The organism is Paenibacillus sp. GCM10023250 (assembly GCF_042653205.1).
Lineage (GTDB): Bacteria > Bacillota > Bacilli > Paenibacillales > Paenibacillaceae > Paenibacillus_Z.
Window position 1 is genome coordinate 57,672 of sequence record NZ_JBHSHY010000010.1, and the last position, 57,671, is coordinate 115,342.

Consider the following 57,671-nt stretch of genomic DNA (forward strand, 5'->3'; position numbering starts at 1 on the left):
TGCTCGACCGGGCGGCGGGCGCAATCGCGCTCGAGGATGTCGAGGGCGCCGTCCGGGCGGCGGCGTTCTTCGCGGCGGATTCGTTTGCCGGCGAGGACATGAGCCCCGTCATCAAGCAGGCGTTGCGCTACATCCACGAGCATTACGCGGAGGCGCTGACGCTGAAGTCGCTGGGCGGGCAGTTCCACATTCACCCGAATTATTTGGGGCAGCTCTTTCACAAACAAACGGGCGAGACGTTCACGGATTACCTGAACAAATACCGCATCGAGCGCGCGAAGGAGCTGCTGGCCGACAGCCGCCTCAAAGTGAATGAGATCGCGCGTCAGGTCGGCTATTGGGAAACGGGCTATTTTTACAAACAGTTCAAGAAGCATGTCGGCATGGTGCCGGGGGACTATAAGGAGCTGCTGTGACGCCGCCGGCGCCGCATGCGGTTCCTTTCTTTACTTTGTACACTTATTCTTTGTTTTCTATTATTTTTGAAAATGGTTTCATCTTCTAAGATGAAGAAGCACCAAGTCGCGACTAGGCTTCGACTCACAGACAAAAGGGAGGCAACACCAAATGGCATTGAAAAAGAAAACAGCGGCCGTCGGCCTCACGTCCGCCATGGCGGCGATGCTGCTGTTAAGCGCTTGCGGAAGCGGCGGCAACAACGGCAACGCGGGCTCTGGCAACGCGCCGGCGAACAATACGTCCGGATCCGGCAATGCAGGCGCCGCGCCGGTTGAACTGAACTGGTACACCATCGGCACGCCGCAGAAGGACGTCGACAAAGTCATGGAAGCGGTTAGCGCGTACACGAAGGACAAGATCGGCGCAACTGTAAAAATGACGATGATCGACTGGGGCGACTACAACCAGAAGATGCAGGTCCTGACGGCTTCCGGCGCGGACATGGACATCATGTTCACGGCCGCATGGGCGTTCGACTACGTGCAAAACGCGCGCAAAGGCGCGTTCGCTCCGATCGACGATCTGCTGAAGCAGTACGGCCAAGGCATCGTGGACACGCTGGACCCGGCGTTCCTGACGGGCTCCAAGGTTGACGGCAAGAACTACGGCGTACCGGCGAACAAGGAATTGCCGACGGCCGAAGTATGGCGCTTCAACAAGAACATCCTCGACGAGAACAAGCTGAGCATCACGGACGTGCGTTCCCTGGAAAGCCTCGAGCCGCTGCTCAAGACGGTCAAGCAAAACAACCCGGACGTGACGCCGCTGCAAGTGGACAAGAACTTCACGCCGTACATCCCGTACGACTACCTGATCGAGAAGTTCCCGCTGGCCGTGAAGCTGGGCGACTCGGGCTACAAGATCGTCAACGTCTTCGAAACGCCTGAAATGAAGCAAGCGCTCGAAACGATGCACAAATACTACCAAGCGGGCTACATCCCGACGGAAGCCGCGACGCTGGAATCGTCTTCGGACGTGCAAGCGACGGGCAAATGGTTCGCCGACAAGGCGACGACGCAGCCGTTCGCGGACAACGTATGGTCGACGAGCTACGGCTACCCGATCGTCTCGACGCCGATGAGCGACGCGCTGATCTACAACTCGTCCGTCATGGGCTCCATGCAGGCGATCTCCGCGAACTCGAAGCATAAAGAGAAAGCGATGCAATTCCTGAACCTGCTGAACACCGATCCGGTCCTCCGCAACATGGTCGACTCCGGCATCGAAGGCACGCACTACAAGAAGACCGAAGGCAACTATATGGAGAACCTGCCGGAGTCCAAGAACTACGACATGCCGACGTTCTCCCTGGGCAACATCATGATTACGTACCTGAACCCGGGCGACCCGGCGGACAAATGGGAACAGTTCAAGAAATACAACGACGCCGGCAAACCGGCCGCTCTGCTCGGCTTCAACTTCGATCCGACGAAGGTCTCGAGCGAAATCGCGGCCGTGCAGAACGCGAAAGAGTCGTTCTGGGCGCCGCTGATGACGGGTACGGTCGATCCGGACAAATACCTGCCGCAAGCGATCAAGAAGCTGAACGACGCGGGCCTCGGCAAAGTCATGGCCGAAGCGCAGGCGCAGCTCGACGCTTGGAAGGCGACGCAAGCCAAGTAAGCCGCTTATAGCACCGAAGGGCGAATGTTCGGCATTCGCCCTTTTTTTAGGATTGCGGACGCACGGGAGCGACAGTGCCCGGCGTTCCTGGATTCTAAGGCGGCGACGGCCGGCGCGGACGCTGCCATGCACAGCGGACCCGCCCGAATCGCCGGGGACGATACGAACAGCCGCAGGCCTTTCATGGCGCTGCGAACCGACTTCGCTAGAAAGGGTGGATGAACCCCATGAAAGCCTTAGGGCGCTTCTTCAGAGACATGAACCGCAATAAAGCCCTGCTCCTGATGGTGCTTCCGGCGACCATCTGGTTTCTTTTATTCTCGTATCTGCCGATGCTCGGCGCCATTATTTCGTTCAAGGAATACCGGATACACGGAGGGTTCCTGTCGAGCTTCATGCATAGCCGCTGGGTCGGCTTCGACAATTTCAAGTTCCTCTTCAGCACCGACGACGCGTACATCATTACCCGCAATACGCTGCTTTACAACATCGTGTTCATCTTCATCGGGCTTGTCCTGGCGGTCGCCATGGCGGTCATTCTCTCCGAAATCGCAAACAAAAAGCTGGCGAAATGGTACCAGACCGGCATGTTCATGCCGTACTTCCTGTCCTGGGTCATTGTCAGTTATTTCGTATATAGCTTCCTCAGCTTCGACCGCGGCGTGATCAACAAAATCGCGCTCGGACTCGGCATGGATCCGCAGCAGTGGTACTCCGAGCCGAAATACTGGCCGTTCATCCTCATCCTCGTGTTCCTGTGGAAGTCGCTCGGCTACAACAGCGTCGTCTACCTGGCGGCCATCCTGGGCATTGACAAGTCCCTGTACGAAGCAGCCATGATCGACGGCGCGAACAAGTGGCAGCAGATCCGCAATGTCACGCTGCCGATGCTGGCGCCGCTCATGACGATCCTGACGCTGCTCGCGATCGGCCGCATTTTCTACGCGGACTTCGGCTTGTTCTACCAAGTACCCCGCGACTCGGGAACGCTCTACAGCGTCACGAACGTTATCGATACGTACGTCTACCGCGGCCTGAAAACGACCGGCGAAATCGGCATGAGCACCGCGGCCGGCCTGTACCAGTCGTTCGTCGGCTTCGTGCTCGTCATCACGTCCAACTACATCGTCCGCCGGTTCAACAAGGATAACGCGTTGTTTTAAGACGATTGGTTTGCGTTCACTGTCGGAGACAGGGAATGCAGCATTCGTCCGCTTCGTAAGCAATTAGGCAGAAAGGAGCATCATCATGGCATCCCTTACGAAATCCAAGGACTTCCACCGGCTTACGCCCGCGTGGAACGTCGTGTTCAATCTCCTCGCCGGCCTGTTCTCGCTGGCTTGCGTGTTTCCGTTCCTGCTCGTCATGATCGTCTCGTTCACGGACGAGAAGACGCTGGCGCGCGACGGGTATTCGCTGTTTCCTAAGAAATGGAGCGTCGAGGCCTACAATTACCTGTTCAAGGCGGGCGACCAATTGCTGCGCTCGTACGGCGTCACGATCCTCATTACGGTCGTCGGCACGGCGATCAGCCTCGCGATGATCTCGTTCTTCGCGTACGCGATCTCGCGCAAAAGCTTCAAATACCGCAAGTTCTTCTCGTTCATGGCGTTCTTCACGATGCTGTTCAACGGCGGCCTCGTGCCGTCCTACATCGTGACGACGCAGTTTCTCCACCTGGGGGATACGCTCTGGGCGCTAATTCTGCCCATGGCCGTCAACGCGTTCTACATCATGATCATGCGGACGTTCTTCGCAACGATGATCCCGGACGCGATCATCGAGTCGGGCAAGATCGACGGCGCCGGCGAGTTCGGCATTTTCTTCCGGCTGATCATTCCGCTCGCGCTGCCGGGCCTCGCGACGATCGCGCTGTTCAGCGTGCTCGGCTATTGGAACGACTGGTTCAACGCCCAGCTGTACATCGAGAATCCGGACCTCGTGCCGCTGCAGTCGATGCTGATGCGGATCGAGAACAGCATGCAGTTCATTCTGGCCAACTCGAACAACACATCGCTCGGCGTGGGCGTGCTGCAGTCGATGCCGCAGGATACGTCGCGGATGGCGATGGTCGTCCTCGCAACCGGCCCGATCGTCCTCGCGTATCCGTTCTTCCAGCGTTATTTCGTCCAAGGCTTGACGGTCGGCGCAGTGAAGGAATAAGGCGTTCCGCGCCGAATGATTAATAGGGATAAATGATTATAAGGATATACAGATTACCGAAGGTCCACAGACCGCGAACCGGAACGATTCGCGAAGCCAATGGTTGACGGCATGAAGGACTGGCAGGCGGGAGCCTTGCGCGGGAACGCGCAAGGCTCGCCGTTTGCCGCCGGAGCCGCACATCCGCGCGATCGCGGGCTGCGCCGCGCCTAGCGCCGGCCGAGCCACGACCCGAGTACTGACAAAAAGGGGAAAACCGACCATGGAACAATTCAGACTGCCCAAAATCGACATGCCGCATCTTCCGCTGCCTCAGGCGGTGCGGGACGTGCTGGCGGAAGCGGAGACGCGGCTGGCGCACCGGCCGAAGCTGCTGCAGCTGTTCAAGAACTGCTTCCCGAACACGCTCGAGACGACGACGAAGCTGCAGGACGACGGCACGACCTTCGTCATCACCGGCGACATCCCGGCCATGTGGCTGCGCGATTCCGTCGAGCAGGTCATCCACTACGTGCCGCTGGCCAAGGACGACGCGGACTTGCGGCGCATCATCGCCGGCTTGATCAAGCTGCATATGCGCTACATCGTCATCGACCCGTACGCCAACGCGTTCAACGAAATGGCGAATGACTGGCACTGGAACACCGACGACAAGACGGACATGTCGCCATGGGTCTGGGAGCGCAAGTTCGAGCTCGACTCCATCTGCTTCTCCATGCGCCTCGCGTTCGCGTATTGGAAGGAAACGGGCCGCGCGGACATCTTCGACGCCGACTTCAAAGTCGCGATGCGCGCCGCGGTCGACCTGTGGAAGCGGGAGCAGCGCCATTTCGAGCGCTCGCCGTACCGCTTCGAGCGGGATAACGGCATCATGACGGATTCCCTGCAGAACGAGGGCCTCGGCATGCCGGTCAACTATACGGGCATGGTCTGGTCCGGCTTCCGGCCGAGCGACGACGCGTGCGACTTCCACTACAACATTCCGGACAACATGTTCGCCGTCGTGACGCTCCGCCAGATGCGCGAGATCGCCGAGTTCGTGTTCCGCGACCTGTCGTTCGAGCGGGAGATGGCTAAGCTCGAGCGGGAGATCGACCACGGCATCCAGCTGTACGGCATCTACCGCCATCCGGAGTTCGGCCCGATCTACGCGTACGAGACCGACGGCTTCGGCAACTACTGCCTGGCGGACGACGCCGGCACGCCCGGCTTGGTCTCGATTCCGTACCTCGGCTATACAGACTTGAACGATCCGGTGTACCAAAACACGCGCCGGTTCGCGCTCAGCTTCGAAAATCCGTTCTACTACGAAGGCACGGCGGCGAAGGGCATCGGCAGCCCGCACACGCCGCCGGGCTACATCTGGCACATGGCGCTGTCGATGCAGGGCTTGACCGCGTCGACGGACGACGAGAAGCTCGCGATGATCGCGGCGCTCGAAGCGACGGACGCCGATACGGGCTTCATGCACGAAGGGTTCCACGCAGACGATCCGGCCGTATTCACGCGCAAATGGTTCGCCTGGTCCAACAGCTTGTTCTCCCAGCTTGTCTATAAATCGATGAAAGCAGGGCTGCTCGATGCCTAATTCGACGATTATTTTCCATGATGGCGCCTTCCCAGGCGCCTCTGCCGTAGGCGGGGCCGAGCTTGAGCGGCTGCGCGCGGCCGGCGAGGTCTGCGGCGCGGACGAGCTCGCGGCCCGTCTCGAAGGCGCGGAAGGCGGCGTGTTCGTCACGCTGCACGCGCCTTATTTTCCCGTCGCGGCCTGGGAAGCGCTGGTCGGCTTCCTGAAGCGCGGCGGCGGCCTGGTCAGCGCGGGCGGCGCGCCGTTCCGCGTGCCGGTGCGCAAGGAAGCCGGCTCATGGCTCGCCGGTCCGGAGCAGACGGCGTATCACCGGCAGCTGCGCATCCACGAGATGCTGCCGGTCGCCGCGGCGCCGGTCAAGGAATACGCCGCGTCGGCGGATATTCCGCTGTTCCGCGGCCGGGAAGCGCTGCTCCCCGTCGCGGACACGTGGAACCTCGTGCCGCATGTGACGAAGGCGAGCGACCTGCCGCATCAGATGGGCTCGGCCGGTCCGATGGACGCGCATATCCACGCGCTGCTGAAGGGCGTCTCGGCCGAAGGCCGCGAGGTGGCGGCGCCGGCGGTGCTGTGGGAGAACACGAAGGGCGATTTCGCCGGCGGCCGCTGGCTGTTCGTGAACCAGCCGCTCGGCGACGACTTCTTCGCGCGCGGCGGCGCGGACGCGCTGCTCGACTGGGCGGCGTTCTGCGCCGCGGGCGTGACGGAGCTGTGGCTGAAGCCGGGCTACGCGTCGTATGAGCCGCATGAGCGGCCGATGCTGACGCTGCAGGCGCAGAAGCTGGGCCGCTCCGGCGCGGACGCCGGTTCGGGCGCGTCCGGCGCGAAGACGAGATGGACGTTCGATATTAAGGTCCGCCGCCGCGGGGACAGCGCGATTACGTTCGCGTACCGCCACGAGGCGGAGGTCGGCGCGGCGCTCGAGCTGAAGCGCATCCCGCTGCTCGGCGACGTTCGCCCGGGCTTCTACGAGGTGGACTGCGTCGCGGCGTCGGCGGACGGCGAGACGCGCCTGCTGCGCCAAGGCTTCTGGGGCGCGGACGAGGCGCTGCTGCGCGAAGGCGCGCCGCTGAAGCGCGGCCGCGATTACTTCGAGAAGGACGGCCGGCCGATGCCGGTCGTCGGTATGACCTATATGACGAGCGACGTCGCGCGCAAATTCCTGTTCCTGCCGAACGCGGCGGTCTGGGACCGCGACATGGCGCAGATGCGCAAGGCCGGCATCAACTGGATCCGCACGGGCGTCTGGACGGCGTACCGCAACATCATGCAGGTGGACGGCCATGCGTCGGAGGAAGTGCTGCGCTCGATCGACGCGTTCTTCCTGACCGCGAAGAAGCACGGGCTGCACGTGACGTTCACGTTCTTCTCCTTCACGCCGGAGACGTGGGAAGGGGTCAATCCGTACCTCGACCCGCGCAGCGTGGAAGCGCAGAAGCGGTTCATCCGCTCCATCGTCAGCCGCCACCGCGAGACGACGAACGTCGATTGGGACTTGATCAACGAGCCGTCGATGTTCGATCCGGCGCGCATTTTCTCCGCCGGGCCGCGCTCGAGCCGCGACCGCTTCGAGCGGGAGGCGTACGCCGCCTGGCTGGCGGAGCGCCACGGCACGGTCGAGGCGCTGCGCGAGCGCTGGGGCATGACCCCGGGCGAGCTGCCGGACTTCGCCGCAGCCGCGGTTCCGGAGCCGGAGGAGATCAACTTCGACGTGCAGGACATGCATCAGGGCAAGCGGGGCACGCGCTGGCTGGACTACGCGCTGTTCTCGATGGACATGCACAACCGCTGGGCGAACCAGCTGGTCTGCGCGATCAAGGAAGGCAATCCGTCGCAGCTCGTGACGGTCGGCCAGGACGAGGCGCTCGGCGCGCAGCGTCCGTCGCCGTTCTTTTACGGGGAAGCGGTGGACTACACGACCGTCCATTCCTGGTGGCTGAACGACAACCTGCTCTGGGACGGCATCTTCGCCAAGACGGCGGACAAGCCGAACGTGGTGCAGGAGACGGGCATCATGTACGTCGAGACGCCGGCCGGCTTCGCGAAGCGGTCGGAGGAAGAGCTGCGCGCGATGCTGGAGCGCAAGTACGCCTACGCGTTCGCGGCAGGCGGCGCCGGGGCCGTGCAGTGGATCTGGAATACGAACTTCTACATGGACAACGCGAACGAATCCCACATCGGCGCGCTGCGCGCGGACGGGACGGAGAAGCCGGAGGCGGACGTGTCGTACCGGTTCGGCAGCTTCATGGACGAGATCCGCGACCTGTTCCGGGAGCGGGCGCTGGAGGACGTCGCCGTCGTGTACCCGTACTCCAACGACTTCTCGAACCGCAAGCTGGCGTTCGACGCGACGACGCGCCTGACGCGCGTGCTGGCGTACGAGCTGAAGGTGCCGTTCCGCGGCGTGTCCGAGTACGATCTGGCGCCGCTGGAGGCGGACCCGGCCAAGCTGATCTTCGTGCCGTCGGCGCATAACTTCGACGACGAGGCGTTCGCGCGGCTGCTCGGCATCGTGGACGCGACGGGCGCAACGCTGGTGTTCACGGGGCCGCTCGGCCTCGATGCGTACTGGCGCGAGACCGATCGGCTGACGGACGCGTTCGGCGAGCGGAAGCTCGGCAACGTCGTGCGCGAAGAGCGTCTCGCGATCGGCGGGAAGTCCTATCCGGTCTCGTACGGCCGCCGGCGCATCGCCGAGCTGTTCAAGGAGACCGCCTGCGGCCGCGGCGACGGCCCGGCGGGCGCGGACCGCGTGCTGGAAGCGGCGTACGGCAAGGGCCGGATGATCTGGAGCCCGCTGCCGCTCGAGCTGAACGAGCGCGACGAGCCGATCGCGGCGCTGTACGCGCATGCGCTGGCCGCGTCCGGCGCCCGGCGGGAGCTGGAGTGGATCAAGGGCGGCGACCTCGCCGGCGTCTACGGCCGGAGCCTCCGGTTCAAGGACGGGGAGCTGTTCGTGTTCGTGTCCGAATACGCGCACGACGCGCAGGTCGAAGTGAAATCCGCCGCGACGGGCGCCTCTTATTCGTTCGTGCTGGAGCGGGAGCGCGCGGTGCTGTTCGCCGCTGACCGCGACGGCCGCGTGACGGCGGTGTACCGGCCGGACGAAGTGGACGTGCTGGCCCTGCCGGCGGATTTGGAATCGAAGGGAGACGATCGCCTTGGCGAACGCTGACAATAGAAGAACGGCTCATATCATCTCGCACACGCATTGGGACCGCGAATGGTATCTGCCTTACGAGAAGCACCACGTGCGCCTGATCTCGCTGATGGACACTCTGATGGACACGCTTGAGCGCGACAGCGAGTACCGCAGCTTCTACCTCGACGGACAGACGATCATCCTCGAGGATTACCTGCAGGTGCGGCCCGAGCGCCGCGAACGGCTGGAGCACTGGATCCGCGAGGGACGCATTCACATCGGTCCGTGGTACGTGCTGCAGGACGCGTTCCTGACGAGCAGCGAGGCGAACGTGCGGAATCTGCAGATCGGCCACCAGGACGCCGCGCATTACGGCACGATCGCGAAGATCGGGTACTTCCCCGACACGTTTGGCAACATCGGCCAGGCGCCGCAGCTCATGAAGCAGGCGGGCATCGACAACGCGGTGTTCGGCCGCGGCGTCAAGCCGACGGGCTTCAACAACATGGTGTCGGACGCGGCGTACGAGTCGTCCTTCTCGGAGCTGATCTGGGAAGGGCCGGACGGCTCGCGCGTCCTCGGCATCCTGTTCGCCAACTGGTACAGCAACGGCAACGAAGTGCCGACGGACGAAGCGGAAGCGAAGGCCTATTGGGACCGCAAGCTGTCCGACGCCGGCAAGTACGCCTCGACGGGCCAGCTGCTGTTCATGAACGGCTGCGATCACCAGCCGATCCAGACGGACCTGCCGGAAGCGATCCGCGTCGCGGGCAAGCTGTTCCCGGACACGGACTTCGTGCACTCGAACTTCCCGGATTACCTGGCGTCGCTGAAGGCGTCGCTTGCGGACAAGCAGCTGTCGGTCGTGCGCGGCGAGCTGCGCAGCCAGCGGACGGACGGCTGGTCGACGCTCGTCAACACGGCGTCCGCGCGCGTGTACCTGAAGCAGATGAACCAAGTCGGCCAGACGATCCTCGAGAAAGTCGCCGAGCCGCTCGCGGCGTTCGCGCACGCGGCCGGCAAAGCCCAATACCCGCATCACCTGCTGAAGTACGCATGGAAGACGCTCATGCAGAACCACCCGCACGACAGCATCTGCGGCTGCAGCGTCGACGAAGTGCACCGCGAGATGGTCACGCGGTTCGATAAGAGCCGCCACGTCGCCGAGACGATCGTCGACGACAGCAAGCACGCGCTGGCCGGCGCCGTCGACACGAGCATGTTCGCGCGGCACGGCCGGGACGCGCTGCCGCTCGTCGTGTTCAACACGACGGGCTGGGCGAAGAGCGGCGCCGTGACGGTCGAGCTCGACGTCGCGCGCGTCTACTACCGCGAAGGCATCGCGTCGAGCGAGATGATTCGCATGATGAAGGAATACCGCATCGGCGAGCGAACGCTCGTGGACGCGGACGGCACCGCCGTGGCCTATACGATGGAGGACCTGGGCCTGCAGTTCGACTACGACCTGCCGGACGACAAGTTCCGCCAGCCGTACTGGGCGCGCCGCGTGCGGCTGACGTTCGAGGCGGCCGGCGTGCCGGCGCTCGGGCTGAAGTCGTACGCCTGGGTGAACGGCGCGGCCGGTGCCGCGCCGGCGCCGTCCCTCGTGGCGGGCCCGCGCGCGCTCGCGAACGCGAACCTGCGCGTCGAGATCGCGGAGGACGGGACGCTCGCGGTGACGGACCTCGCGACCGGACGCGTATACCGCGATCTGCTTATCTACGAGGATGCCGGCGACATCGGCAACGAATACATGTTCAAGCAGCCGGACGGCGAGCCGGCGCTGACGACGAAAGGGCTCGCGGCGAGCATCCGCGTCGTCGAGGACACACCGTACCGCGCGGCGTTCGAGATCGTGCACGAGTGGGCGATCCCGGCGTCGGCGGACGAGCTGTTCGAGCAGGAGAAGCGGGAAGCCGTCTACTATCCGGAGCGCAAGGCCGGCCGGTCGAAAACGCTCGTGCCGTTCACGATCCGCACCGTCGTCAGCCTGGAGCGTTCCGGTCAGGGCGTCGGCGTCCGCACGACGTTCGACAACCGGGCGAAGGACCACCGCGTGCGCGCGCTGTTCCCGACCGACCTCGCGGCGTCCGTGCACCGGGCCGACGCGATCTTCGAGGTGGCGGTCCGCGACAACAAGCCGGCCGCCGAGTGGGAGAACCCGAGCAACGCGCAGCATCAGCAGGCGTTCGCGGACGTCAGCGACGGCGCGCACGGGCTTACGATCGCGAACAAGGGCTTGAACGAGTACGAGGTGCTGCGCGACGGGCGCAACACGATCGCGGTCACGCTGCTGCGCGCCGTCGCCGAGCTCGGCGACTGGGGCGTCTTCCCGACGCCGGAGGCGCAGTGCCTCGGCGAGCACACGGCCGAGCTGCTGATCCTGCCGCACCGCGGCGACGGGGCGGCATCGGGCGCGTTCGCGGCCGCGTACCAATTCCAGACGCCGTGGACGGCCGTGCAGACGGGCGTGCACGACGGCACGCTCGCGCCGGAGCACGCGTTCCTGGCGTGGGACGGCGAAGGCGTCGCGTTCTCGTCGGTGAAGATCGCCGAGGAAGGCGACCTCATGCTGCGCTGGTTCAACATGCGGCCGGAAGCGGCGGCGCTGCGCGTGCGGCCGCATGTCGGCCCGGTCGCCGCGGCGTATGCGAGCGATGTGCTCGAGCGCGCCGGCGAGCGGCTCGCGGTCTCGGACGCGAACGGGACGTTCGCGGCGGACCTCGGCCCGTGCGAGATTTACACGGCGGGCCTTACGATCGCGCCGTAAGCTGAGGGCATGAACCGTTAACAGTGTGAATGATAAACGTGAAGAAAGGGATGGGTCGGCATTTGCCGGCCCATCCCTTTTTTGCGGCTTGCGCGCCAGGCCGCGTGCCATAGCCGGCCCGGCTTCCAAGGGCACCGCCCTCGCGGTATCGCGGCGCGCATGCGCTCGCCATTCGGTACGGAATCGCACCTCGCGCCGTAGATTCGCGCCATGCGATCACGCATGGTATAACGGCCCGGGAAATGGCAAATGCTTGAATGCCGAGCCTCCCTATGCTACACTCTATATATGAATAGTTGCTCATATATTAAATATTTCGGCATTGACGACGAGTGCGTACTGACGCTGTTCGAGACGGGCCTCGCCCACGCGTCGCATCAAGCGTAAAGGAGAATCCGCAGATGAGCCACAGTCATTCCCATGCCCACGGGCACGGCCATGGACACAGCCACGGGCACAGCCATGGCCACGGCGACGTCTTTCACTCGCATGCGCCGATCGGCAAAATGAAACAGGCGTTCTTCCTCAGCTTCATCATCCTCGCGGTGGAGGTTATCGGGGGCTTGATCTCGCACAGCCTAGCGCTGCTGTCGGACGCCGGCCACGTCCTGACCGACATCGCGGCGATCGGCTTGTCCTGGTACGCGATGAAGCAGTCGCTCAAGGCGCCGTCCGAGGGCTACACGTTCGGCTATCACCGCTCGGGCATTCTCGCGGCGTTCATCAACGCGGTCTCGCTCATCCTGATCGCATTCGTCATCCTGTGGGAGGCAATCCAGCGGTTCCAGTCCCCGCAGGAGGTCGGGAGCGCGTGGATGTTCATCGGCGCCGGCGTCGGGCTCGTCATGAACCTGTACCTCGGGCTCGGCCTCAGCAAGGAGGACAACGTCAACGTCAAGAGCGCGGTGCTTCACATGCTCGGCGACGCGGCGGCTTCGGCGGGGGTCATCGTGGGCGGGCTCGTGATTCATTTCACGGGCTGGTACGTCGTTGATCCGATCCTGAGCGTCCTGATCGCCTTCCTGATCGCCTACGGCGCGATCGGCCTCGTCCGCGACACGATCCGCATCCTCATGGAGGCGACGCCCAAGGACGTCGACTTGAAGAAAGTGGCGGAGGCGATTCAAGGCGTGGACGGCGTTCGCGGCGTGCACGACCTGCACGTGTGGAGCATCACGAGCGGCAAAAACGCGCTCAGCTGCCACGTCACGCTGGACGGCGCGGTCACGATCGGCGGCAGCCAGGCGATGCTCCGGGAGATCGAGCACCGGCTGCTGCATCTCGGCATCGGCCACTGCACGGTGCAGATGGAGGACGACGGGCATCCCCACACCGAGACGATGCTATGCGACGGCTCGCAGCCGGCGCACGACCATCATCATGCCCGCGCCGCGGAGACCGCTCACGGCCATGCGCATTAAGCGCCCGGGCGCGTTCGGGAGGTTCGGCGTAATTCCGCATCCGGCGCCGCGCGCTATCAAGGGAAGACATCTCAACCCGGTTGAGGTGTCTTTTTTTGGTTATAGGCGGAAGGCAGCCTAAGCAAGGCTGATTGCGTACGAGGAGATACATAGGGGAGGGGGAGATTTCCAAGCGGCGAACGGGGTCACTTTCCCTTTTGGTGAAATCGCCGCGCTTTGGCGCGATTGCCGCAATCGGCCATCGAGCACCAGCGGCGGCTCCGGTTCCGGCTCGTATCGAGAAATAACCATCCGCAAGGATCGCCCTCGCATTGTTTGACCCGCGTCAGATCGCTGCTGGATACGAGCAGCTCTACGGCGGATTGCAGGATCGGCGCAAGCATGGCGTTTAGATTGTGCTCGGCATGCCCGAACTTCAACGCGAAGCGGCCCGTTTCATTTTCATGGATGACCTGCAGCGTTCGGTAGAAGCGGCTCACCGATTCGTTGAATCGCTTCAGGTCTGTCGTGTGCGGCGAGGTTTCCTGCGCAACGGATTTGAAGATGCGATACATGGTTTCCCGCATGTCGATCGCTTGCTTCAGAACCGCCTCCGCTTCGGCCGGCGTCTCCTCGGCCCCAGCAAGCAGCGTTTCGGCTTGGCGTCCGGTTAAGACGCCGGCATGGACGCACCAGTCGGCCAATTCGGCGTAATTCGTAAACCAGTCCCGTCTTTTATCGGTACTTTCCCGCCAGCTGACCGTATTGATGAAATCCATGCACAACCGTTCTCCGACCATCATATAAGGGTTCGTTTCCGACATGATCATAGCTCCTTTACTCTAACCATCATAATGCATATTGACAGTTAAATCCAATGCGGTTATGATTTAACCGTCTACAGCGGTTTTGATGGTTAAAATAAATGTTGGAGGTATGGAGATGAGCAATTCGATGCTGGAGGATTTTCGGCTGTTACTGGAGGAAACATTTGACGGACCTAAAGCGCACGCAAGCTGGTACACCGAAGCGAAGCCCGGCAGCGGTCTATTCGGCTCGCTGGAGCCGTTGTCCGCGGAAGAGGCTTCGATACCCGTCAATGGGACAACCATCGCGGCGCAGGCGGATCATACCCGCTATTACTTATGGGTTGCGCTGGCTTACCTCAATGGGGAAGAACCCGAGAAGGACTGGATGGCGTCGTGGAAAATCGCGGACGTCGATAGCATCCGATGGACCCAAATCAAAGAGGAGCTTCGCCAAGAATACATAGCACTGCTGAGCAAGCTCGAATCGCTGGACACCGGCGACGCCCTAGATGAGGATACGGTGAGCGGGCTGTTGGGAGTGATCGCTCACTCCGCCTACCATCTCGGTTCGATTCGGCAGATGGTCAAGGCGGTCAAACGCTAGGCGGACGCCGTTTATGGAGCTTGTGCGCGAGCACGACCTCGAGGACCGCGACGAGCAGGAATAGCGTGGCGAGCTTCCGCTGCCCCGACCCGTGCAGTATGGCGGCTGCCGCGGCGAAGACGAGCAGCTGCAGCGCGAAGCGGACGAGCGGCCGGGCGGGGACGCACGCTTTGGGCGCGGCGAAGTGGCCCCAGAAGACGGCGACGAGCACCGGGGAGCCGATGCCCGCGAGCGCCCGGACCCACGTCTCGGCGCCCTTCAGATGGAAGCCCCAGTAGCAGAACGCCGCGAGGGCGCACAGCTCCAGCGCGAGAAAAATCAGATCGACGAGCAGCATGCCTTATCCTCCTTGGAAGGTGAGGTTCTTGCGGGCCGGCGGCCGGGTGCGAGGCGCGGCCGCTACAAGTGTATGACGGGACATCCTTCGGGATGTCCCTTTTTCGCGCGAACGGAAGCGGACTTCAAAATAAATAAAAATTATTATTTTTGATAAATAAATAGTTTTTTACCAAAAATCAACGTGACGGTAATATGTCGCTGACAATTCGGGCCTATAGTTTAGGAAGAGAAGCAAACCAACCGAGATGCGGCCGCGCAAGGCCCATCGCTTAGGAGGATATCATGGAACGGTTCAATCGGTTACATCCCCGCAAGCCCGCGCAAGCTGCGCTCGTCTTCGCATCCGCCGTCTTGCTGCTGACGGCCTGCGGCCAGAACGGCGGCGGCAATGCCGCGAATAATGCCGCGAACGCCGCCGATACGGCCGCGAACGCGAACGGACAAGCATCCGGCTCGGCCGGCGGCAACGCCGCGGCCGCAAACGGCAGCGCGGCTGCCGGCAATGCCGGAGCGGCGGAGGACTCGCCGGACGCGCTGTACGCGAAAGCGAAGGAAGAGGGCAAGGTCATCGTCTATTCCACGTCCGGGCGCGCCAACGACGCCGCGGAGACGTTCATGAAGCAGTACCCGGGCATCAAGGTCGAGGTGAGCAAGGTCAAGTCGGACGAGATGATGGACAAGGTCATGAAGGAGCAGGATGCCGGCCAGTTCAATCCCGACGTCATCATCACGAAGGAAGTGAGCGGGGCGGTCGAGGAGGAGATGGTGAAGCCGGGACGCTACATCAAGTATTTGCCGGCGGACATCGCGCCGAAGGTCGACGAGCCGTACCGCACGCAGGCGGAAGGCTATGCCGACTACGTAGAGTTCCGGACGATCTTCTATAATGCCTCGCATTATGCGCAAGCGCCGGTGACGAACTGGTGGGACCTGACGACGCCGGAATTCAAAGGCAAGGTCTACACGGCCGATCCGCTCAGCTCGCCGGCGTTCATGGACCTGTTCACGACGATGGTCAACAACAGCGACGACATGGCGGCCGCGTACAAGGAGAAGTTCGGCAAGGACATCGAGCTGCACGGCACGGAAAACGCCGGCTACGAATACATTCAGGAGCTGTTCGATAACGGCCTGATCGTCCTGAAGGGCAGCGACGACGTCCTCGACGCCATCGGCAAGGCGGACAGCGACGCGGTCGGCCTCGCGGTGTCGGGGGACGTCTCGAAAAACGAGGAGAACGGCTGGACGATTCAGCCGATCTACGCTATCAAGCCGAAGACGGCCGTTCCGGATGCCGGCTACTTCTTCCTGGCGAACAAGGCGCCGCACGAAGCGGCCGGGAAGCTGTTCCTTCGCTGGATGATGGGCGAGACGGACGGCAAGGGCGCGGGGCTCGACCCGTTCAACAAGGTCGGCTCGTGGGTGCCGCGCTCCGACGTGCAGACGAAGAACGACATCCCGTACGAGCAGCTGAACCTGTGGATGTTCGACGGCGAAGCGCTGTACACATCCGCGCCGAAGGTGCGCGATTTCTGGATTAAGCAGAAGTAAAACCGGACGACGCAACAAGCAGCAGGCTAAGCATAAGTAACCGGCAGAGGTGGAGAGAGCATTGGCGAACAAACCGGCGCCGGCCGGATACCGGAGGCGCCCGCTCAACCGGGCGCTCGATTGGCTGCGGCATCCCGTTCACGCGATCGGGATGGCCGCCCTTCTCTTTTTGGCCTATACGGTCGTCTGGCCCGTCCTTCGCATCGCCTATACGACGTTCGTCTGGCGGCAGCAGGACGTCCGGCTGACGGCGGAGGCGAACCCGGGGCATTTCACGCTGTACCATTGGACCCGCGTGCTGGCCAGCGACATGAGCGTATCGCTCTTCTACAAACCGATCTTGAACTCGCTCGCCGTCGGCGCGGCCGTCTCCGCGCTCTCGCTGGCGCTCGGCTGCGGGCTCGCCTGGCTCGTGACGCGGACGGACATGCCGCTCAAGCGGACGATCTCGTTCCTCGCGGTCATCCCGTACCTGCTGCCGGCGTGGATTCTGTCGCAGGCGTGGCTGACGTTCTTCAAGAACGGGAAGATCGGCGGGACGCCCGGCATCCTGGCGTCGCTGCTGCACGTCTCGCCGCCGGACTGGCTGTCGTACGGCTTCGTGCCGATCGTCATCTCGCTGTCGCTCCACGACAGCGTCTTCTTCTTCCTGATCGTCGGCGCGGCGCTGAACGGGATGAACGGCCAGCTCGAGGATGCGGCGAGCGTGGCCGGGGCGAAGCGGCTGACCGTGCTGCGGCGGATCGTTCTGCCGCTCGTGCTGCCGTCGATCCTGTCGGGGTTCATCCTGATCTTCACGAAGGCGATCGGCGCGTACGGGGTGCCGGCGCTGCTCGGCACGCCCGTCGACTTCTACATGATCTCGACCATGCTCTATTCCAGCATGCGCTCGCGGCTGACGACCGAGGCGAACGTGCTCAGCCTGACGCTGATGCTCATCTCGATCCTGGCGATCTACCTCAATCAGCGGGCCGTCGGGCGGCGGCGCAGCTACGTCACGGTGACGGGGAAAGGCGCCGCGCGCACGCTGACGCTGCTCGGCGCCTGGCGGAAGCCGGCCGCGGCGGCAGGCCTGGTCATGGCGGCGGCCGCCGTCGTGCCGCTGCTCGTCCTGTTCGCGCAATCCTTCATGCTGAAGGAGGGCCACTACGGCCTGGGCAACTTCACGACGCACTACTGGTGGGGCGGCTCCGACCCGAACATCAACACCGGGGAGAAGGGCGTGATGCGGAACCCGATCTTCATGCTGGCGCTCCGCAATTCGCTCGCGATCGCGGGCGCCGCATCGGTCATCGCGGCGGTCTTGGGGCTCGTCCTCGGCTACGTCGCGGCGCGCGGCCGGCACACCTGGCTGGGGCGGGCCGTCGATCAGGCGTCGTTCCTGCCGTATCTCATCCCGGGCATCTCGCTCGCGGCGATCTACATCTCGATGTTCGCCAAGCCGACGCTGTTCATTCCCGCGCTGTACGGAACGATCTCGCTGCTCGTGCTCATCACCGTCGTGAAGGAGCTGCCGTTCACCGTCAAGGCGGGCGGCGCCGCGATGATGCAGATCGGGACGGAGCTCGAGGAGGCCGCGCAGATCGGCGGGGCGTCGTGGTTCATGCGCTTCCGGCGCATTCTGCTGCCGCTGACCCGCAAGAGCCTCGTGTCGACGTTCCTGCTCGTGTTCATCGGCGCGATGAAGGAGATGGAGCTGATCATCATGCTCGTGACGCCGCGGACCGAGACGCTGACGACGCTCACCTTCTACTATGCCGAGAAGGGCTACGAGCAGCTGACCAACGTCATCCTGATGATCATCATCGCGATCGTCATCGCGGTCTACGCCGTCGCGGTGAAGTTCGGCAAGGCGGATTTGACGCAAGGAATAGGAGGTTCGTGAATGGCGGCCATCGAATTGAAAGATATCCGCGTGCGCCTGCAGCGCAAGCAAGTGCTGAACGGCATCGACCTGACGATCGAGCCGGGCGATTTCATCACCTTCCTCGGCCCGTCCGGCTGCGGCAAAACGACGCTGCTGCGCACGATCGCCGGCTTGCAGCGGGCGGATGCCGGCACGATCGCGATCGGCGGCCGGGAGGTCGCGAACGGCGCGACGGCCTTCCATCTGGAGCCGTCGAAGCGGGGGCTCGGCCTGGTGTTCCAGAGCTATGCGCTGTGGCCGCATATGACCGTGTTCGAGAACGTCGCATTCGGCCTGCAGGTGCGCCGGCTCGGCAAGGCGGAGATCAAGCGGAGCGTGTCGGCCGCGCTGGAGGCCATGCGCATCGGGGAGCTCGCGGGCCGCTACCCGGGCGAGCTGTCCGGCGGCCAGCAGCAGCGCGTGGCGATCGCCCGCGCCATCGTGACGCGGCCGGACATCCTGCTGCTCGACGAGCCGCTCTCGAACCTCGACGCGAAGCTGCGCGTGGAGATGCGCGCCGAACTGAAGCGGCTGCATCAGGAACTGAACACCACGATCATCTACGTCACGCATGACCAGCAGGAGGCGCTGTCGCTGTCGACGCGGGTCGCCGTGTTCTTCGGCGGGCGCATCGTGCAGACGGATAAGCCGCGGGAGCTGTACCGGCACCCGCGCACGCTGGAGGTGGCGGACTTCCTCGGCAGCGCCGGTCTGCGCCTGAACCGGCTGGACGGCGTCATCGCGTGCCAAGGCGGCCAAGCTTGGCTGGAGACGCCGGTCGGGCCGATCCCGCTCGCGGCGAGCGGCCTCGAGGCGCACCGGGAGGCGATCGTCACGATCAAGCCGGAGGACGTCCGGCTGCACGGCGTACCCGGCGAGGGCCGCGTGGCCGCGCGGGTGGAGGCGGCGTTCCCGTCCGGCGCGGAGACGCTCGTGCAGCTGCGCGCGGGCGAAGCGTCCCTGACGGCGCGCGTCATGGGCGACGCGGAGTATGAGCCAGGCGACCTGCTTTACGCGGACCTGCGCAGGTCCAGCCTGAATTTCTATGACAAACGGACCGGCATGCGCCTCGCGCATGTCGCGCCGATTCCGAATCCGATGGAGGGATCGCATCATGAAGATCGATTTTCACATTCACGTTAAGCTGTCCAAAAAAACGAATTTCGAGCGCGAGCACTTCGACGACATGGTCCGAGAGGCACGGGCGCAGGGGCTCGACGCGATCACGCTGACGGAGCATTTCAACACGCACCGGTTCGCGGACGTGTACGGCGCGCTGGACGGCCTGTATCCGTGCAACAATCACTATTACAATGTGGAGGGCTTCCGCATCTTCACGGGCATGGAGGTCGACGTCGCCGAGGGCGGCCATATCCTGGTCAGCGGCCCGAAGGACAAGCTGCTGGAAATCCGGGAAGCGCTGGAGCCGCATACGGCGAAGGGGAGCTTCATCGGCCTCGGGCGGCTGTTCGAGTTGTGCGAGCCGCGGGGCATGATGGTGATCGGCGGCCATCCGTTCCGCGCTTCCAACCCGCTGCATCATATCGGCCGCGACCTGCTGCGGCGGTTCGACGCGTTCGACCTGAACGGCAAGGATCTCCACGAGATCGGCATCCAGGAGAACATCGCAAAAGTGCTGACGCTCGGCGAGGAGCTGGGCGTGCCGGTCGTCGCGGGCAGCGACGCGCACCAGCCGTTCCAGGTCGGCTGCGTGCACAACGAGTTCGCCGGGACGTTCGAGACCGTGGCGGAACTGAAGGCCGCCGTCCGGGCGGGCGCGTATAAGCGCGTCATCTCGCCTTCGCTGGATCTGCAGGTGCGGGCGGCGAACCTGGTGAAGAAGCTGCTCAAGAGCAAGAAGGAAGTCGTGTGACCGGCCGGCGCGAGGCGGACGGGGACCGGGAGGGGAATACAAGCGTGGAAGCGTGGTTCGCGGACAAGAAATTGACGCGGGGCCATCAGCGGCTCGCCGACTATATCAGCAAGCATATGGACGACATCCCGTTCATGGTCGAGGAGGATCTGGCGCAGGCGTGCCAGGTCAGCATCTCGACCGTGTCGCGGTTCTGGGCGGAGATCGGCTGCAGGAACATGAAGGAGTTCAAGCAGCGCGTGAAGGACGAAGTGCTGCTGTCGCCGTCCCGCAAGCTGCAGTCGGCCTTCGACAAGGCCGGCGGCGGCCATGGCGCCGGGGCGAACGTGCTGGCGACGGCGGATTATTTACGGCAGACGGCGGACCGGCTGGACCAGGCGGCGTTCGACGAGGCGGTCGCCCTGCTCGGCGGCGCGGGCTGCGTCCATCTCTACGGGCCGGGCTCGGCGGAGAGCCTGGCGGCGCTCCTGGACTTCCGGCTGACCCGGTTCGGCCTGCAGGTCCGGCGGCTCGACCGCGGCGGCCACGAGCTGTTCGACCGGCTGCTGCACGTGAAGCCGGCGGACGTCCTCGTCGTCTTCGGCTTCGTCTCCGAATCGCCGGAGATGGCGGTGCTGTTCGACTTCGCGAAGGAGCGGGGCTGCAAGACGCTGCTCGTGACCGATCTCGTCGTGAGCGCCATGCCGGAGAAGGCGGACGTCATGCTGTACACGGCGCGCGGCGAGCTGTGGGAGTTCCACTCCATGGTCGCGCCGGTCGCGATGATCGAGGCGCTCGTCGTCGCCGTCGGCAAGCGGCGGGAGGACGAGGCGCTGCGCGCCGGCGAGGAGCTGCACCGGCTGCGCCAGCAGTACCGGAAGTGGCTGCCGAAGAAGGCGTAGCCGCCGGAAGCGGCTTTATCGGAGGAAAGGTTGTTCAAGGCCGCTGCGGCCTTGGACAGCCTTTTTTTGCGTCGGGAGCGGGCGCTTGAGGCGCGGCGATTCACGCGATGGCCATCTCGCGGTCGTACGGCCGCCGCGTATGGGCCGCGCCGGGCGCAGCGCTGCCGAGCGTGACGCCGCAGCCGAACAGGACGAGAATCCACGTGATGCTATGCTCGGGCGAAGCCGGTGACCAGCACGAGCCGCGCGCCGCGCCACCCCGCGCAGGGAACCGCGCGAGGTGCCGAAGGACGCCGTCCCCGGCCGTCGCGGCTCTCCGCCCGTCTCCGGACCGTCCTCGCGCCGTTCGTCACGGCTCCCCGCCGGGCGCTTCCGGACCGTCCTCGCGCTCGCGGCGCGGGTTGAGCCGGTACTGCTTCGGGCTGACGCCGTAGTACGCGCTGAAGTGGCGGGTGAACGGATGAATCGACGGATAGCCGAGCCGTTCGGCGATTGCCGTGATGCTGAGGTCGCTCTCCTGCAGCAGATGCAGGGCGCGCCGCATCCACAGCCGGTGCTGGTATGCTTTCGGCGTCATGCCGGTCTCGCGCAGGAACAGCTCGTGGAAGTACGTCCGCTTGAGGCCGCAGAGCGACCACCACTGCTCCACCGTCTCGCGGCGCTCGGGATTCGTCTCCAGCCGCTCCAGCAGGCGGACGATCCGGTAATCCCGCGGCCGGCGCGCATGGACGGCGTTGTGCCAGCTGAGCATCCACGCGTACAGCAGGCTGTTGACCGTCTCGGCGCGGTAGAAGCTCAGCTCGTTGTACAGCTTCACGATATGCAGGAACGCGTCGTACAGCTGCGGATGCGGCTGCAGCGAGTACACGCCGGGGAGCGCGTCCAGCTCCGCGCACGGCTCCGCGGCCGACTGCTCCGGCAGCCGGAACGGCTGCGGCGCGTAGATGAACGTCCGGTGCGCGGATACCGGCGCCCGGTCGTCCCACAGGTCGCAGTACAGGTTGTGCGAGGCGAGCGGGTGCGCCGGCGAGATATGGAACGCGTGCGGCTGGCCGGGGCGCAGGAAGACGAGCGTGCGGTTGCCGATCGGATAGCGCGCGCCGTCGATCTCCATCTCCCCCGGTCCGTCCGTGAAGAGGTGGAACGCATAGACGCTGCAGACGCGCAGCCCTTCGTTGGAGCTGCCGTCGTAGAGGTAGGGCATGGAATCGCCGACGTAGGGCGTCAGCTCCGCCAACGTTTTCATAAGCGGGATCCTCCTGCGCATGAGGTAAGGGAATATGGCTCGGATTAGCGGATGAATCGTCAACTAATTGGATCGGCATGCAAATACGGCCGCTATCGTCCATGATACGATAAACGGACAGGGATACCAAGCGCGCTGCAGGCAACCTCGGTGCCATTCGGGGAGGCGGTCGCGCGGACGGGCGGATCGAATGCGCAACCGCTGCAGGCGGCGCGCCGCCTGTCGAAGACGGAGCTCCTTTAGCCGATTGATGATTCACGGGCTTAACCGTTAACGGCCTGCTCATCCCCGCGGGGCATGACGGCCGAATCATTTTCCCCCACTATACGCATGCGAAAAGGAGAATCCTTCATGCTCATTACGAGAGTCGAAACGTTCGTCCTGCACGTGCCGATCACGCCGCCGATTACCGACGCCATCAACGCTGCAACTCACTGGGGGCTGTCCGGCGCGCGGATCTACACCGACGAAGGGATTACGGGCTGCGGCTATACGGGCACGTGCGCGCAGGGCGACGCGATGATCGTCGACACGATCGACCGTTACTACGCGCCGGAGCTGATCGGCAAGGATCCGTTCATGGTCAAGGAGCTGTGGGACGCGATGCGCTTCGGCAGCATGCACTGGATCGGCCGCGCCGGCGTGACGCACATGGCGCTTGCGGCCGTGGACATCGCGCTCTGGGACATTATGGCGAAGGCCGCGAACAAGCCGCTGTGGCAGTACCTCGGCGGCCATAAGCGCAAGGGCATCAAGGCGTACAACACGAACGGCGGCTGGCTGAACTGGTCGAAGGACCGCCTGCTGAAGGACGTCGTCGAGATCGTCGAGCAGGGCTTTGCCGGGGTCAAGATCAAGGTCGGCAAGCCGGATCCGCGCGAGGACTACGACCGCGTCAAGGCGGTGCGCCGGGCGATCGGCGAGGAGCCGATCTTCATGATCGACGTCAACCAGCAGTGGAACGTGAACACGGCGATGACGTGGGGCAAGCGGCTGGAGGAGTTCGACTTGTTCTGGCTCGAGGAGCCGCTGAACCCGGACGACATCATGGGGCATAAAAAGCTGGCCGACGCGCTGAACGTGCCGATCGCGCTCGGCGAGCACGTGTACACGAAGTACGCGTTCCGCGATTACATCCATCACGGCGCGCTGGAATATTGCCAGGTCGACGTGACTCGCGTCGGCGGCGTGACCGAGTGGCTGCAGGTCGCGGGGCTCGCCGCGTCGTACGACGTGCCGATCTGCCCGCATGTCGGCGACATGGGCCAGATTCACCAGCATCTCGTGGCGGCGACGCCGGGCGCGTTCATGCTGGAGTACATCCCGTGGATCCGGCATATTTTCGAGGAGCCGGCGACGGTCCGGAACGGCCTGTACGTGCTGCCGGAGCGGCCGGGTGCGTCCACGGACATCATTCCGCGCTGCTTCGACGAATACCGGGTGAAATAAGATGAGCGATCACAGGAGCGATATGAGAAGCGAGAGCATGAGCGGGATGAAGCTTCGCTATGACGGCCCTGCGGATGGCTGGCGGCAGGGGCTGCCGCTCGGCAACGGCCGGCTCGGCGCGGTGGCGTACGGGGGATATGACAGCGAGACGTGGTGCGTGACGGAGATTACGTACTGGTCGGGACGGACCGAGCCGTCGCCGGCTCCTTCGCGCGGCCAAGCGGACCTCGCCGCGATGCGGGAGCGGTTCTTCGCGGGCGATTACGCCGGCGGCGAGGAGATGGCGAGCCGGCTGCTGCAGGCACAGAAGGGCAATTTCGGCACGAACCTGCCGCTGTGCGACGTGCGGCTGAGCTTCGGCGCCGGCGAGGCCGGCACGGGCGCGGCGGCCGGTGCGGGCGCAACGGCCGGCCTGGACGCCAGGGGCGCGGCAAGCGCGGACGCGGCTGGCGGTGCGCAGGGCGCGGCCGGCGCGGGCGCGGCGCACGGCCGGGGCGCCAGGGCCGCGGGCGCAACAGATGGCGGTGCGCCTGAAGCCGCCGCCACCGGCGCGCAAGGCGCCGGCTTCGTCCGCGAGCTGTGCCTCGAGGAGGCGCTCTACCGCGCCGGCGGCGAGGCCGGCGGCATCCGCCGCGAGCTGCTCGCCTCGCACCCGGACGGCGTGCTCGCCGCGCGGCTCTGGAGCGGCGCCGCGGGCGGCGTGTCGTTCGCGCTCCGGCTGGAGGGCCGGACGGAGCGCTTCGCCGTCGCCGCGGCCGCCGCCGGCGCGCTCGCGTTCGAGAGCCAAGCGACGGAGACGATGCACAGCGACGGCACCTGCGGCGTGCGGGCGCGCGGCGCCGTCCGGGTCGTCGCGACGGGCGGCGCGGTCGCCGCGGACGGGGACGCGATCGTCGTGCGCGGCGCCGACGAGGCGTATGTCTACTTCGCCGTCGAGACGGACTACCGTCAGGACGGCGGCGCATGGGCGCTAGCCGCCGCGGAACGCGCGGACCGGGCCGCGGCGAAGGGCTACGCGGCGGTCCGCGCGGCGCATATCGCCGACTACCGCTCGCTCTACGCGCGCGTCGCCGCCGACTTCGGCGACTCCGGGGCGTCGGCGCTGCCGCTCTGCACGCGCCTGCGGCGCCTGCGCGAAGGCGGCGACGATCCGCAGCTGTTCGCGCTCTTCTTCCAATACGGCCGCTACCTGACGATCGCCGGCTCGCGGGCCGATTCGACGCTGCCGATGCATCTGCAGGGCATCTGGAACGACGGCGAAGCGAACCGGATGGCATGGAGCTGCGACTACCATCTGGACGTCAACACGGAGATGAACTACTACCCGACCGAGGCGGTCAACCTCGCCGAGAGCCACCTGCCGCTGCTGCGCTACGTCGAGCGGCTGGCCGAGGCGGGCCGGGAGACGGCGCGCGCGTATTACGGCTGCGAGGGCTGGACCGCGCACGTCTTCTCGAACGCCTGGGGCTTCACCGCGCCCGGCTGGCACTATTCGTGGGGGCTGAACGTCACGGGCGGCCTGTGGCTCGCGCACCAGCTGCGCGAGCATTACGCCTACGGACTCGACGAACGGTTCCTGCGCGCGACGGCGTACCCGGTGCTGCGGGAAGCCGCGCGCTTCTTCCTCGATTACATGACGGTGCACCCGGAGCACGGCTGGCTCGTAACGGGACCGTCCAACTCCCCGGAAAACAGCTTCTACGCCCCCGGGGACGAATCGCGCGCCTATGCGCTCTCGATGGGCCCGACGATGGACCAGTCGCTGGTCCGCGAGCTGTTCGCCTTCTGCCTCGAAGCGGGCGAGCGGCTCGGCATCGATGAGGCGCTGCGGGAACGGCTGCGCGGGGCGATCGCCCTGCTGCCGCCGCTCGCGGCCGGCGCGAACGGACGGCTGCGGGAATGGCTGGCCGATTACGGCGAAGCGCAGCCGGATCACCGCCACTTGTCGCATCTGTACGGCCTGTACCCGGGCGCTCAGATCACGCCGCGCGGCACGCCCGGGCTGAGCGAGGCGGCGCGCCGGACGCTCGACGCCCGGATGCGCGGCGCAGGGCTGGAGGACGTGGAATTCACCCTCGCCCTCTTCGCGGCCAATTTCGCGCGGCTGCACGACGGCGAACGCGCGTATGACCAGCTGAGCTATCTGGTCGGCGAGCTGTGCTTCGACAACCTGCTGACATACTCCAAAGCGGGCATAGCGGGCGCGGAGACGAACATCTTCGTCGCGGACGGGAACTTCGGCGGCACGTCGGCCATCGCGGAGATGCTGCTGCAAAGCCACGCCGGCGAGCTTCACCTGCTGCCGGCGCTGCCGGCGCGGTGGCGCACGGGACGGGTGACGGGGCTGCGGGCGCGCGGCAACGCGGAGGTCGACCTGGCGTGGCAGTCCGGCGAGCTCGCCGAGGCGACGGTCCGGGCCGGCTCCCCGCTGCGGACGACGGTCCGTCTCGGCGGCGCGGCGGTTCCCCTCGCTCTCGAGGCGGGCGGGAGTCTGCGGCTCTGCCGGGCGTCGTTCGCAGCCGGCGGGCCGGCGTAAGTACGGCGATTCAAGATGGACAACCGCGGAGCTTCAGCGACACGCGGTTGTCCTTCGTTATATACCCAGGATTGCATACGGCAGGAGAGGCGATATAATGAATGGAGATACGGAGAGTAGGGGGACGACGCTTGAACAGGCACTCCAGGATTTTCCGCAGCTTCTTGATATCGTATATCGTCATCCTGATCATTCCGAGCCTCGCGGGGTATATGTCGTACCGCACTTCGATCGCCGTGACGCAGTCCGTCTCCATCGAGAACAGCGTGACCCAGCTTCAGAACAGCAAGCAGCTCCTAGAGCGGCGGATGGCTGAGGTCGAGGGCTTCACGCGGCAGCTCGCGCTCAACCAGGACCTGTACGCGCTGATGAACCAGAAGAAGGACATCGATAACGGCAACGTATACGGAATATGGAAAATCATGAAAGAGGTCATGGTCTTCAGCCAGACCAACGATTTTTTGAAGAACTATTACATCTATCTCCGCAACGAAAACGTCGTTCTGACGCCGGGCTCCGCTTATTTCCGGCCGGAGCATTACTACGAATACGGGCATTACGGCGACATGGACCTGCCGCAATGGCAGCAGCAGGTGCTCGACCGGACGCACAGCCGCGAGGTCCTGCCGCTGAAGCCCTTTACCGTGAACGGCACGCAAACTTCCGTCATCTCTTATATGCAATCGCTTCCACTGGACAGCTTCGGATCCCGGGCGCCCGCGACGGTCGTCGTGCTCATCGATCAGAAGACGATCGCGAACCTGCTCTCCGGGGTGAAGGACCGCTACGGCGGCGGCTGGACGTACGTCAGCAACGCGGAGGGCGAACCGATCAGCATGGCCGGCATCGGCGAAGACGAGATGAAGGCCATGAATGCAGACGCCGGGTTCGACAAGACGAAGCAGAACCAGTTTTACCGCGGCGACCTCGTGATCACGATCCGCTCGGCCGCGACCGGCTGGGTGTACCGCGCCGGCATTCCGCGCAAGGCGCTGATGGAGAACGCCAACACGATCAAGTACATCACGTGGTCAGTGACGGGCGCGGCGCTCCTGATCGGGCTTGCCGTCGGCTGGATGCTGTCGCACCGGAACAGCGCGCCGATCAACCGGCTGCTCGGCGTCGTGCGGGAGCAGTTCGGCAAGGACGAGCCGATCGGGCGCAATGCCTACGACTTCCTGCAGGGCAACATCGCGACGATCATCACGAGCAACCGCACGCTGGAGGAGGAGCTGAGCCGGCAGCAGCCGCTCATCCGCGACGCGTTCCTGAAGCGGCTGCTCGCGGGCGAGTTCCAGACGCGCGAGGAGATCGAGGCGGCCGCCGCGCAGGCGGGCACGGGTCTCGCGCTCGGCCGGGGCAGCGTCGGCATCCTGCACATCCACGGCTATGCGGGCCTCGATTCGGTCGATATTCTGAACGAGCTGAGCGCCGCGCGGCTGCTCTTGAAGCAGGGCTTGCGCGACATCGACGGCCGGATTCTGATGACGGACCTCGGCTCGGACCGGGTGGTCGCGATCTTCCCGGCCGAAGACGGCGAGGCGGACGCGGAGACGTTCCGGGCGGCCGTCCAGGCGCTTCTTGACCCGTTCGCGGCGTACCTGTTCAGCGAGTACAAGATCACGGTGACGGGCTCGTTCGGCGAGCTCTTCGGCTCCGGCATGGAGGTAAGCCGCTCCTACGAGCAGGCGAAGGAGACGATGGGTTACGCCGACTACACGCAGCGCAAGGGCATGCTCTGGTACGCAGACATTCGCCAGGAGAGCGCCACGTATTATTATCCGCTCGATATGGAGCTGCGCCTCATCAGCACGCTCCGCGCGGGCGACGAAGAGGAAGCGAAGCGCATCGTCCGGTCGGTCATGCAGCAAAATACCGAAGACCGCGAGCTGTCTCCGGAGATGGCGAACCAGCTGATCGGCGAGCTGAAGGGCACGCTGCTGAAGCTCCTCGACCAGAAGACGTTCGCGGAATCCGACCGGTTCGAGGATGCGAAGGACCGAATCCTGGCAGTCCAGCTGACGGGCTCGATCGAGGCGATCCGCGGCGAGCTGAACGGCATCATCGAGACGCTGTGCGGCATGATCACGAGCAAGAAGAACGATCTGCACATCCGCACGGTCGAGCAGATCAGGCAATTCGTCGCCGAGCACTATTCCGATGCCGAGCTGACGCTCTACCGGATCGCGGAGCAGGCGGAGCGGCCGGAGAAATACATCTCGCAGCTGTTCAAGGAAGTGACGGGCACGAACCTGTCCGACCACCTGGAGAAGGTGCGGATGGACCGGGCCGCGGAGCTACTGCGGGGCAAGGCGCTCACCGTCGACGAGATCGCCGCGCAGGTCGGCTACAACAGCTCGCATTCGTTCCGCCGCGCGTTCAAGCGGGTCATGGGCGTGGCGCCGAGCGCCTACCGGCAGTCGTTCGATTGACGGAAGCGACCCCATCCCATTCGCCGGAAAGGCAAGAAAGGAGCAGGCTTATGAAGCTTCGCCTCGGTATCCTCCTTCTCGCGGTCGGCTTGCTGCTCGGCGCGTGTTCTTCGCCGCTGGAGCAGCCTCCGGAGGAGCAGACGCCGGAGACGGGCGCAATCCCGATCCGCGTCTTCGCGCAGCAGGATGCGGGACAGAACCTGCAGACGAACGCGTTCTCGCGCTATCTGGAACGGACGTACGGCGTCAAGTTCACCTGGGACGCCATTCCGTACGAAGGCGCCAAGGAGAAGCGCCAAATCTCGCTCGCGAGCGGCAATTATCCCGATACGTATATGTTGACCGCGTACATTGACCAATTCTCCAAAGCGGAGGAGCTCCGCTACGGCAAGCAGGGCATTTTTCTGCCGCTGAACGACCTGATCGACCAGTACGCCCCGCACATCAAGGCCGCGTTCGCGCAGAACGACGCGCTGCGGGAGCTGAATACGGCGCCCGACGGCAACATCTATGGGCTCGTCAGCTACAGCGAATGCTTCCACTGCTCGTACCCGAACAAGCTGTGGCTGAACCGGAAGTGGCTGGACAAGCTCGGCTTGCCCATGCCGAAGACGACGGCCGACTTCAAACGGGTGCTCGAAGCGTTCAAGAACGGCGACCCGAACGGCAACGGCGCCGCGGATGAAATTCCGCTCAGCGGCTCGACCGAGGACTTCGGCGTGCACATCGTGCCGTTCCTCATGAACGGCTTCATCTACGATGACGACCGCGATTACCTGATGCTGAAGAACGGCAGGGTGGACACGGCCGCGAACAAGCCGGAGTGGCGGGAGGGGCTCGCGTACATCAAATCGCTTTATGAAGAAGGCTTGATCGATCCCGGCGCGTTCACGCAGAGCGCGGATGCCTACAGGAAGCTCGGCGACAACGAGGGCATCGAGATTCTCGGCGCCGGGGCAGCCATGCACCCGGAGATCTTCGTCGGCGGCGAGACGGGCAGCAACCGCTCCCGCGACTACGCGCCGGTGCCGCCGCTGACCGGACCGCACGCATCCTACGCCGTGCACGACGAAGGGGGCATCAATCCGGGCGCCAAGTTCGTCATTACGAACAAGGCCGCGCCGGAAGCGCAGATCGCGCTGATCAAGATGATCGATTACATCTACACCCCGGACGGCCAGATCCACGCCGAATCCGGCGAGAAAGGCATCGGCTGGCGCAAGCCGCTCCCCGGCGAGCAGGCGCTCGGCAAGGGCGTGAAGCCGCTGTTCGCCGGCTTGGTCAAGCCGGAGGGCAGCCCGCCGGCCAACACCGGCTGGGTCGGCACCGGCCACTTCTACATGCCGAAGTCGTACCGCGACAGCTGGGTGCAGGGCACGGACATATACGCGCCGGACGGCTACGAGCGCCGCTTGCAGGCGGCGACCGAATTGTACGCCGGCAAGGAGCCGAAGGAGCTGTTCCCGGCATGGAACGTCTGGGTCGACGACGCGTCCGCGCAGCAGGCCAACATGCTCGAGACGAACCTGAAGAACTACATCGACCAGAACACGCTGCAGTTCATCACCGGCGCGCAGGACTTGGACGCCGGATGGGAGGCCTACGTCCGGGGCTTGGACGACATGGGCTTGTCCGCGTACCTGGCGATCATGCAAAAAGGCTACGACGATTATCTCCATACCCGTGCTAGATGACGCACATCCCGGTCCGCTTCGGCGGCCGGGATTTTTTTGTGCCGGGCCGCCGCCGGTTGCCGGAATGGTTCGTGAAAGGGTTTTCGCCGCTAACGGGCCGGCGGAGGCCTTTTTCGTGAAAATCGCTGAAAATGGCCGCGAAACGGCCGATTGTCCCCCGGAAAACGGGGCAACTGTACGTTCGAAACCGCAAGTGTACCTATCCCGAAACTGGCGGCGGGCGCTATGATCGGTCTTGCGGAAAGCGCTGTCAATCCGTTCGGACGACGAGGCTTTCCGGTCTTGAACGTTAACATGCACCATTGGGATTCGCCTGGGAGGGATGGGTTTGAACGTGGAAATCGCAGTAGATAAGCCGGTGCGGACGCCGGCCGCAACGAGGAACAAACGGAGCCTGGCGCGCATGGCCGGCCGCAGCTTCGCCAAACATTGGCAGCTGTATCTGATCGTGACGCCGCCGCTGTTGTACTTTCTGATCTTCAAGTATTACCCGATGCTGAACGCGGTGCTCGCGTTCAAGGACTACAACGTTACGAAGGGCATCTGGGGCAGCCCGTGGGTCGGCATGAAGAACTTCAATCTGTTCTTCGACAACCCGATATTCTGGACGCTCATCAAGAACACCGTTCTGCTAAGCGGGTACCTGCTGCTTGCGGGGTTTCCGATTCCGATACTGCTCGCGCTGATGCTGAACGAGGTGCGCAGCCATAGATTCAAGCGGTTCGTGCAGCTGGTCACGTTCGCGCCGTACTTCATCTCCACGGTCGTCATGGTCTCGATCATCATGCTGTTCCTGGCGCCGCGGCTCGGCTTTGTCAATGTGCTGATGAACCATCTGGGCCTCGAGTCGGTCAACTTCCTCGGCGAGCCCGGCTTCTTCCGCTCCATCTACGTCTGGTCGGACATCTGGCAGACGGCCGGCTACTCCGCGGTCATCTACCTGGCGGCGCTGGCCGGCATCGACCCGACGCTGTACGAGGCGGCGAAGGTGGACGGCGCGTCCCGGTTCCAGAAGATCCGGCACGTCGACCTGCCGGGCATCCTGCCGACGATCGTCATCGTGCTGATTCTGAACGTGGGCAACGTCATGGCGATCGGCTTCGAGAAGGTCTACCTGCTGCAAAATCCGCTCAACCAGGTCAATTCCGAAATCATCTCGACGTACGTGTACAGCATCGGCCTGCTTAACGCCAACTACAGCTTCGCGACCGCGGTCGGCCTGTTCAACTCGGTCATCAACTTCGTGCTGCTCATCCTCGTCAACGGGTTGGCCAAGCGGCTGACGAACAACAGTCTGTGGTAGAAGGAGCTTAAAACGCATGACAACGACAACCGTGAACCGAAAAATCCGCGAATCCGCGGGCGACCGGGCGCTCATGCTCGCGATCTACGCGATTCTGACGCTCGTGCTGATCGCCGTCATCTACCCGCTCATCTATATCGTCAGCAGCTCGATCAGCAGCCCGGCGGCCGTCACGTCCGGCAAGGTGTGGCTGTGGCCGGTGGACATCTCGTTCAAGGGCTTCAAGACCTTGTTCGACACGCCGGCGATCATGACGGGCTACGGCAACTCGCTGTTTTACACGGCGGCGGGCACGTTCATCAGCGTGGCGCTGACTGTCATGCTGGCGTACCCGCTGTCCCGCAAGACATTCTTCGGCCGCAGCCCGATCATGGTGATCATTACGTTCACGATGATCTTCAGCGGCGGCCTCATCCCGACGTACCTCGTCGTGAAGAGCCTGCACCTGATCGACACCCGCTGGGCCTTGCTCATTCCGAACGCCATCTGGGTCTGGCAGGTCATCATCGCGCGCTCCTTCTTCCAGTCGTCCATCCCGGAGGAACTGATCGAGGCGAGCGAGATCGACGGCTGCAGCGACCTGCGCTTCATGCGGAGCGTCGTCCTCCCGCTGGCGAAACCGATCATCGCGGTGCTCGTGCTCATGTACGCGGTCGGCCAATGGAACGCCTACTTCGACGCCTTGATCTACCTGAAATCGGCGAACTTGTTCCCGCTGCAGCTCGTGCTGCGCAGCATCATCATCCAGAACAACAGCTCGGGCATTATGGACGCAATGAAGCAGGTGGAGCGCCAGCAGCTCGCCGAGCTGCTCAAGTACGCACTGATCGTCGTCGCGACGGTGCCGGTGCTGATGATCTATCCGTTCGTGCAGCGCTTCTTCGTCCAGGGCATGCTGGTCGGATCGGTGAAGGGCTGACCGCCTTTCCCCGGTTCCCGGCCGGCTCCCATTGAAAGGGGAGATGCATATGTAGCGTGGGGGGTTGTCCGGCAAGGTACCAAACATTAACCAAAAGGGAGCGATCAGTTTGAAAAAGAGAAAAATCGGAACGGCCGTCGCCGTCCTCGCCGTATCCAGCATGATCCTGGCCGCATGCGGCGGCAATAACGGAGGCAATACGAACGCGGCGAATACCGCGGCGAACGCGGGCAACGGAGGCAATGCGGCGCAGGAGGCCGGCAACGGCGGCAGCGGCGAGGCGAAGGGCGACCCGGTCCCGGTTAAAATCTTCTCCATCCAGGAAACGGGCATCGACCTGCCGACCAATAAATTCACGGCGTTCGTCCAAGACAAGTTCAACATGAAGATCAACTGGGAGCTGAACCCGTCCGACGGCGCGAAAGAGAAGCGCCAGATCTCGCTCGCGAGCGGCGACTATCCGGACGCGTACATGCTGCCGGCGTACATCGACCAATTCTCGCAGGCCGACGTGCTGAAGTACGGCAAGCAGGGCGTGCTGCTGCCGCTGAACGACCTGATCGACCAGTACGCGCCGAACATCAAGGCCGCGCTTGAAAAGGACGCGGAAATGAAAGCGTTTAATACCGCGCCGGACGGCAACATTTACGGCCTCGTGGCCTACGCACAATGCTTCCACTGCTCGTACCCGAACAAAATGTGGCTGAACACGACGTGGCTCGATAAGCTCGGTCTGGAAATGCCGAAGACGACGGACGACTTCAAGAAGGTGCTCGAAGCGTTCAAGACGAAGGACCCGAACGGCAACGGCAAAGCCGACGAAGTGCCGCTGAGCGGCTCCACCGAGGATTTCGGCGTGCGCATCGTGCCGTTCCTGATGAACGGCTTCGTGTACGACGACGACCGCAACTACCTGAACCTGACGGGCGGCAAAGTGGAATCCGCCGCGGTCAAGCCGGAGTGGCGGGAAGGCCTGAAGTACATCAAATCGCTGTACGACGCGAAGCTGATCGATCCGGGCGCGTTCACGCAAAACGCCGAAGCGTTCAAGAAGATCGGCGAGAACGCGGACGCCCAAATTCTCGGCGCCGGCGCCGGCATGCACCCGGCCATCTTCGTCAACATCGACAAAGGCAACAAATATTCCAAGGACTACAATCCGGTTCCGCCGCTGCAAGGCCCGCATGCGCAGTACGCGACGCATGACGCCGGCGGCGTGGCGCCGGGCGCAAAATTCGTCATCACGAACAAAGCCAGTAAAGAAGCGCAAATCGCCCTCATCAAGCTCGTTGACTACATGTTCACGCCGGAAGGCCAAACGAACGGCGCGTCGGGCATGGAAGGCATCGACTGGGAGAAGCCGGGTCCGGACGACGTCGCGCTCGGCGAAGGCGTGAAGGCGGCGTTCAAGCCGATTCCGGGCAAAGAAGGCGAAGCGCCGCATAACGCGGGCTGGAGCGGCGTCGCCCACTTCTACATGCCGAAGGAATACCGCGACAGCTTCGTGCAGTCGACCGACATCTACGACTCGACGGGCTATGAGCGCCGTCTGTACAACGCGACGCTGCTGTACCAGGGCCACGAGCCGGAGGAGCTGTTCCCGGCCTGGTCCGTCTGGATCGATCCGTCCGAAATGGACGAAGCGAGCATGCTGCAGACGAACATCAAGAACTACATCGAGCAAAACGAGCTGCAATTCATTACGGGCAACAAGGATCTGGACAAAGACTGGGACGCGTACGTCAAGGGCTTGAAGGATCTGAAGCTCGACCGTTACCTCGAAATTCTGCAAAAAGCGTATGAGGCCTCCAACCAGAAATAAGCGGTAACGCGAAAGGCAGGGGCAAGGGGCAAAGGCAGAGGTAATGGCGAAGGGCAAAGGCAGAGGCAAAGGCAAAGGGCAAGGGCGTTCTGGCGAGCCAGAGCGCCTTTCGCCTTGCCCGCGGGGCTGCGGGAGCTGAGGGCGGGGACCGCGGGAGCTGCGGGAACTGTAGGAGCCGAAGAAGGTGTGGCGGGCAATTCGTTCCCGCCCGGCGAGGGTAATGAAGGGGGCGGCGCGTGCCCGAGGAAGGCCGCGCCGTTCGGAAGACAGCGAGCCTGAATTGGATCGGCTGCGACAGGGCTCGCTCACACGAAAGGACGTGAGCGTATGACGAAGTTGGATGCGGAACATAGCAAGCTGCGGGAAGGCCTGCCGCGCTTCGCGGCCAAGCTGCTGCGGGGCAGGCCCGCGGCGGTCGCGTATTTGGGCGGGTCCATCACGGAGGGCGCGGGTGCCTCCGTCACGGACGAGACGAGCTGGCGGGCGCTGAACGGACGGTTTTTGCGCGAGCGCTTCGGAGATACGGCGTGGACGTTCATTAACGCGGGAGTCGGCGGGACGACGTCGACGTTCGGCGCGCACCGGCTGCGGGCCCATGTGCTGGATCGCGGTCCGGTTGACCTGCTGTTCGTGGAGTTCAGCGTCAACGACGGGGACGACCGCGACGAGTCGATCCGCGGCATGGAGGGCATCGTGCGGCAGTGCCGCCGGCTGTCGCCGGAGACGGAGCTGGTCTTCGTCTATACGGCCGCGGACAAGAACCTGACCGACGGGGTGCCGTTCAACATCGCGATCCATGAAGAAGTCGCCGCGCATTACGGCATTCCGTCCGTCAGCTTCGCGGGCGGCGTCCGGGATCGGATCCGCGCAGGCGAGACGGCGTGGGAGGAACTGGCGCCGGATCGCGTTCATCCGAACGACGAGGGGCACGCGCTGTACGCGTCGTACGCGAACGCGTTTCTGGAGCGGGCGGTGACGGCGGCGGCGGAAGCGGCTGAAGCCGGCGAGCGCGGCCATGATTTGGCGCCGGCCGAGATCCCGAGCGCCGCCGTCGGGCCGGCGGACGGGCAGCCGGCTTCGGGGGCCGCGATCCGGGAGGCCGAGGCGCGCGCGGACCTGGCCCTGCCGCCGAAGACGGAGACGGCGGCCGGCGACGGCGACGGGGACAACGGCGACGGCGACGTGGTGTCGGCCGATGGCGGCGGGGAAGCGCTGCCGGCGGACGGGCTTCCGGTGCCGCTCGACGCGCGCAATTACGAGTTCGCGACCATGGCAGACCTCGGCCAGGGCGTCCTCGTGGACGGCTTCGCGCCGGCCGAGCTCGGCCCGGACGATCCGCTTATGAACTGGCGCTTCGCAACGGTGCATCTTGCCGCCGCGGGCAGCGGGGGCGAGCGGCTGTCGTTCGCGATCGCGGGGCGCCGCGCGGGCATCGTGCTGCTGCACGGGCCGGACAGCGGCATCCTCGAGTATTCGCTCGACGGCGGCGAGAGCTTCACGGAAGTGAACGTGTTCGACGAATGGTGCCCGCTGGCGTATCGTCCGATTCTGGTGCCGTTCCCGTTCCAGCCGGAGCGCAAGCTCCAGCAGGTGACGATCCGCTGCACCGGCACGAAGGACGCGCGCAGCAACGGGACGGGCATCCGGGTGATGAAGCTGCTGAGCTCATAGGCGGAGGCAGCACTTGGCGGGGGACGGCTGCGGATTCGGCGGCGGCAGCGCCTGGCGCCGGTCGGAGGCGGGAGCCGTGTCCGACGGGGAGCGGCCAAGGAGTTGGTAAAGGCGCCTGGTCGGGGAAAGACGGCCGCGGAGCTGGCGATGGCAGCCTGTGGGCAGGGTCGAGAGTTAACCTGCCGGCGATGTTGAGGTGACGCCTTGCTGCGGCAGTCTCCAAGCGAGGCACGACGTACCCACTCCCTTGCCACTAACTCTGCGCTCGGTTTCGGAGCGGATTGGATAGCGGTGTGGTGCTCCATGCGCCGCCATCCGCCGCTTTCAGAACCGACCATGCCAAAAAGGCCCTCGATATCCACGTCAAACGCGGACATCGAGGGCTTTTTGATCTCTGCAAGCGCGGTCGGGGCCATCGGGCGAGATACGCGGACAGGAGATCCGCTATTTCGTCGAAAAGCGGCGATTCCGTCCCAGGCCTTGCCGCCGGCGTTATCTGCCGGCGATGGATTGCGGCGCCTGCGGGGCGCCATCGGCCGGCGGCTCGCCGAGCCGATTCGTCCTCAGCTCGCCATTGCCTCTCAGCTCGCCATGGCCTCGAGCGTGCGCGCCACGTACGGATGCAGCTCGCCGATCCGCTTGGACACGCTGCCCGCGGAGACGTCGTACCGCTTCGCGACCTCCGCCTTCGTCACGTTCGGGCGGTCGGTCATGACGGTCAGGCTGTATTCCAGGGCGGCGAGGACGACGCCCGGCTTTTGCACGACCGGCTCCTGCTCGCGCGAATACGCGAACCAGAGCAGGGTCGTGGCGTTGATTTCGTCCCACGTGAAGCGCTCCGCCAGATGCGACACGAGCTCCTTGGCGATATCGCCGTACTGCGGCTGGGCCCAGGCCAGCCGTTCGATGGCGGCGTTCATCTCCGCCAGGGATTCCGGCACGGCGACGGCTATGCCGCCCGCTTGCGCGGCCCGCGCGTCCGCCTCGCGGCCCGCGAACCGGGCGGCGGCGTCCTTCTCCAGGCAGCACTTCTTGTATTTGATTCCGCTTCCGCACGGACAGGGGTCATTACGGCCCACTTTCGACTTATTCATCGGGTACTCTCGCTCCTCTCACGCTACCCATGGTAACAGAAAGCCCGCCCTTTCATCAAACCTCCAAAACGCATAAATATTGGACAAGCAGAGCGGAATCGGGTTATGGCATAATAATTAACGTCATTGTTTTATTCATCTTAGCGATTACGGGAACGGAGTTACGCAAGCTTATGAACATCGGAGAACACACATCGGGGGCCGCCCCCACCTGGAAAACATTAAGTCTCTTCGGCCTGGCGTGGCCGATTCTGGTCGACTCCGTGCTGCGGATGATGCTGGGGACCGCCGACGTCTTCATGCTGAGCCGCATCTCGGATGGCGTGGCCGGCGCGGTCGGGCTGGCGAACGAAATCATCGTCTTTTGCATTCTTATGTTCGGCTTCGTCGGCATTGGCACGAGCGTGGCGATCACGCAATATTTGGGCGCGGGACGGAAGGAAACGGCGAGCCGTATATCGGCGCACGCGATTTCGCTGAACGTCCTCTTCGGGCTGCTCGTCAGCCTGGTGCTCTTCGCCTTCAGCGAGCAGTGGATGCGGATGCTTAATCTCGATTCGGGGCAGATCGCCATCGCGAACACGTATCTGAAGGCGATCGGCGGCTTCATCTGGCTCGAGGCGATTTCCTACGCGGTATCGTCGATCATCCGGGCGAACGGGCGGACGCGGGACGTCATGTTCGTCACGCTCGGCGTCAATCTGCTGCACGTGACGGGCAATTACCTGCTGATCTTCGGCCATTTCGGCTTCCCGGAGTGGGGCGTGACCGGCGCGGCCGTCTCCACGATCGCGAGCCGGGTCGCCGGCGTCGCCGTGCTGCTGATCCTGCTTTACCGCCGCGTGCCGAGCCCGATCCGGCTGAAGGATTACGTCCGCTTCGACAAGGCGCATGTCAAGCGGATTCTCGGCGTCGGCCTGCCGGCGGCCGGGGAGCAGATCGCGTGGCAGTCGCAGTACATGACGGTCATGAGCTTCGTGAACCTGATCGGGGCGCAGGCGCTGAGCGCGCACATCTACGTGTTCAACGTCAGCACGTACTTCATGGCGTCGTCCACGGCGATCGGCATCGCCACCGAAATCATCGTCGGCCACATGGTCGGCGCGGGCGAGAAGAAGGCCGCGTATTACCGGCTGCTGCGCAGCCTGCGGCTCAGCATCGCGGTGACGGCCGTCGTCGTGGCGGTGACGGCGCTGTTCCGCTATCCCATCATGGGGCTGTTCACGGACGATCCGAAGATCGCCGCGATGGGCGCGGGCATCTTCCTCATCTCGATCGTGTTGGAGCCGGGACGGGTGTTCAACATCGTCGTCATCAACTCGCTGCGCGCGGCCGGCGACGCGAAGTTCCCGGTGCTGATGGGCGTCTTCTCCATGTGGGGCGTCTGCGTGCCGCTCTCGTACTATCTCGGCGTGCATCTGCACTGGGGGCTGCCGGGCGTCTGGATCGCATTCACCGTGGACGAATGGCTGCGCGGGCTCATCATGCTGGCGCGCTGGAAGAGCGGCGTCTGGGCGCGAAAATCGTTCGTGGAGACGGCGAAGACGCCTGCGGAGCAGCCCGCGGCGGCGATTGGCGCGTGACGGGCGCGTTCGGCGCGGCGAGAGCAGCGGCGTCGCGGATAAGGGCATGAATCGTTAGCGGCGCGAATGGTTCGCGGCGTTAACCGGCGGCAGCCTCGGACTTTGCGGAGTCCGGGGCTGCTTTTTTTTTGGCGGTCCGGATGCCGCGGTTCCCGCCCTGTATTATAATGGCACTAGCTTATCCCGATCCTTTTTGCGCCGCGTGTCGATTTGGCGCGTCCGCGTTCGTCGCGTGAATAGAGGCCGAAATTTCGGCCTGCGTTCCAAAACCGAATTCAGGAGAAGATGTACGATGCGTTTTATGCTGGTTGTAAAAGCAAGCAAGGATTCCGAGGCCGGCGTCCTGCCGTCGCCGGAGCTGGTCGCCGCGATGACGAAGTATAACGAGGAGCTGGCCAAGGCCGGCGTGCTGATCGCGGCCGACGGGCTGCACCCGAGCTCGGGAGCGGTCCGGATCTCGTATCCGGAGCCGGGCGGCAAGCCGAAGGTGGTCGACGGCCCGTTCGCGGAGACGAAGGAGATCATCGCCGGGTATACGCTGATCGAGGTCAAGTCCCGCGAGGAAGCGCTCGAATGGGCCTTGCGCATGCCGGACCCGCACGGCTACGGCGAAGGGGAGATCGAGCTGCGGCAGGTTTTCGACTTCGCGGACATCACCCCCGACGAGGAGCTGCAAGCCCGCGAGGCCGCGGTGCGGGCGCGGCTCGGCCGGAGTAACTGACCATGGCGCGGACCTCCGACGCGCACCGGACGATCGACGCGATCTGGCGGATCGAATCGCCCAAGCTCATCGCCGGGCTCACGCGGATGGTCCGCGACGTCGGGCTGGCCGAGGACCTGGCCCAGGACGCGCTCGTCGCCGCCTTGGAGCGGTGGCCTGAGAGCAGCATTCCGGACAATCCCGGCGCCTGGCTCATGACGACGGCGAAGCGCCGCGCGATCGATCTGCTTCGGCGCAACAAGACGCGCGACCGCAAGTACGAGGAATGGGGCCGCTCTGCCGAGACGTTCACCGAGGACGACCTGGAGCGCGGACTGGACGGCGAGATCGGCGATGACCTGCTGCGGCTCATCTTCATGACCTGCCATCCGATGCTGTCCCGGGAGGCGCGCGTCGCGCTGACGCTGCGCCTGCTCGGCGGTCTCGCCACGGACGAGATCGCGCGGGCGTTCCTCGCCGCGGAAGCGACGATCGCGCAGCGGATCGTCCGGGCGAAGCGGACGCTCAGCGCCGCGCGCGCGGCGTTCGAGGTGCCGGAGGGCGAGGCGCTGAAGGAACGGCTGGCGGCGGTGCTCGAAGTCATCTATCTCATGTTCAACGAAGGCTATGCGGCGACCTCCGGCGGCCAGTGGATGCGCCCGCTGCTCTGCCAGGAAGCGCTGCGGCTCGGCCGGATGCTGGCCGAGCTCGCGCCGCGGGAGCCGGAGGCGCACGGCCTCGTCGCGCTGATGGAGATTCAGTCTTCCCGGTTCAAGACGCGGGTGGACGCAAGCGGCGAGCCCGTCCTGCTGCTCGACCAGAACCGCGCGCTGTGGGACCATCTCTTGATCCGCCGCGGCTTGTCCGCGCTGGACCGCGCGGGCAAGCTGGGGCAACCGCTCGGCCCTTACGCGCTGCAGGCGTCGATCGCGGCCTGCCACGCGTCGGCGCGGACGGCGGAGGAGACCGACTGGGTGCGCATCGCCGCGCTGTACGAGGCGCTGTCGCGGGCCGCGCCGTCGCCGGTCGTGGAGCTGAACCGCGCCGTGGCGATCGCCATGGCCTTCGGCCCGGCGTTCGGCCTCCAGCTCGCGGACGAGCTGGCCGCGGAGCCGGCGCTGAAGGATTATTATTTGCTGCCGAGCGTACGCGGCGATCTGCTCGCCAAGCTCGGACGACATGCGGAGGCGCGCGCCGAGTTCGAGCGCGCCGCGTCGCTGACTCGCAACGAGCGCGAGCGGGCGCTGATGCGGAGACGCGCCGCGGAATGCGACGCCGCTGCGGCCGGCGAGGCGGATACCAGCGTCAAGCCGGAACAACCGGCGACTTAATGGCCGAACACCGATCGAATCAACCGCCGAAAACACGGGTACAACGGCCGATACAACCACCGATACAACTACCGAAACACCGATCGACACGACCGCCGAAGGCGAGCGCCTATGAGCCTCGCTTTTTTTGTGCGCGATGTCGATTACGCCTCCGCCGGTTCGTCGCCCTAATAGAGGCGGACGCGAGGCGGCGGCGCAAGCGCGCGGCAGCCGCGCTTCATTCGCCCTAACGAAGGCAGGACGGGAAGGAGAGGAATCGCCATGCGGTACATGCTGCTGGTGAAGGCAACCGCGCGCTTCGAGGCGGGCATCGCCGGAGGCTCGGAATACGCCCAAGCTTGGGCGGCGTTCCGCGAAGCGCTGGAGGACGCCGGCGCGCTGCTCGCGGAGGAATGGCTGCAGCCGAGCGCGAGCGGCGTGCGGATCGCGTACCCGGCGCCCGGCGGCCGGCCGGAGCTGACGGCGGGGCCGTTCGCCCGGGAGACCGGTCCGGTCGCGGGGTACGTGCTGATCGAGGCCGGATCGGCGGAAGAGGCGACGGCCTGGGCGCTGCGCATGCCGGAACCGGACGACAGCGGCGAGGTCGCCATCGAGGTGCGCGAGCTGGCCGAGCGCGAAGGCCTGCGGAGCTGGCGAACCGAGGCGGCGGCGGCCGAGCTGCGCGACCATCTCGGCATGCTGCGGCGCTTGTAAAAAATAATTGCGTTTTTTTATCGCTGCCGTCGATCTCGGCATTCGCCGTTCGTCGTTGTAGTAGAAAGCGAGTTCACCATTCATAACGAGAGAGATGTTCAAACCATGGGGGCACAATTAACACCGTATTTGAGGTCGGAGGACGCGCGAGCGCAAGCGGAGTTTTACGTAAGGGCCTTGGGCGGGGAGATTCAGTCCGTCTTGACGTTCGGCCAGATGCCGGGCTCGCCGGAGGAGATGGCCGATAAGGTCATGCACCTGGCGATGACGGTCGCGGGCGGCAGCGCGCTGTTCTTCTCCGACGGCGTGCCGGCCGGTTATACGCGGAGCATCTCGCTGTCGCTGTCGTACGGCGACGAGGCGGAGGCGCGCGAGGCATTCGCCAAGCTGAGCGACGGCGGAGAAGTGAAGTATCCGTTCGAGCCGCAGCCGTGGGGCGCGTACTACGGCGAGGTGCAGGACAAGTTCGGCGTCGTCTGGCAGATCGTCAAGCAGCTGTAACGCACAGGCAACCGAACCTTGCACAAACGCAAACACAAAACGAAGGAGCGAATCCAACCATGAATAACGAAGTGACGACTTTTATCGAGACGATTCAGGAGCCTTGGCAGCGGGAGCTGTGCGCCGGCCTGCGCGAGACGGTCCGCGGCGCGGTGCCGGACGTGCAGGAGCGCATCCAGTACAAGAAGCCGCATTTTCTGAAGAACGGCAAATACGCCGCCGTCATCAGCACCTCGAAGGACGCGGTCAGCTTCACGATCTTCAACGCCGCCGGGCTCGAGCTGCCAGCCGGACGGTTCGACGGCCCGCCCGAGCGCAAGACGATGAAGCTGAAGCGGGGCGACGCGTTCGACGCGGCGCAGCTGTCGGCGCTCGTCGTACAGGCGGCCGCGGGGCTGTAGACAGGCGGTTGGCCGCTCGGTCTTGTCGCGCTTTCCAGGCCTCGTCCGTCCGGACGTGCGTCCGCGCGCATCGAACGGCGAAGGCGGCCAGATTGGACGGCAAACAGCCTCGGGCCTGATCGGACCCGAGGCTGTTTGCTGTTTGCGCGCGGCGCCATGCCGCGCGCGCCGCAAGGCCGGCTTACGGCAGGATGTTGCCCGCCGCGCGGTAGATGGCGTACCATTCTTCGCGCGTCAGACGGATCTCGGCGGCGCGGATGCAGTCTTTCAGCCGCTCGATATTCGTCGTGCCGGTAACCGGCTGCATGTTGGCCGGGTGGCGGAGCAGCCAAGCGATGGCGATCGTCGTGTTGCTGACGTCGTATTTCTTGGCGATTTCGTCGATTTGCGCGTTCAGCTCCGGGAATTTCGGGTTGTCCAGGAAGACGCCCTCGAAGAAGCCGAATTGGAACGGCGACCACGGCTGGATCGTGATGTCGTGCAGGCGGCAGTAGTCGAGAATGCTGCCGTCGCGGTTGATCGAGGAGTCGTTCTCCATATTGACGTTGATGCCGTTCGAGATCATGGTGGCGTTCGTGATGCTGAGCTGCAGCTGGTTGGCCACGATCGGCTGCTTCACGAATTTCTTGAGCAGCGAGATCTGGTTCGGGTTCTGGTTGGACACGCCGAAGTGGCGCACCTTGCCCGAGCTTGCCAGCTGATCGAACGCTTCCGCCACTTCCTCCGGCTCGACGAGCGCGTCCGGACGGTGCAGCAGCAGGACGTCGAGATAGTCGGTGCGCAGGCGCTGCAGGATTTTATCGACGGAACCGAGGATATGCTCCTTGGAGAAATCGAACTGTCCTTGGCGAATGCCGCACTTGGATTGCAGCATGATTTTCTCGCGCACATCGTCGCTCATATGTATCGCGTCCGCGAAGATTTCCTCGCATTTGCCGCCGCCGTAAATATCCGCATGGTCGAAGAAGTTCGCGCCCGCCTCGAGCGCCGTTTGGACGAAGCGCTCCGCGCCCGCCTTGTCCAGCTGGTTGATGCGCATGCAGCCGACCGCGAGGACGGGGACCTCCAGGTTGCTGGTTCCGAGCTTGATCGTTCTCATGATTCCTTGCCTCCCATTCATAATGAGGAAATTAGGTTCTGCCGGGCCGGTCGAATGTGATGGTTACAGGTGGACGAGCCGGCGTTCCTCATCCGATTGTGACACACCGGGCGGCCCGTTTCAAGGGCGCCCGGACCCGCGCGGAAAAGATTGCCGCCGATTCGGGACCCCGTCCGGGGCGATCTTTGCTATAATAGAGTCGGTGTGCTTGGCCGGAGCTTCAACCCAAATCCGATAAAAAAGAATGTGATGACGTGGAACAACCTGCTTACCGGAGTAAGCGGAGACTAGCTTTTTTGGAACGGTTTTTGGCGCGGTTCGCCATCGGCGATTACCGCGCGCTGCTGTCGCTCTATCTCCCGATCCTGATCGACCAGGCGTTCATCATCGGCCTCAGCATGCTGAATACCGCCATGATCAGCTCGTCGGGCGTGGCCGCGGTCAGCGCGGTCAACATCGTCGATTCGCTCAATATGTTTCTCATCAGCGTGTTCGTCGCGGTGTCGACGGGCGGCACGGTCATCGTGGCGCAGTACAAGGGGAGCGGGAATCTCCCCATGGTGCCGAAGGCGGCGGCCAGCTCCATCTCGTCCGTGACGCTGTTCGCGATCGTCATCGGCCTCGCGATGATCGCGCTGCACGGCCCGGCGCTGCACCTGCTGTTCGGGGCGGCCTCCCCGGACGTCATCGCCAAAGCCAAGACGTACTTCATCGGCAGCTGCGCGTCCTACGCCGGGATCGCGCTGACGGAGGCAGTCTGCGGCGCGCTGCGCGGCATCGGGCGGTCCCGGGCGTCGCTCGTGCTGTCCTTGATCATGAACCTGTCGTACGTGCTGCTGAACGTCCTGTTCATCAACGTGCTGCACATGGGCGTGCTCGGCATGAGCATCTCGATCAATATCGCGCGGTACGGCGCGGCGCTGTTCGCGCTCTACTACATCCTCAAGCTCGATACCAATCTGCATCTGCGGATTATGGACATCGTGCGCGTGCGCTTCGAGATGGTGAAGCGGATTCTCTACGTGGGGCTGCCGTTCGCGGCGGAGCAGATGTTCTTCAACGGGGGAAAGATCGTCACCCAAATCTTCATCGTCCATCTCGGCACGAACGCGATCGCGGTCAACGCCATCGGCGGCTCGTTCGCCGGCTTGACGCAGATTCCGTCGGCGGCGCTCTCGATCGCTGCGATTACGGTCGTCGGGCAGGCGATGGGCCGGCAGAACGTGGACGAAGCGCGCAAGTACACGCGATTCTTCCTGTGGGTCTCGACCGGATTCCTGCTGATCACGGCGCTGATCGTCGTGCCGCTGTTCCATCCGCTCGTTAGCCTGTTCAATCCGCCGGAGGAACTGAAGCACGACATCTTCGTCATCGTGCTGATCAACGCCGCCATGCAGATTCCGCTCTGGTCGATCAGCTTCGTCATGCCGTCCGCGCTGCGGGCGGCGGGGGACTCCAAGTTCACGTCGATCGTGTCGCTGCTGTCGATGTGGCTGTTCCGGATCGTGCTCGGGTATATGCTCGGCATCGTGTTCAAGTACGGGATCGTCGGCGTCTGGCTGGCGATGAACATCGAATGGGGCGTGCGGGGGGCGATCTTCCTGGCGCGGTTCCGCGGCAAGAAGTGGTACCGGCATAAGCTGATCTAGCCGGAGCGGACGGCCCGGACGGGTTGGATTACGCGCGGAGGAACCGGAGCCAGCCCAAGACCGACATCGTCAGGGCTGCCCATAGCAATGCGCTGATCAGCGTGCCCCAGATGAGCCCGGTCACAAACCGGGAGGAGGATTCGTTCATGGCCTTCGCCGCCTTTCCTTTTGACTACTCGTTTGGACTACTAGGAAGTATGGCCAGAAAAGCGGACGTTTAACGCGTTCGTACGCAAGGACATGCCCGGGCGCCTCGGCGCCGCGGGCTTTTTTTTGTCGCGGGCCGGGGCCGCGCGCTGCCCCAAAATCCGTTCCGGCTGCGAATAGTGTGGGATAGCAGGACCGAAGAAGCTAGGCCCACATTCGAGAATCGGAGGAACGGAACATGCCCCAGCTTGATCAGCAAATCCAACGATTGGTACGCAGTCTAGGCGAGGACAACGACCGGATCTTGAAGCGCTTCGAATTCATGTCCGGCCAGAGACAGCTGACGTTCGAGGAAGGGTCGCGGTTTCTCGATTTTTTGAGGCAGGCGTTAAGCGAGAAGGGCGCGTCGCGCCAAGCGCCGCATTAACGGGAATTACATGATTTTCAAGCGGGGGGAGATCATAATGAACATCGGCCCGCCCGTGCCGAATCGCCGCGAGACGCTGGCCCCCGCCGCGGCCGCGGCGATGGGTGTCGCCTACAAGGCCGAGCGGTTCGAATCGAGCGATGATTTACCAAATTTTAGGAAAAATTAAAGACATAAAACCCGAAATCCGCAAGACGGACGAGAGCGGACTTGTCCCTCATGAATGATTAATTATTTTTATTGTCATAATAAAAATAATTTTTTAATTTACCTATAGTCGCGCAGGGCAAAAAGCGATACAGTAGAGGAAGAAGAAAGGCTGCCGTCATCCTCGAAGCGTCTTGTGATAAATTTCACATTTCTCCCTTTTTGCGAATGCGCTTTACCGCGTTCCTCCATTAATGGGATTAAACTTGCTTGACACCGGGTCCGGCGCGGGCAAGTTCATCTTTATGCGATGATTGCAGCTGAGTGACTACATCTGAAGGAGGCAATACAATGAGTGAAACATTGGTATCGAACCTGGAGCAGCAAGACTCCGCAACGGCATTGGCGAAATCGGACGTGCTTGATCAACTGCTGAAGCCGGAAGTGCAGGAAGCGCTGACGCAACTGGTGGACCAGCTTCCTAAACTGTCCGAAATGATGGCCCTCATGACCAAGACGTATGAGCTCGCGCAAAAGGTCGCGACGGACCGCGTGTTCATCCAAGACACGGTGGGCGGCATCCAAGAAGTCGTCAAGCCCCTGACGGAAAAAGTGAAAGGCTACGCCTCGGCGGCGATCGAAGCCAACGACCGCGCGGAGCAAAGCGACAGCGTCATCGGCCTGTTCGGCATGATCAAGCTGCTGAAGGATCCGGAGCTGCAGAAGATGCTTCGTTTTGGCCAAGCGTACCTCGACATTCTGGGCGAAAGAAGAAGCCAGGAGAAGTAATCACCGGTCTGCGTAATAGAACCAGATTGCCAAGCGATTCATACTAAGCGAAGCACGGAGGATGAGATCCATGAGAAAAGAAATTCTGATTCTGGGCGGCGGATACGGCGGCTTGCTCAGCGCGCTGTCCGCGCGTCAGCATCTGTCCACGGAAGAAGCCGGCATCACGGTCGTGAACCGCGTCGGCTCGCACCAAATCATTACGGAGCTTCACCGTCTCGCGGCGGGCAACGTGGCCGAGAAAGCCGTCGCGCTGCCGCTCGAGAAGCTGCTGAAAGGCAAATCCATCAACGTCGTCGTCGGCGAAGTGCAGAAGATCGACGTCGAAGGCAAGCAAGTGGCGCTGAGCAACGGCTCGTCGTACCGTTACGACAACCTCGTCCTCGCGCTGGGCAGCGAAACGAACTACTTCGGCATCCCGGGCCTGCAGGAAAACAGCCTGACGCTGAAATCCGTGGCGGACGCCAACAAAGTGTTCGCGCACGTGAAAGAACGCATCAAAGCGTACGCGACGAGCAAGAACAAAGCGGACGCGACGTTCGTCATCGGCGGCGGCGGCTTGACCGGCGTCGAGCTGGTCGGCGAGCTGGCGGACGAGCTTCCGGACATTTGCCGTCAATACGGCGTTGACTTCGCCGACGTCTCCCTCTCGCTGGTCGAAGCGATGCCGACGATCCTGCCGATCTTCTCGCCTGAGCTCATTCAGCGCGCGGTATCGAGCCTCGAAGCGCGCGGCGTGGAATTCCTGACGGGCCTCGCGATCACGGAAGTGAACGGCAACGTCGTCACGCTGAAGGACGGCCGCACGATCGAAACGAACACGCTCGTCTGGACGGGCGGCGTACAAGGCAGCGCGCTGGTCGGCAACTGCGGCATCGAAGTGAACCGCGGCCGCGCCACGGTCAACGAGCACCTGCAATCCACGTCGCACCCTGACGTCTTCCTGGCCGGCGACTGCGCGGTCGTCTTCGGACCGGAAGGCCGTCCATACCCGCCGACGGCGCAGCTGGCTTGGCAAATGGGCGAGCTCGTGGGCGCGAACATCGCGGCATCCATCAAGAACTTCAAGATGGATACCTTCAAGCCGATCTTCTCGGGCACGCTGGCAAGCCTAGGCCGCAAAGACGGCATCGGCACGATCGGCGAATCCGGCATCGAGCTGAAAGGCACGCCGGCTTCCCTGATGAAAAAAGCATCCAACGCGCGTTACCTGACGCACATCAACGGCCTGTTCTCGCTGGCGTACTAATCCCAGCCCGAACCGCGCTGTTCGAACGAATGGCGAAAGCCCCGGCTCCAACAGGAGCCGGGGCTTTTTTGCACGCCCGCCGGGCGCAGCGCTATCCACGGTTCTATCCACTTATCAACAATGTTATACACAGTGTCAACAGCATAGAAACGGAGGAAACGCGCCGCTTTTCGAAAAGTTGCCCACATATCCACAATCAGAAGTGTACACAAGCCGGAGGTGCGGGCGGTCAGCCCTTGCGCAGCCGGCGGCGCGCGAGGAACTGCTTCCACTGGAAGTACATGAAGCAGCCGAGGCAAAAGCCGCTCAGCGCCAGCACGACGGCCGCCGTCAGCATGCCGAGGCTGATGTAGGCGAGCGTCTCGAGGCCGAGCGCGAAGCCGAGCAGCGCGACGGCCAGGAAGAGGATCGCGAGCAGATTGTTGAACCGGAGCAGCTCGCGGCTTTCGGTCTTGGCGCTGGCCGGCAGGAGCGGCGAGAGTACGCGCACGAACAGGTTGTACCGCACGCCGTACGCGCGGCCGATGAGCTGCACGGCGAGCGGCAGCAGGAGCAGCCAGTACTGCTGCGCCGCGACCGTCGCGATGACGCTGAGCAGGATGCCGAGCTGGTTGCCGCGGACGCGGTGCAGGGGCACTTCGTCGATGCAGGCGTAAGGGTCGAGCTTCAAGGTTGGCGTTGTCATTAGGGCGGCCTCCGTTCGGACTAGGTCGTTGGCTCCATTATACACGCCATTCTTACTATTCGGGTAGGGTAAATCTGTTATTTCCCGCCCAATATCCCGCTGATCGCGATGCCGCCGGGCGAGGCCAATAATTTGAACAGCAGCCTTACGAAATATTGAATTGTGCGTTCGCGGCCCGGGCGCTATAATTCTATAACGCCTAACGGCGTTAACGATTCATGCACGCAAGCATGCACGCGCATAACGAGGCCAGCTTAACGCCGCGAACGAACGGCGGGCTGCCACGATGAATAGCCGGCAATGCCGGATCGAGCGGGGGATCCCATGATGACGAACTGGACGCTTAGCGAAATCGAAGGCCGCAAGGCGTGGACGGGCGGCACCGGCCAGCTGGCCTTGACCGTCGTGCCGGAGCTCGGCGCGAAAGCCGTGTCGCTGCTGAACCGGCGGACGGGCAGGGAGTGGCTGTGGCGAAGCGGGAAGCCGCTCGGGGGCCAAGGCTTCGGCACGCCCTTCGGCGAGTCGGACGAGAGCGGCTGGGACGAGATGTTTCCCGGCATTAACGCCTGCGCGTATCCCGAGGCGCCGTGGCGGGGCGAACCCGTGCCGGACCACGGGGAAGTCTGGTCGCTGCCTTGGCGGGCCGAGGCCGGCGCGGGCGGGCTGACGTGCGCCGTCGAGGGCAAGCGCTTCCCGTACGCGCTCGAGAAGCGCTACAGCTTTCCCGCGGCGGATACGGTGCGCATCGACTACGCCGTGACGAACCGCGCGGACGCGCCGTTCTCGTTCCTCTGGGCGGCGCATCCGCTCCTGCGCGCCTCCGCGGGCATGCGGCTGCGCGTGCCGGACGGCCTGGACGCGGTCGAGGTGTCGTATTCCGCGGGCGGGCGGCTCGGCGCGTTCGGCGACGTGCGGCCGTGGCCGGAGGCGGCGCCCGGCGTTGACCTGTCCGTCGTCGAGCCCGACGCGGGCCGCCATGCGGAGAAATATTACTTCGCGGGCAAGCTGAAGGAAGGCTGGGCCGAGCTGAACGATCCGCGGACGGGCGAGGCGGTGACGTTCCGGTTCCCCGCGGAGCGGGTGCCGTACTTGGCGGTGTGGGCGAATTACGGCGGCTACGGCGGCCATTACCACGTCGCGATCGAGCCGGCCACGGGCCGGATGGACGACCTCGCGCATGCCATGGGCCGCGGCGAGGCGGCGACCGTCGCGGCGGGCGGACGGTACGCTTGGCATCTGGAGCTGTCGGTACGCTAGAAGGGAAGGCGGAAGCATCATGATCAAATGGCTGTTCATCAACCGCAGCATCCGGACGAAAATCGTCTGGAGCACCATCCTGACCTCGCTGATTCCGATGCTCGTGCTGTCGTTTCTGTTCTATGAGACGAGCACCCGCTCGCTGGAGCGGACGATCTACCGGACGACGAACCAGAACGCCGAATATTTGGCCGGCTACCTGAACCAATACTTCCGCGACATCTCTTCGTCCGCCCTGCAGGTGTACGGCTACGACAACCACATCCTGGAGCTGATGTCGCACGGCGGGGGCAGCGGGGACGCGGATTTCTTCAATACCCGGAATGCGCTCAAGAACTACTACCAGGCCGTGGCGGACAAGAATAAAGACGCCATCATCCGCATCCTCATCTACGGCGCGGACGACCGGCTGCGGGATTCCTGGTCGCGCGCGGCGAGCTACGACGCCATTCCGTTCGACGCGAGCATTCCCCACTACGGGGAGATGCTCGATTTGCCGTTCCAGCAGAGCCTGTCGTTCACGTACGCCGACCAGGTGCTGAACCAGCAGCTGTTCGTCTACGCGATCACGATCTACGATCCGTTCAAGCATACGAAGGTCGGCTCGCTCGTCTTCTACATTCAGGAGAAAGAGCTGATGAAGGCCGTCGAGGCGAACAACAAGGCGCCGAACGTCATCGTGCTGTAGAATTCCCGGGGCGAGACGTTTTACGCGACGAACGGCCGTTACGCGGACAGCATCCCCGCGTACGCGCCGCCGCCGAACACGAACGCGCGGACCAATCCGAAGCTCGTCGCGTTCGAGAAGCGGAAGGACCTGCTCGTGGGCACCTCCTACCTCGATAACGGCAATCTGTCGCTGTCGGTCGTCTACCCGAACGACGAGCTGGCCCGGCACCGGACGAACACGCTGTACATCACGGTCGGCGCGTTCTTCTTCGCGATGGCCTGCATGGCATTCCTGTCGCTGCTCGCGCAGCAGTACATCACGCGCCCGATCCAGCGGCTCGGCACGGCGATGAAGACGGTGCGCAAGGGCAATTTCCATGTGACGCTGAACCAGCCGATCCATTACCGCGACGACATCTCGGAGCTGACCCGCAATTTCAATTACATGACGGAGAAGATCCGCGAGCTGATCGAGATGCGGTTCCAGCTGCAGCTCCGCAACAAGGAAGCGCAGCTGCTGGCGCTGCAGATGCAGATCAACCCGCATTTCCTATACAACGCGCTGCAGACGATCGGCGGCAAAGCCGTGCTGAGCGGCGATTACGACATTCACGAGATGTGCCGGGCGCTCGGCGACATGTTCCGCTACAGCTTCTACGAGGGCAATACGGAATCGACGATCGGCCAGGAGCTCGCGCATGTCGGCAATTATCTGTACATCCAGCAGTTTCGGTTCGAGGACGCGCTGCGGACGGAGTTCGACGTGCCGGCGGAGCTGATGGACGTGTCCGTCGTCCGCTTCGTCATGCAGCCGGTCATCGAGAACGTCGTCGTCCACGGGCTGGGCGGGCCGGACGAGCGGCGGCTGCTCGTGCGCGTCGGCGCGGAGCGGGACGGCGAGGACGTCGTCCTGACCGTGCGCGACAACGGACCGGGCATCGACGCCGCGAGGCTCGCGTCGCTGCGCAGCGGGCTCGAGCAGCGTTCGCTCGAGGTGTTCACCGGCGTCTCGATCGGCCTGAAGAACGTGCACGAGCGGATCCGCCTCATGTACGGCGATGCGTACGGGCTCGAGCTCGACAGCGGCCCCGGCGCGGAGGCGGGCACGGCGATCCGCATCCGGATTCCTTATCGAAAGCGAGGCGAAGCGCATGCTTAAAGTGATGGTCGTCGACGACGAGCCGTGGGGCCGGAAATCGGTCGGCAAAATGATCGGCGAGCTGGCGCTGGACGTCGAGGTGGCGGCGGAGGCGCGCAACGGCGCGGAGGCGCTGGAGCTGATCCCGGTCGTAAAGCCGCAGATCGTCGTGACCGATATGAACATGCCGGTCATGAACGGGCAGCGGTTTCTAGAGGAGCTGTACCGCCGCCATAACGAGATCAAAGTCATCGTCATCAGCGGCCATTCGCAGTTCGAGTACATGCGGGCGGCCATTGCGTTCCAGGCGTGCGAATACGTGCTGAAGCCGGTCTCGCTGGCCGAGCTGAAGAACGCCTTGGTCAAGGCGATCGAGCTGAGCCGCAGCCACTTGAGCGCGGAGGAGCGGCGCCGGTTCGCCGGGGAGATGCGCCAGCTGCGGACGGAGACGTTCCTGCAGCACGTGACGGCGCGGCGGATCGCCAACGCCTCCGACATCCTCGCGCAGTCGGCGGAGCTGCTGCCCGCGTCCCCGGCGGCGGGCTACCGCGTGGCGGTGTGCATGCTGCGCCGGTTCGGGGACTTGTCCGCGACGAAGTTCGGCGGCAATTCCGACCTGCTCATGTACAGCGTGGACAACATGCTGCGCGAGCTCGCTGCGGGCGGTGAGGCGCTCGTCTACAAATCGGACGACAAGACGAAGCTGTGCGTCCTGCTGCCCGAGCCGGCCTACGGCCTCGAAGGCGCCGCGCGGCTGCTCGCGCCCTTCCACGACGCCGTCAGCCGGATGCTCGAGTCCGGCGTCGCCGCGGGGCTGAGCGCGCCGTACGACCGGCTCGAGCGGCTGCCGGAGGCGTTCGCGGAGGCGAATGCGCGGCTGCTCGCCGGGCCGCTGCGCGAGGCCGGCTTCTCGCTCGTCGCCGCGGACGAGCCGCATGGCGCGGAGGGCGCGCCCGCGCCGGAGGTGCTGAGCGGCTTCGACGCGAAGCTGCTGCAGCAGGCGCTGGCCGCCGGCCAGGCCGCGACCGCGCGCCGGCTGCTCGGCGAGCTGCTGCGGCGCATCGAGGCGGCGCCGGGCCTGACGATCCAGGGTGCCCAGCGGGAGCTGCGCCGGCTCGCGGACATCGCCTGCGGCGAGCTGCCGGGCCTCGGGCAGCGGGCCGAGGCGGACGCGTTCGCGCCGCGCGCGGCCGACGCCGTGCTGAGCGAAGCCGGCGCGCGCGGTTTCGTCGAGGCGCTCGCGGCGGCGGTTGAGGAGCGGCTCGGCAGCCGGCCGGCCGCGGATGCGCCGAACCCGGTGCGCGATGTCGCGGCGTACCTCGACGCCCACTACTTCGAGGACGTCAGCCTGATCGACGTCGCGACCCGTTATCACATGGATGCCAGTTACCTGAGCAAGCAGTTCAAGGCCGTCACCGGCGAGAACTTCATCGAGTACGTGACGCGCAAGCGGATGGAGAAGGCATGCGAGCTGCTGCGCGGCGCAGAGCTGAAGATCAACGACATCTCCGAGCTCGTCGGCTACGAGAACCAGCGGTATTTCAGCCAGGTATTCAAGAAATTCACGGGCCTGACCCCGTCGGAATACCGGGACGAAGCGGCCGGACAGCGCCCGGAAGCAAAAAATTGAACATGGCGCCGACCATTTATTTTATTACGCGCGGGAGGGCCGCGGCGGTACAGTAAGGGCAGGACGGCGACAGCCTCGTCCGTACCGACATTGGCGATAAAGGGGATATGCACATGAAAAGACAGCTGGGTCTCGGCTTGACCGCCCTGCTGCTGACGGCCGCGCTCGCGGCGTGCGGCAGCAACGGCGGCGGCAATGCGAACGGCGGCAACGATACGGCAGCGACCAACGCGGCGGCGGGGACGGACAACGGCGCGGCGAACGGCGCGAACGGCTCGGACGGCGCGGCGGCCGGCGGCGATGCTTCGGAGCCGGTGACGATTTCGTTCATGCACTTCAAGAGCGACGTCACCGACGGCATCAACAAGCTCGTCGAGCAGTTCGAAGCGGCGAATCCGAACATCAAGGTGGACGTGCAGCCGGTCAAATACGACGACTACTACACGCTGCTCAAGACAAAGATGGCCGGCGGCGACATCGTCGACGTGTTCACGCTGAACGCGGGCGGCCAGACGAAGCTGTTCCACGACGGCGGCTACCTCGAAGACCTGACGGGCAAGGACTTCATGGCGAACTTCGACGAGAGCGTGCTGAAGGATCAGGCGACGGACGGCAAGAACTACATCATGCCGCTGAACGCAGGCCCGATCGCGGTGTTCTACAACAAGCAGATCTTCAGCGACCTCGGCATCGAGGTGCCGCGCACGTACGACGCGCTCATGGCGGCGGCGCAGAAGATCAAGGACGGGGGCAAGACGCCGTTCGCGCTCGGCTGGAAGGACGGCTGGACGCTCGGCATGTGGCTGAGCCGCGATCTGCCGAGCAACGTGGCGCTGGTCGACAAGCAGGCGGACTTCTTCGATAAGCTGGAGAAGGGCGAGACGAAATTCGCGGACGCCGCATCGACCAAGACGATGATCGCCCACGCGCAGGACCTGTACAAATTCGGCAACAAGGACCAGCTCGGCGTCGATTACAACGGTGCGGTCGACCTGTTCGCGAAGGGTGAAGCCGCCATGATGTACATGGGCACGTGGCCGCTCGCCGACATCCAGAAGAAGAACCCGGACCTGTACAACTCGCAGATGGGCTACTTCCCGTATCCGTTCAGCAACGACGAGAGCCTGAACAAGCTCGAATTCAACCCGGACGCTTCCCTGGCCGTCAACAGCAAGTCGGAGCATAAGGAAGCCGCGCTGAAATTCCTGGCGTTCATGGCCAGCAAGGAAGGCGGCGACGCGTGGGTCAAGAACACGAACACGCTCAGCTACGTCAAAGGCACGAGCACGGACATCGCGCCGGCGCTCAAGGACCTGCAGCCGTACTTCGACAACGGCCAGCTGTACAACTCCCAAGCCTACATCACGACGACGATCGACTGGACGACGCAGTTCTCGCAATACGTGCAGAAGGTGTTCTTCAACAACGCCACGCCGGATCAGATCATCAAGGACATGGACGACTGGGTGTCCAAGAACCACAAATAACCGACGAGCGGCATTGCGGATCGCAAGCGGCGCGGGCATGGGGCCTAGCGCCGCTCGCGGCCCGGGGGAGGGAGTAAGGAATGCAAGCGCTTAGACAATCGTTCAAACGCGAGATGTGGTACGTGCTGTTTCTCGTGCCGGGCTTGCTGCTGTTCACGTTCGCCGTCATCGTCCCGCTGGTCACGGGGGCGCGCTACTCGTTCTCGAGCTGGGACGGCATCTCGAGCAAGCTGACGTACGTGGGCTGGGACAATTACGTGAATGCGGTCCAGGACGCCTCTTTGTGGACGGCGCTGGGCAACACGTTTAAATATGCGATCATCATGACCATCATCGTCAATGTCATTTCGCTGCTGTTCGCGCTGCTGCTGGACAGCTACCTGCCGCTGCGCAACCTGTTCCGCACGATGTTCTTCCTGCCGAGCGTCCTGTCGGTCGTGCTGGCGGGCTACATCTGGAGCTACAATTACAGCCAAGGGTTCCCGAAGCTGTTCGCCGCCCTCGGCCTGGACGTGACGAGTCCGCTCGGCAATCCGCACTACGCGTTGTTCGGGCTGATCGTCGTCGCCGTCTGGCAGGGCATCGGCCCGCCGATGATCATCTACATCGCGGGGCTGCAGGGCATTCCGGGCGAGCTGCTTGAGAGCGCCAAGATCGACGGGGCGGGCGCCTTCCGCGCGTTCCGCAACGTGACGCTGCCGCTGCTCGCGCCATCGATCACGATCAACATGCTGCTCACGCTGACAGGCGCGCTGAAGGTCTTCGACCTCGTCTACGTGACGACGAACGGCGGGCCGAGGTTCTCGACGGAGGTCATCACGACGTTCATCTACAAGACCGCGTTCTCGTCGTTCAAGGCCGGCTACGGCATGGCGATGTCCATGATCTTCTTCGCGGTGCTCGTCATCGTCACGGTCGTGCAGGTGTCCATCTTCAGAAGACGGGAGGTGGATCTCTGATGCGAAGCGCCAAGGTCATCGTATTCGCCGCCGTGCTGCTGCTGGCCGCGGTGTTCATGTTCCCGCTGTACGTGTCGCTGCTCATGGCGATGAAGTCCGCCAAGGAGACGTTCGATTCGTTCTACGCGCTGCCGGGCAGCCTGAACTTCGCGAACTTCGCCCACGCGTGGGAGACGTCCAAATTCCCGGAGGCCATCACGAACAGCCTGATCGTCACGGCGCTGTCGGTGGCGCTGATCATCGTCGTCTCGGCGCTCAGCGGCTACGCGATCGCGCGGGGGAGCAAGCCGTTCTACAACCTCGTCTACCTGCTGTTCCTCTCCGGCATGATGGTGCCGTTCCAGGTGACGATGCTGCCTCTGTACAAGCTCGGCAAGTCGCTGCATCTCCTGAACAGCCATTGGGGCATCATGCTCATCTACGGCGGCTTCGGCGTGCAGTCGGGCGTGCTGTTCTACACCGGCTTCGTGCGCGGCATCTCGCGGGAGATCGAGGAAGCGGCGCGGATCGACGGCTGTTCGACGCCGGGCATCTTCGCCCGGATCATCCTGCCGCTGCTGAAGCCGGTCACGGCGACCGTGCTCGTGCTGAACGCGCTGTACATCTGGAACGATTTCCTGCTGCCGCTGCTCTACCTGCAGGAGAAGAGCTACCGGACAATTCCGCTGCAGCAGTATTTCTTCTTCGGGCAGTACAGCAGCGACCTGAATCTCGCGTTCGCCTACGCGGTCATGGGCATGATTCCGATCGTCGCGTTCTTCCTGTTCATGCAGCGCTTCATCATCAAGGGCATCGCGGCCGGCGCGATCAAAGGCTGATTCGGCCGGGATGCGCGGCGCCGCCTCGTTCATGGGGTTAACGATTTAGGTCATCAACAGGTCAGTAAGCCGGACGGCAGCGGGCGCCAAGCCTTGCGCCGTCCGGCCTTTTCGCATTCCGGGCCCGATCCGCCAAAAAGTTGAACATTGGCCGCACAAAAATTTTGCTTCCATTCCGGCGGCGGCTGAGGCTAAAATGTTCAGAACGCGCACGCGCGAATCACGCAGTCGAAATGGGGGAGCTAACAGTGCCGATTCAAGTTCTGGAGCAAGCGAAGCTATTCGAAATCCGTACGAAACGGACCTCGTATCTGTTCGGCGTCAACGGGAAAGGCACGGTGCAGCACGTCTACTGGGGCGAGCACGTGGAGGCGGCGGAATGCGCCGATCTGCTGAAGGGGCGGTCGCACAGCTCGTTCGACGCGGACGTGGACCGCGAGATCGAGGAATTCGGCGGCTGGGGCGGCAGCCACTACGCGGAGCCCGGCCTGAAGGTCGAGTTCGGCGACGGCGTCCGCGACCTGAAGCTGGAGTACGCGGGCTGCGAGCGGACGGGCGAGGAGGAGCTGACGATCCGGCTGGCCGACCGGCACTACGCGTTCCGCGTCGACGTGCACTACAAGGCGTACCCGGAGCATGACATCATCGAGCGGTTCGTCCGCGTGCACAACGGCGAGGCGCAGCCGGTCCGCATCGAGCAGGTCATGGCGGCCGTCTGGTCCGTGCAGGGGCTGCCGGATTACCGGATGACGCACGTCTCCGGCCGCTGGGCGGGCGAGTACCAGCTGCGGACGACGGTGCTGACCGAAGGGAAGAAGGTGCTGGAATCGCGGCGCGGCTTTACGGGCCCTCACGCCAATCCGTGGTTCGCGATCGACGACGGCCGGGCGGACGAGACGCATGGCCGGGTCTGGTTCGGCGCGCTCGGCTGGAGCGGCAACTGGAAGATCGTCGCGGAGAAATCGACGTTCGGCCATCTGCGGATCGCCGGCGGGATCAACGACTTCGACGGCGCGTTCCTGCTGGCGCCGGGGGCGT

At 64.1% G+C, this 57,671-nt stretch carries 47 protein-coding genes (2 of these 47 cut by a window edge); 41 read left to right on the plus strand and 6 right to left on the minus strand.

Annotated elements, in window-relative coordinates:
- The 8 genes from ACFPB1_RS10735 to ACFPB1_RS10770 all read left to right on the plus strand — a co-directional run.
- A protein-coding gene (locus ACFPB1_RS10735; RefSeq protein WP_379224919.1) for a response regulator transcription factor crosses the window boundary here: on the plus strand, positions 1-416 show its end. It extends 1,264 nt beyond the left edge of the window; only the last 416 of its 1,680 coding nucleotides appear in the window; its start codon lies beyond the left edge, outside the window; it ends in the stop codon at positions 414-416.
- A gap of 151 nt (positions 417-567) precedes the next feature.
- Positions 568-2,082, plus strand: coding sequence for an ABC transporter substrate-binding protein (locus ACFPB1_RS10740; protein ID WP_379224921.1), 1,515 nt, complete (start codon positions 568-570; stop codon positions 2,080-2,082).
- Between the two features lie 227 nt (positions 2,083-2,309).
- Positions 2,310-3,245, plus strand: a complete 936-nt coding sequence (locus ACFPB1_RS10745) for an ABC transporter permease (protein WP_379224923.1) — start codon at positions 2,310-2,312, stop codon at positions 3,243-3,245.
- Between the two features lie 85 nt (positions 3,246-3,330).
- Positions 3,331-4,245 (plus strand): carbohydrate ABC transporter permease, encoded by a 915-nt coding sequence (locus ACFPB1_RS10750; RefSeq protein ID WP_379224925.1) that lies wholly within the window; start codon positions 3,331-3,333, stop codon positions 4,243-4,245.
- 262 nt (positions 4,246-4,507) lie between these two features.
- Positions 4,508-5,833 (plus strand): glycoside hydrolase family 125 protein, encoded by a 1,326-nt coding sequence (locus ACFPB1_RS10755; RefSeq protein WP_379224927.1) that lies wholly within the window; start codon positions 4,508-4,510, stop codon positions 5,831-5,833.
- Complete coding sequence (locus ACFPB1_RS10760) at positions 5,826-9,008, plus strand: beta-galactosidase (protein WP_379224929.1); 3,183 nt, start codon at positions 5,826-5,828, stop codon at positions 9,006-9,008. The genes ACFPB1_RS10755 and ACFPB1_RS10760 overlap by 8 nt, the downstream gene beginning before the upstream one ends.
- Positions 8,995-11,745: an alpha-mannosidase gene (locus tag ACFPB1_RS10765; RefSeq protein WP_379224931.1), complete on the plus strand. Its 2,751-nt coding sequence runs from the start codon at positions 8,995-8,997 to the stop codon at positions 11,743-11,745. The genes ACFPB1_RS10760 and ACFPB1_RS10765 overlap by 14 nt, the downstream gene beginning before the upstream one ends.
- Positions 11,746-12,146: 401 nt before the next feature.
- Positions 12,147-13,166: a cation diffusion facilitator family transporter gene (locus tag ACFPB1_RS10770; RefSeq protein WP_379224933.1), complete on the plus strand. Its 1,020-nt coding sequence runs from the start codon at positions 12,147-12,149 to the stop codon at positions 13,164-13,166.
- A 185-nt stretch (positions 13,167-13,351) separates the two neighbouring features.
- Here ACFPB1_RS10770 and ACFPB1_RS10775 read toward each other — a convergent pair whose 3' ends face one another.
- Positions 13,352-13,969, minus strand: coding sequence for a CGNR zinc finger domain-containing protein (locus ACFPB1_RS10775; RefSeq protein WP_379224935.1), 618 nt, complete (start codon positions 13,967-13,969; stop codon positions 13,352-13,354).
- A gap of 118 nt (positions 13,970-14,087) precedes the next feature.
- Between ACFPB1_RS10775 and ACFPB1_RS10780 the strand changes: the two genes are divergently transcribed.
- A complete protein-coding gene (locus tag ACFPB1_RS10780) occupies positions 14,088-14,558 on the plus strand; it encodes a hypothetical protein (RefSeq protein ID WP_379224937.1) in 471 nt (156 codons plus the stop codon).
- Here the strand turns inward: ACFPB1_RS10780 and ACFPB1_RS10785 are convergent.
- On the minus strand, positions 14,548-14,895 hold the full coding sequence (locus tag ACFPB1_RS10785; RefSeq protein WP_379224939.1) for a YrdB family protein: 348 nt from the start codon (positions 14,893-14,895) through the stop codon (positions 14,548-14,550). The genes ACFPB1_RS10780 and ACFPB1_RS10785 overlap by 11 nt on opposite strands.
- Positions 14,896-15,179: 284 nt before the next feature.
- Here ACFPB1_RS10785 and ACFPB1_RS10790 point away from each other — a divergent pair, with 284 nt between their 5' ends.
- From ACFPB1_RS10790 to ACFPB1_RS10810, 5 genes are all read left to right on the plus strand, one after another.
- Positions 15,180-16,448, plus strand: a complete 1,269-nt coding sequence (locus ACFPB1_RS10790; protein WP_379224941.1) for an ABC transporter substrate-binding protein — start codon at positions 15,180-15,182, stop codon at positions 16,446-16,448.
- A gap of 61 nt (positions 16,449-16,509) precedes the next feature.
- Positions 16,510-18,333, plus strand: coding sequence for an ABC transporter permease (locus ACFPB1_RS10795; RefSeq protein ID WP_379224943.1), 1,824 nt, complete (start codon positions 16,510-16,512; stop codon positions 18,331-18,333).
- Positions 18,334-19,497 (plus strand): ABC transporter ATP-binding protein, encoded by a 1,164-nt coding sequence (locus tag ACFPB1_RS10800; protein ID WP_379224945.1) that lies wholly within the window; start codon positions 18,334-18,336, stop codon positions 19,495-19,497.
- Positions 19,469-20,227, plus strand: a complete 759-nt coding sequence (locus ACFPB1_RS10805) for a PHP domain-containing protein (RefSeq protein ID WP_379224947.1) — start codon at positions 19,469-19,471, stop codon at positions 20,225-20,227. The genes ACFPB1_RS10800 and ACFPB1_RS10805 overlap by 29 nt, the downstream gene beginning before the upstream one ends.
- The gene (locus ACFPB1_RS10810; RefSeq protein WP_379224949.1) at positions 20,224-21,108 is read left to right on the plus strand and encodes a MurR/RpiR family transcriptional regulator; all 885 of its coding nucleotides are present in this window, start codon (positions 20,224-20,226) and stop codon (positions 21,106-21,108) included. Before ACFPB1_RS10805 ends, ACFPB1_RS10810 begins: the two co-directional genes overlap by 4 nt.
- Positions 21,109-21,457: 349 nt before the next feature.
- On the opposite strand, the gene ACFPB1_RS10815 is transcribed toward ACFPB1_RS10810, so the two are convergent.
- Positions 21,458-22,354: a helix-turn-helix transcriptional regulator gene (locus ACFPB1_RS10815; RefSeq protein ID WP_379224951.1), complete on the minus strand. Its 897-nt coding sequence runs from the start codon at positions 22,352-22,354 to the stop codon at positions 21,458-21,460.
- Between the two features lie 351 nt (positions 22,355-22,705).
- On the opposite strand from ACFPB1_RS10815, the gene ACFPB1_RS10820 reads away from it, so the two are divergent.
- From ACFPB1_RS10820 to ACFPB1_RS10855, 8 genes are all read left to right on the plus strand, one after another.
- Positions 22,706-23,803, plus strand: a complete 1,098-nt coding sequence (locus ACFPB1_RS10820) for a mandelate racemase/muconate lactonizing enzyme family protein (protein WP_379224953.1) — start codon at positions 22,706-22,708, stop codon at positions 23,801-23,803.
- A gap of 46 nt (positions 23,804-23,849) precedes the next feature.
- Positions 23,850-26,339 (plus strand): glycosyl hydrolase family 95 catalytic domain-containing protein, encoded by a 2,490-nt coding sequence (locus ACFPB1_RS10825; protein WP_379224954.1) that lies wholly within the window; start codon positions 23,850-23,852, stop codon positions 26,337-26,339.
- A gap of 131 nt (positions 26,340-26,470) precedes the next feature.
- Positions 26,471-28,771, plus strand: coding sequence for a helix-turn-helix domain-containing protein (locus ACFPB1_RS10830; RefSeq protein ID WP_379224956.1), 2,301 nt, complete (start codon positions 26,471-26,473; stop codon positions 28,769-28,771).
- A 50-nt stretch (positions 28,772-28,821) separates the two neighbouring features.
- On the plus strand, positions 28,822-30,465 hold the full coding sequence (locus tag ACFPB1_RS10835; protein WP_379224958.1) for an extracellular solute-binding protein: 1,644 nt from the start codon (positions 28,822-28,824) through the stop codon (positions 30,463-30,465).
- A 403-nt stretch (positions 30,466-30,868) separates the two neighbouring features.
- Entirely contained in the window at positions 30,869-31,768 is a 900-nt protein-coding gene (locus tag ACFPB1_RS10840; RefSeq protein WP_379225072.1) for an ABC transporter permease, read from the plus strand.
- Positions 31,769-31,784: 16 nt separating this feature from the next.
- Positions 31,785-32,687: a carbohydrate ABC transporter permease gene (locus ACFPB1_RS10845; RefSeq protein ID WP_379224960.1), complete on the plus strand. Its 903-nt coding sequence runs from the start codon at positions 31,785-31,787 to the stop codon at positions 32,685-32,687.
- Positions 32,688-32,847: 160 nt separating this feature from the next.
- Positions 32,848-34,509: an ABC transporter substrate-binding protein gene (locus ACFPB1_RS10850; protein WP_379225074.1), complete on the plus strand. Its 1,662-nt coding sequence runs from the start codon at positions 32,848-32,850 to the stop codon at positions 34,507-34,509.
- Between the two features lie 327 nt (positions 34,510-34,836).
- Positions 34,837-36,180, plus strand: coding sequence for an SGNH/GDSL hydrolase family protein (locus ACFPB1_RS10855; RefSeq protein ID WP_379224962.1), 1,344 nt, complete (start codon positions 34,837-34,839; stop codon positions 36,178-36,180).
- Positions 36,181-36,761: 581 nt separating this feature from the next.
- Here the strand turns inward: ACFPB1_RS10855 and ACFPB1_RS10860 are convergent.
- Positions 36,762-37,274 carry an SEC-C metal-binding domain-containing protein gene (locus ACFPB1_RS10860; RefSeq protein WP_379224964.1) on the minus strand — a complete coding sequence of 171 codons (513 nt, stop codon included), beginning with the start codon at positions 37,272-37,274 and terminating at the stop codon, positions 36,762-36,764.
- 173 nt (positions 37,275-37,447) lie between these two features.
- On the opposite strand from ACFPB1_RS10860, the gene ACFPB1_RS10865 reads away from it, so the two are divergent.
- From ACFPB1_RS10865 to ACFPB1_RS10890, 6 genes are all read left to right on the plus strand, one after another.
- Positions 37,448-38,857 carry an MATE family efflux transporter gene (locus ACFPB1_RS10865; protein ID WP_379224966.1) on the plus strand — a complete coding sequence of 470 codons (1,410 nt, stop codon included), beginning with the start codon at positions 37,448-37,450 and terminating at the stop codon, positions 38,855-38,857.
- 292 nt (positions 38,858-39,149) lie between these two features.
- The gene (locus ACFPB1_RS10870; protein ID WP_379224968.1) at positions 39,150-39,578 is read left to right on the plus strand and encodes a YciI family protein; all 429 of its coding nucleotides are present in this window, start codon (positions 39,150-39,152) and stop codon (positions 39,576-39,578) included.
- A 2-nt stretch (positions 39,579-39,580) separates the two neighbouring features.
- Positions 39,581-40,888: an RNA polymerase sigma factor gene (locus ACFPB1_RS10875; protein ID WP_379224969.1), complete on the plus strand. Its 1,308-nt coding sequence runs from the start codon at positions 39,581-39,583 to the stop codon at positions 40,886-40,888.
- Between the two features lie 261 nt (positions 40,889-41,149).
- Positions 41,150-41,581, plus strand: coding sequence for a YciI family protein (locus ACFPB1_RS10880; RefSeq protein WP_379224971.1), 432 nt, complete (start codon positions 41,150-41,152; stop codon positions 41,579-41,581).
- A 105-nt stretch (positions 41,582-41,686) separates the two neighbouring features.
- Positions 41,687-42,082 (plus strand): VOC family protein, encoded by a 396-nt coding sequence (locus tag ACFPB1_RS10885; protein WP_379224973.1) that lies wholly within the window; start codon positions 41,687-41,689, stop codon positions 42,080-42,082.
- 59 nt (positions 42,083-42,141) lie between these two features.
- A complete protein-coding gene (locus tag ACFPB1_RS10890) occupies positions 42,142-42,483 on the plus strand; it encodes a DUF1801 domain-containing protein (RefSeq protein ID WP_379224974.1) in 342 nt (113 codons plus the stop codon).
- Between the two features lie 181 nt (positions 42,484-42,664).
- Here the strand turns inward: ACFPB1_RS10890 and ACFPB1_RS10895 are convergent, their stop codons facing one another.
- Positions 42,665-43,582, minus strand: coding sequence for an aldo/keto reductase (locus tag ACFPB1_RS10895; protein ID WP_379224978.1), 918 nt, complete (start codon positions 43,580-43,582; stop codon positions 42,665-42,667).
- Positions 43,583-43,878: 296 nt separating this feature from the next.
- Here ACFPB1_RS10895 and ACFPB1_RS10900 point away from each other — a divergent pair, with 296 nt between their 5' ends.
- From ACFPB1_RS10900 to ACFPB1_RS10920, 5 genes are all read left to right on the plus strand, one after another.
- Positions 43,879-45,231: an MATE family efflux transporter gene (locus ACFPB1_RS10900; protein ID WP_379224980.1), complete on the plus strand. Its 1,353-nt coding sequence runs from the start codon at positions 43,879-43,881 to the stop codon at positions 45,229-45,231.
- 385 nt (positions 45,232-45,616) lie between these two features.
- Complete coding sequence (locus tag ACFPB1_RS10905; RefSeq protein WP_379224982.1) at positions 45,617-45,805, plus strand: hypothetical protein; 189 nt, start codon at positions 45,617-45,619, stop codon at positions 45,803-45,805.
- Positions 45,806-45,842: 37 nt separating this feature from the next.
- Positions 45,843-45,974 (plus strand): hypothetical protein, encoded by a 132-nt coding sequence (locus tag ACFPB1_RS10910; protein WP_379224984.1) that lies wholly within the window; start codon positions 45,843-45,845, stop codon positions 45,972-45,974.
- A 329-nt stretch (positions 45,975-46,303) separates the two neighbouring features.
- A complete protein-coding gene (locus ACFPB1_RS10915; RefSeq protein ID WP_379224986.1) occupies positions 46,304-46,741 on the plus strand; it encodes a DUF1641 domain-containing protein in 438 nt (145 codons plus the stop codon).
- A 70-nt stretch (positions 46,742-46,811) separates the two neighbouring features.
- The gene (locus ACFPB1_RS10920; protein WP_379224988.1) at positions 46,812-47,990 is read left to right on the plus strand and encodes an NAD(P)/FAD-dependent oxidoreductase; all 1,179 of its coding nucleotides are present in this window, start codon (positions 46,812-46,814) and stop codon (positions 47,988-47,990) included.
- A gap of 229 nt (positions 47,991-48,219) precedes the next feature.
- Here the strand turns inward: ACFPB1_RS10920 and ACFPB1_RS10925 are convergent, their stop codons facing one another.
- Complete coding sequence (locus ACFPB1_RS10925) at positions 48,220-48,675, minus strand: DUF4395 domain-containing protein (RefSeq protein ID WP_379224990.1); 456 nt, start codon at positions 48,673-48,675, stop codon at positions 48,220-48,222.
- Between the two features lie 324 nt (positions 48,676-48,999).
- Between ACFPB1_RS10925 and ACFPB1_RS10930 the strand changes: the two genes are divergently transcribed.
- The 8 genes from ACFPB1_RS10930 to ACFPB1_RS10965 all read left to right on the plus strand — a co-directional run.
- Complete coding sequence (locus ACFPB1_RS10930) at positions 49,000-49,932, plus strand: DUF4432 family protein (protein ID WP_379224992.1); 933 nt, start codon at positions 49,000-49,002, stop codon at positions 49,930-49,932.
- Positions 49,933-49,951: 19 nt separating this feature from the next.
- The gene (locus ACFPB1_RS10935; protein ID WP_379224994.1) at positions 49,952-50,620 is read left to right on the plus strand and encodes a hypothetical protein; all 669 of its coding nucleotides are present in this window, start codon (positions 49,952-49,954) and stop codon (positions 50,618-50,620) included.
- 135 nt (positions 50,621-50,755) lie between these two features.
- Complete coding sequence (locus ACFPB1_RS10940; protein ID WP_379224996.1) at positions 50,756-51,760, plus strand: sensor histidine kinase; 1,005 nt, start codon at positions 50,756-50,758, stop codon at positions 51,758-51,760.
- Positions 51,753-53,369, plus strand: a complete 1,617-nt coding sequence (locus ACFPB1_RS10945) for a helix-turn-helix domain-containing protein (RefSeq protein ID WP_379224998.1) — start codon at positions 51,753-51,755, stop codon at positions 53,367-53,369. Before ACFPB1_RS10940 ends, ACFPB1_RS10945 begins: the two co-directional genes overlap by 8 nt.
- A 113-nt stretch (positions 53,370-53,482) precedes the next feature.
- A complete protein-coding gene (locus ACFPB1_RS10950; protein WP_379225000.1) occupies positions 53,483-54,856 on the plus strand; it encodes an ABC transporter substrate-binding protein in 1,374 nt (457 codons plus the stop codon).
- A gap of 80 nt (positions 54,857-54,936) precedes the next feature.
- Positions 54,937-55,815, plus strand: a complete 879-nt coding sequence (locus tag ACFPB1_RS10955) for a carbohydrate ABC transporter permease (RefSeq protein ID WP_379225002.1) — start codon at positions 54,937-54,939, stop codon at positions 55,813-55,815.
- Positions 55,815-56,633 (plus strand): carbohydrate ABC transporter permease, encoded by an 819-nt coding sequence (locus ACFPB1_RS10960; RefSeq protein ID WP_379225004.1) that lies wholly within the window; start codon positions 55,815-55,817, stop codon positions 56,631-56,633. Before ACFPB1_RS10955 ends, ACFPB1_RS10960 begins: the two co-directional genes overlap by 1 nt.
- 248 nt (positions 56,634-56,881) lie before the next feature.
- Positions 56,882-57,671, plus strand: the 5' end (the start) of a protein-coding gene (locus tag ACFPB1_RS10965) for an alpha-galactosidase (RefSeq protein ID WP_379225006.1). 1,307 nt of this gene lie beyond the right edge of the window; the window shows 790 of its 2,097 coding nt (coding positions 1-790); its start codon is at positions 56,882-56,884; the stop codon falls past the right edge of the window.

Bases quoted from the DNA above. Each gene is read 5' to 3' on its own strand.
- ACFPB1_RS10780 (WP_379224937.1), top strand. From the start codon at position 14,088: ATGAGCAATTCGATGCTGGAGGATTTTCGGCTGTTACTGGAGGAAACA.
- ACFPB1_RS10895 (WP_379224978.1), bottom strand. From the start codon at position 43,582: ATGAGAACGATCAAGCTCGGAACCAGCAACCTGGAGGTCCCCGTCCTC.
- ACFPB1_RS10865 (WP_379224966.1), top strand. From the start codon at position 37,448: ATGAACATCGGAGAACACACATCGGGGGCCGCCCCCACCTGGAAAACA.
- ACFPB1_RS10750 (WP_379224925.1), top strand. From the start codon at position 3,331: ATGGCATCCCTTACGAAATCCAAGGACTTCCACCGGCTTACGCCCGCG.
- ACFPB1_RS10850 (WP_379225074.1), top strand. From the start codon at position 32,848: ATGATCCTGGCCGCATGCGGCGGCAATAACGGAGGCAATACGAACGCG.
- ACFPB1_RS10890 (WP_379224974.1), top strand. From the start codon at position 42,142: ATGAATAACGAAGTGACGACTTTTATCGAGACGATTCAGGAGCCTTGG.
- ACFPB1_RS10930 (WP_379224992.1), top strand. From the start codon at position 49,000: ATGATGACGAACTGGACGCTTAGCGAAATCGAAGGCCGCAAGGCGTGG.
- ACFPB1_RS10745 (WP_379224923.1), top strand. From the start codon at position 2,310: ATGAAAGCCTTAGGGCGCTTCTTCAGAGACATGAACCGCAATAAAGCC.
- ACFPB1_RS10825 (WP_379224954.1), top strand. From the start codon at position 23,850: ATGAAGCTTCGCTATGACGGCCCTGCGGATGGCTGGCGGCAGGGGCTG.
- ACFPB1_RS10815 (WP_379224951.1), bottom strand. From the start codon at position 22,354: ATGAAAACGTTGGCGGAGCTGACGCCCTACGTCGGCGATTCCATGCCC.
- ACFPB1_RS10910 (WP_379224984.1), top strand. From the start codon at position 45,843: ATGAACATCGGCCCGCCCGTGCCGAATCGCCGCGAGACGCTGGCCCCC.
- ACFPB1_RS10805 (WP_379224947.1), top strand. From the start codon at position 19,469: ATGAAGATCGATTTTCACATTCACGTTAAGCTGTCCAAAAAAACGAAT.
- ACFPB1_RS10860 (WP_379224964.1), bottom strand. From the start codon at position 37,274: ATGAATAAGTCGAAAGTGGGCCGTAATGACCCCTGTCCGTGCGGAAGC.
- ACFPB1_RS10820 (WP_379224953.1), top strand. From the start codon at position 22,706: ATGCTCATTACGAGAGTCGAAACGTTCGTCCTGCACGTGCCGATCACG.
- ACFPB1_RS10915 (WP_379224986.1), top strand. From the start codon at position 46,304: ATGAGTGAAACATTGGTATCGAACCTGGAGCAGCAAGACTCCGCAACG.
- ACFPB1_RS10925 (WP_379224990.1), bottom strand. From the start codon at position 48,675: ATGACAACGCCAACCTTGAAGCTCGACCCTTACGCCTGCATCGACGAA.
- ACFPB1_RS10755 (WP_379224927.1), top strand. From the start codon at position 4,508: ATGGAACAATTCAGACTGCCCAAAATCGACATGCCGCATCTTCCGCTG.
- ACFPB1_RS10870 (WP_379224968.1), top strand. From the start codon at position 39,150: ATGCGTTTTATGCTGGTTGTAAAAGCAAGCAAGGATTCCGAGGCCGGC.
- ACFPB1_RS10945 (WP_379224998.1), top strand. From the start codon at position 51,753: ATGCTTAAAGTGATGGTCGTCGACGACGAGCCGTGGGGCCGGAAATCG.
- ACFPB1_RS10875 (WP_379224969.1), top strand. From the start codon at position 39,581: ATGGCGCGGACCTCCGACGCGCACCGGACGATCGACGCGATCTGGCGG.
- ACFPB1_RS10740 (WP_379224921.1), top strand. From the start codon at position 568: ATGGCATTGAAAAAGAAAACAGCGGCCGTCGGCCTCACGTCCGCCATG.
- ACFPB1_RS10960 (WP_379225004.1), top strand. From the start codon at position 55,815: ATGCGAAGCGCCAAGGTCATCGTATTCGCCGCCGTGCTGCTGCTGGCC.
- ACFPB1_RS10775 (WP_379224935.1), bottom strand. From the start codon at position 13,969: ATGTCGGAAACGAACCCTTATATGATGGTCGGAGAACGGTTGTGCATG.
- ACFPB1_RS10845 (WP_379224960.1), top strand. From the start codon at position 31,785: ATGACAACGACAACCGTGAACCGAAAAATCCGCGAATCCGCGGGCGAC.
- ACFPB1_RS10785 (WP_379224939.1), bottom strand. From the start codon at position 14,895: ATGCTGCTCGTCGATCTGATTTTTCTCGCGCTGGAGCTGTGCGCCCTC.
- ACFPB1_RS10835 (WP_379224958.1), top strand. From the start codon at position 28,822: ATGAAGCTTCGCCTCGGTATCCTCCTTCTCGCGGTCGGCTTGCTGCTC.
- ACFPB1_RS10885 (WP_379224973.1), top strand. From the start codon at position 41,687: ATGGGGGCACAATTAACACCGTATTTGAGGTCGGAGGACGCGCGAGCG.
- ACFPB1_RS10955 (WP_379225002.1), top strand. From the start codon at position 54,937: ATGCAAGCGCTTAGACAATCGTTCAAACGCGAGATGTGGTACGTGCTG.
- ACFPB1_RS10905 (WP_379224982.1), top strand. From the start codon at position 45,617: ATGCCCCAGCTTGATCAGCAAATCCAACGATTGGTACGCAGTCTAGGC.
- ACFPB1_RS10770 (WP_379224933.1), top strand. From the start codon at position 12,147: ATGAGCCACAGTCATTCCCATGCCCACGGGCACGGCCATGGACACAGC.
- ACFPB1_RS10950 (WP_379225000.1), top strand. From the start codon at position 53,483: ATGAAAAGACAGCTGGGTCTCGGCTTGACCGCCCTGCTGCTGACGGCC.
- ACFPB1_RS10760 (WP_379224929.1), top strand. From the start codon at position 5,826: ATGCCTAATTCGACGATTATTTTCCATGATGGCGCCTTCCCAGGCGCC.
- ACFPB1_RS10790 (WP_379224941.1), top strand. From the start codon at position 15,180: ATGGAACGGTTCAATCGGTTACATCCCCGCAAGCCCGCGCAAGCTGCG.
- ACFPB1_RS10935 (WP_379224994.1), top strand. From the start codon at position 49,952: ATGATCAAATGGCTGTTCATCAACCGCAGCATCCGGACGAAAATCGTC.
- ACFPB1_RS10880 (WP_379224971.1), top strand. From the start codon at position 41,150: ATGCGGTACATGCTGCTGGTGAAGGCAACCGCGCGCTTCGAGGCGGGC.
- ACFPB1_RS10920 (WP_379224988.1), top strand. From the start codon at position 46,812: ATGAGAAAAGAAATTCTGATTCTGGGCGGCGGATACGGCGGCTTGCTC.
- ACFPB1_RS10800 (WP_379224945.1), top strand. From the start codon at position 18,334: ATGGCGGCCATCGAATTGAAAGATATCCGCGTGCGCCTGCAGCGCAAG.
- ACFPB1_RS10855 (WP_379224962.1), top strand. From the start codon at position 34,837: ATGACGAAGTTGGATGCGGAACATAGCAAGCTGCGGGAAGGCCTGCCG.
- ACFPB1_RS10840 (WP_379225072.1), top strand. From the start codon at position 30,869: ATGGCCGGCCGCAGCTTCGCCAAACATTGGCAGCTGTATCTGATCGTG.